This is a genomic window from Aliarcobacter sp., from assembly GCF_041672065.1.
In the GTDB taxonomy this organism is placed as follows: Bacteria; Campylobacterota; Campylobacteria; order Campylobacterales; family Arcobacteraceae; genus Aliarcobacter; species Aliarcobacter skirrowii.
This window is the reverse complement of sequence record NZ_JBAZAH010000008.1, coordinates 1-47,247: the sequence shown is the minus strand read 5'-3', so window position 1 is coordinate 47,247 and position 47,247 is coordinate 1. Positions and strand designations below refer to the sequence as shown.

The 47,247-nt window shown below is 28.6% G+C and carries 47 protein-coding genes, 1 tRNA gene and 2 pseudogenes; 34 read left to right on the top strand and 16 right to left on the bottom strand.

Annotated features, from left to right (window positions below):
- The 4 genes and pseudogenes from WC168_RS02535 to WC168_RS02520 all read left to right on the top strand — a co-directional run.
- A pseudogene (locus WC168_RS02535) lies at window positions 1-371 on the top strand (DEAD/DEAH box helicase); the annotation flags it as partial.
- Window positions 372-453: 82 nt separating this feature from the next.
- Window positions 454-2,043 carry an inorganic phosphate transporter gene (locus WC168_RS02530; protein WP_372617353.1) on the top strand — a complete coding sequence of 530 codons (1,590 nt, stop codon included), beginning with the start codon at window positions 454-456 and terminating at the stop codon, window positions 2,041-2,043.
- A gap of 40 nt (window positions 2,044-2,083) precedes the next feature.
- Window positions 2,084-2,995: an AEC family transporter gene (locus tag WC168_RS02525; protein WP_082949073.1), complete on the top strand. Its 912-nt coding sequence runs from the start codon at window positions 2,084-2,086 to the stop codon at window positions 2,993-2,995.
- Window positions 2,992-4,584: an asparagine synthetase B gene (locus tag WC168_RS02520; RefSeq protein WP_372617351.1), complete on the top strand. Its 1,593-nt coding sequence runs from the start codon at window positions 2,992-2,994 to the stop codon at window positions 4,582-4,584. Before WC168_RS02525 ends, WC168_RS02520 begins: the two co-directional genes overlap by 4 nt.
- Window positions 4,585-4,612: 28 nt before the next feature.
- On the opposite strand, the gene WC168_RS02515 is transcribed toward WC168_RS02520, so the two are convergent.
- From WC168_RS02515 to rsmA, 8 genes and pseudogenes are all read right to left on the bottom strand, one after another.
- Complete coding sequence (locus WC168_RS02515; RefSeq protein ID WP_372617349.1) at window positions 4,613-4,996, bottom strand: hypothetical protein; 384 nt, start codon at window positions 4,994-4,996, stop codon at window positions 4,613-4,615.
- A 71-nt stretch (window positions 4,997-5,067) separates the two neighbouring features.
- Window positions 5,068-6,465: a PhoH family protein gene (locus WC168_RS02510; RefSeq protein WP_372617347.1), complete on the bottom strand. Its 1,398-nt coding sequence runs from the start codon at window positions 6,463-6,465 to the stop codon at window positions 5,068-5,070.
- The gene (gene hemJ, locus WC168_RS02505; protein WP_372617345.1) at window positions 6,462-6,974 is read right to left on the bottom strand and encodes a protoporphyrinogen oxidase HemJ; all 513 of its coding nucleotides are present in this window, start codon (window positions 6,972-6,974) and stop codon (window positions 6,462-6,464) included. The genes WC168_RS02510 and hemJ overlap by 4 nt, the downstream gene beginning before the upstream one ends.
- 9 nt (window positions 6,975-6,983) lie before the next feature.
- A complete protein-coding gene (locus tag WC168_RS02500; protein ID WP_372617357.1) occupies window positions 6,984-8,171 on the bottom strand; it encodes a replication-associated recombination protein A in 1,188 nt (395 codons plus the stop codon).
- The gene (locus WC168_RS02495) at window positions 8,164-8,931 is read right to left on the bottom strand and encodes a pseudouridine synthase (protein ID WP_372617355.1); all 768 of its coding nucleotides are present in this window, start codon (window positions 8,929-8,931) and stop codon (window positions 8,164-8,166) included. Before WC168_RS02495 ends, WC168_RS02500 begins: the two co-directional genes overlap by 8 nt.
- Before the next feature lie 35 nt (window positions 8,932-8,966).
- Window positions 8,967-9,929, bottom strand: coding sequence for an SIS domain-containing protein (locus WC168_RS02490; protein ID WP_066160693.1), 963 nt, complete (start codon window positions 9,927-9,929; stop codon window positions 8,967-8,969).
- A 9-nt stretch (window positions 9,930-9,938) separates the two neighbouring features.
- Window positions 9,939-11,927 (bottom strand): ribonuclease J, encoded by a 1,989-nt coding sequence (locus WC168_RS02485; RefSeq protein WP_372617343.1) that lies wholly within the window; start codon window positions 11,925-11,927, stop codon window positions 9,939-9,941.
- Window positions 11,899-12,709, bottom strand: a pseudogene (rsmA, locus tag WC168_RS02480) (16S rRNA (adenine(1518)-N(6)/adenine(1519)-N(6))-dimethyltransferase RsmA). The gene WC168_RS02485 and the pseudogene rsmA overlap by 29 nt, the downstream one beginning before the upstream one ends.
- Before the next feature lie 71 nt (window positions 12,710-12,780).
- On the opposite strand from rsmA, the gene hisF reads away from it, so the two are divergent.
- The 7 genes from hisF to WC168_RS02445 all read left to right on the top strand — a co-directional run bounded on the left by hisF (window position 12,781) and on the right by WC168_RS02445 (window position 18,418).
- On the top strand, window positions 12,781-13,542 hold the full coding sequence (gene hisF, locus WC168_RS02475; protein ID WP_066352117.1) for an imidazole glycerol phosphate synthase subunit HisF: 762 nt from the start codon (window positions 12,781-12,783) through the stop codon (window positions 13,540-13,542).
- On the top strand, window positions 13,543-14,223 hold the full coding sequence (locus tag WC168_RS02470; protein ID WP_372617341.1) for an SIMPL domain-containing protein: 681 nt from the start codon (window positions 13,543-13,545) through the stop codon (window positions 14,221-14,223).
- Window positions 14,220-14,765, top strand: coding sequence for a purine-nucleoside phosphorylase (locus WC168_RS02465; RefSeq protein WP_066160707.1), 546 nt, complete (start codon window positions 14,220-14,222; stop codon window positions 14,763-14,765). The genes WC168_RS02470 and WC168_RS02465 overlap by 4 nt, the downstream gene beginning before the upstream one ends.
- A complete protein-coding gene (gene rlmN / locus WC168_RS02460; protein ID WP_372617339.1) occupies window positions 14,765-15,859 on the top strand; it encodes a 23S rRNA (adenine(2503)-C(2))-methyltransferase RlmN in 1,095 nt (364 codons plus the stop codon). Before WC168_RS02465 ends, rlmN begins: the two co-directional genes overlap by 1 nt.
- Window positions 15,860-15,957: 98 nt before the next feature.
- The gene (gltX, locus tag WC168_RS02455) at window positions 15,958-17,367 is read left to right on the top strand and encodes a glutamate--tRNA ligase (RefSeq protein ID WP_319084857.1); all 1,410 of its coding nucleotides are present in this window, start codon (window positions 15,958-15,960) and stop codon (window positions 17,365-17,367) included.
- Between the two features lie 52 nt (window positions 17,368-17,419).
- On the top strand, window positions 17,420-17,701 hold the full coding sequence (locus WC168_RS02450) for an RNA-binding protein (RefSeq protein ID WP_066160714.1): 282 nt from the start codon (window positions 17,420-17,422) through the stop codon (window positions 17,699-17,701).
- A 153-nt stretch (window positions 17,702-17,854) separates the two neighbouring features.
- Window positions 17,855-18,418: a YceI family protein gene (locus WC168_RS02445; RefSeq protein ID WP_109158173.1), complete on the top strand. Its 564-nt coding sequence runs from the start codon at window positions 17,855-17,857 to the stop codon at window positions 18,416-18,418.
- 41 nt (window positions 18,419-18,459) lie between these two features.
- Here WC168_RS02445 and WC168_RS02440 read toward each other — a convergent pair whose 3' ends face one another.
- The 8 genes from WC168_RS02440 to WC168_RS02405 all read right to left on the bottom strand — a co-directional run bounded on the left by WC168_RS02440 (window position 18,460) and on the right by WC168_RS02405 (window position 24,698).
- Window positions 18,460-19,722, bottom strand: a complete 1,263-nt coding sequence (locus WC168_RS02440; protein WP_066160733.1) for a homoserine dehydrogenase — start codon at window positions 19,720-19,722, stop codon at window positions 18,460-18,462.
- A 57-nt stretch (window positions 19,723-19,779) separates the two neighbouring features.
- The gene (locus tag WC168_RS02435) at window positions 19,780-20,991 is read right to left on the bottom strand and encodes an LL-diaminopimelate aminotransferase (RefSeq protein ID WP_066160736.1); all 1,212 of its coding nucleotides are present in this window, start codon (window positions 20,989-20,991) and stop codon (window positions 19,780-19,782) included.
- Window positions 20,992-20,995: 4 nt separating this feature from the next.
- Entirely contained in the window at window positions 20,996-21,802 is an 807-nt protein-coding gene (locus tag WC168_RS02430) for a hypothetical protein (protein WP_372617336.1), read from the bottom strand.
- An 11-nt stretch (window positions 21,803-21,813) separates the two neighbouring features.
- Entirely contained in the window at window positions 21,814-22,503 is a 690-nt protein-coding gene (rlmB, locus tag WC168_RS02425; protein WP_129098513.1) for a 23S rRNA (guanosine(2251)-2'-O)-methyltransferase RlmB, read from the bottom strand.
- Between the two features lie 15 nt (window positions 22,504-22,518).
- A complete protein-coding gene (gene rsmI, locus WC168_RS02420; RefSeq protein ID WP_066160745.1) occupies window positions 22,519-23,340 on the bottom strand; it encodes a 16S rRNA (cytidine(1402)-2'-O)-methyltransferase in 822 nt (273 codons plus the stop codon).
- A gap of 9 nt (window positions 23,341-23,349) precedes the next feature.
- On the bottom strand, window positions 23,350-23,553 hold the full coding sequence (gene rpmE, locus WC168_RS02415) for a 50S ribosomal protein L31 (protein WP_066160748.1): 204 nt from the start codon (window positions 23,551-23,553) through the stop codon (window positions 23,350-23,352).
- 80 nt (window positions 23,554-23,633) lie between these two features.
- On the bottom strand, window positions 23,634-24,509 hold the full coding sequence (gene miaA / locus WC168_RS02410) for a tRNA (adenosine(37)-N6)-dimethylallyltransferase MiaA (RefSeq protein ID WP_372617333.1): 876 nt from the start codon (window positions 24,507-24,509) through the stop codon (window positions 23,634-23,636).
- 3 nt (window positions 24,510-24,512) lie between these two features.
- The gene (locus WC168_RS02405) at window positions 24,513-24,698 is read right to left on the bottom strand and encodes a hypothetical protein (protein WP_066160754.1); all 186 of its coding nucleotides are present in this window, start codon (window positions 24,696-24,698) and stop codon (window positions 24,513-24,515) included.
- 71 nt (window positions 24,699-24,769) lie between these two features.
- Between WC168_RS02405 and mqnP the strand changes: the two genes are divergently transcribed.
- The 23 genes from mqnP to WC168_RS02290 all read left to right on the top strand — a co-directional run bounded on the left by mqnP (window position 24,770) and on the right by WC168_RS02290 (window position 47,087).
- Window positions 24,770-25,645 carry a menaquinone biosynthesis prenyltransferase MqnP gene (gene mqnP, locus WC168_RS02400; protein WP_372617331.1) on the top strand — a complete coding sequence of 292 codons (876 nt, stop codon included), beginning with the start codon at window positions 24,770-24,772 and terminating at the stop codon, window positions 25,643-25,645.
- A 46-nt stretch (window positions 25,646-25,691) separates the two neighbouring features.
- A tRNA-Arg gene (locus WC168_RS02395) sits at window positions 25,692-25,768 on the top strand.
- Window positions 25,769-25,868: 100 nt separating this feature from the next.
- The gene (locus tag WC168_RS02390; RefSeq protein WP_372617330.1) at window positions 25,869-27,434 is read left to right on the top strand and encodes an N-6 DNA methylase; all 1,566 of its coding nucleotides are present in this window, start codon (window positions 25,869-25,871) and stop codon (window positions 27,432-27,434) included.
- Window positions 27,424-28,542: a YhcG family protein gene (locus tag WC168_RS02385; protein WP_372617329.1), complete on the top strand. Its 1,119-nt coding sequence runs from the start codon at window positions 27,424-27,426 to the stop codon at window positions 28,540-28,542. The genes WC168_RS02390 and WC168_RS02385 overlap by 11 nt, the downstream gene beginning before the upstream one ends.
- Window positions 28,535-29,719 (top strand): restriction endonuclease subunit S, encoded by a 1,185-nt coding sequence (locus tag WC168_RS02380; RefSeq protein WP_372617328.1) that lies wholly within the window; start codon window positions 28,535-28,537, stop codon window positions 29,717-29,719. The genes WC168_RS02385 and WC168_RS02380 overlap by 8 nt, the downstream gene beginning before the upstream one ends.
- Window positions 29,716-30,714 (top strand): hypothetical protein, encoded by a 999-nt coding sequence (locus tag WC168_RS02375; RefSeq protein ID WP_372617326.1) that lies wholly within the window; start codon window positions 29,716-29,718, stop codon window positions 30,712-30,714. The genes WC168_RS02380 and WC168_RS02375 overlap by 4 nt, the downstream gene beginning before the upstream one ends.
- Window positions 30,704-30,826 carry a hypothetical protein gene (locus WC168_RS02370; protein ID WP_372617324.1) on the top strand — a complete coding sequence of 41 codons (123 nt, stop codon included), beginning with the start codon at window positions 30,704-30,706 and terminating at the stop codon, window positions 30,824-30,826. Before WC168_RS02375 ends, WC168_RS02370 begins: the two co-directional genes overlap by 11 nt.
- 30 nt (window positions 30,827-30,856) lie before the next feature.
- Window positions 30,857-31,051, top strand: coding sequence for a hypothetical protein (locus tag WC168_RS02365; RefSeq protein WP_372617322.1), 195 nt, complete (start codon window positions 30,857-30,859; stop codon window positions 31,049-31,051).
- A complete protein-coding gene (locus WC168_RS02360) occupies window positions 31,044-31,997 on the top strand; it encodes a Fic family protein (protein ID WP_372617320.1) in 954 nt (317 codons plus the stop codon). The genes WC168_RS02365 and WC168_RS02360 overlap by 8 nt, the downstream gene beginning before the upstream one ends.
- Before the next feature lie 141 nt (window positions 31,998-32,138).
- On the top strand, window positions 32,139-33,092 hold the full coding sequence (locus tag WC168_RS02355; RefSeq protein ID WP_320340902.1) for an Abi family protein: 954 nt from the start codon (window positions 32,139-32,141) through the stop codon (window positions 33,090-33,092).
- The gene (locus WC168_RS02350) at window positions 33,085-36,228 is read left to right on the top strand and encodes a type I restriction endonuclease subunit R (RefSeq protein ID WP_372617318.1); all 3,144 of its coding nucleotides are present in this window, start codon (window positions 33,085-33,087) and stop codon (window positions 36,226-36,228) included. The genes WC168_RS02355 and WC168_RS02350 overlap by 8 nt, the downstream gene beginning before the upstream one ends.
- 61 nt (window positions 36,229-36,289) lie before the next feature.
- A complete protein-coding gene (locus tag WC168_RS02345) occupies window positions 36,290-37,342 on the top strand; it encodes a substrate-binding domain-containing protein (RefSeq protein WP_372617316.1) in 1,053 nt (350 codons plus the stop codon).
- Between the two features lie 63 nt (window positions 37,343-37,405).
- A complete protein-coding gene (locus WC168_RS02340) occupies window positions 37,406-39,139 on the top strand; it encodes an EAL domain-containing protein (RefSeq protein WP_372617314.1) in 1,734 nt (577 codons plus the stop codon).
- A 72-nt stretch (window positions 39,140-39,211) separates the two neighbouring features.
- Complete coding sequence (gene pstC / locus WC168_RS02335) at window positions 39,212-40,141, top strand: phosphate ABC transporter permease subunit PstC (protein ID WP_372617312.1); 930 nt, start codon at window positions 39,212-39,214, stop codon at window positions 40,139-40,141.
- Complete coding sequence (pstA, locus tag WC168_RS02330; RefSeq protein ID WP_372617310.1) at window positions 40,138-41,325, top strand: phosphate ABC transporter permease PstA; 1,188 nt, start codon at window positions 40,138-40,140, stop codon at window positions 41,323-41,325. The genes pstC and pstA overlap by 4 nt, the downstream gene beginning before the upstream one ends.
- Window positions 41,326-41,335: 10 nt before the next feature.
- A complete protein-coding gene (gene pstB / locus WC168_RS02325; protein ID WP_066160221.1) occupies window positions 41,336-42,106 on the top strand; it encodes a phosphate ABC transporter ATP-binding protein PstB in 771 nt (256 codons plus the stop codon).
- Entirely contained in the window at window positions 42,106-42,774 is a 669-nt protein-coding gene (locus WC168_RS02320) for a phosphate uptake regulator PhoU (protein WP_372617308.1), read from the top strand. The genes pstB and WC168_RS02320 overlap by 1 nt, the downstream gene beginning before the upstream one ends.
- A gap of 21 nt (window positions 42,775-42,795) precedes the next feature.
- Entirely contained in the window at window positions 42,796-43,179 is a 384-nt protein-coding gene (locus WC168_RS02315; RefSeq protein WP_066160227.1) for a phosphate-starvation-inducible PsiE family protein, read from the top strand.
- Window positions 43,176-43,847, top strand: coding sequence for a response regulator transcription factor (locus WC168_RS02310; protein ID WP_066352076.1), 672 nt, complete (start codon window positions 43,176-43,178; stop codon window positions 43,845-43,847). The genes WC168_RS02315 and WC168_RS02310 overlap by 4 nt, the downstream gene beginning before the upstream one ends.
- Window positions 43,841-45,226 (top strand): ATP-binding protein, encoded by a 1,386-nt coding sequence (locus WC168_RS02305; protein WP_372617306.1) that lies wholly within the window; start codon window positions 43,841-43,843, stop codon window positions 45,224-45,226. Before WC168_RS02310 ends, WC168_RS02305 begins: the two co-directional genes overlap by 7 nt.
- Before the next feature lie 75 nt (window positions 45,227-45,301).
- Entirely contained in the window at window positions 45,302-45,721 is a 420-nt protein-coding gene (gene rplM, locus WC168_RS02300) for a 50S ribosomal protein L13 (protein WP_066160236.1), read from the top strand.
- A 5-nt stretch (window positions 45,722-45,726) separates the two neighbouring features.
- Window positions 45,727-46,116 carry a 30S ribosomal protein S9 gene (gene rpsI, locus WC168_RS02295; RefSeq protein ID WP_066160240.1) on the top strand — a complete coding sequence of 130 codons (390 nt, stop codon included), beginning with the start codon at window positions 45,727-45,729 and terminating at the stop codon, window positions 46,114-46,116.
- 101 nt (window positions 46,117-46,217) lie between these two features.
- On the top strand, window positions 46,218-47,087 hold the full coding sequence (locus WC168_RS02290; RefSeq protein ID WP_372617304.1) for a helix-turn-helix transcriptional regulator: 870 nt from the start codon (window positions 46,218-46,220) through the stop codon (window positions 47,085-47,087).
- Window positions 47,088-47,247: the final 160 nt, after the last annotated feature.

The following is a 47,247-nucleotide window of genomic DNA, read 5'->3' as shown; positions in this document are numbered from 1 at the left end:
AAATAGATGATTTAAAAAAATCTATTATTACTCAAGAGATAAAAGATTATGCAATTGAATTAGTTGAAAGTTTAAAAGAAGAGTTTGATGTTTCAACAATTGCATTTAAATTAGCTTCAATTATTGCTTCAAAAACTTATGTAAAAGGTAATAACAATATTGGTAAAAATGAAGTTGATTTAAAAAGATTAACTGAAATGTTATCAAAAGTTACAGATAGAAATGATGATAGAAGAGGACATAGAGGTAGAGGTCAAGGCAATAGAAGTAGTAGAGGTGCTGGAGCTTCAAGGTCAAGACAAAGAAGCTCAAGTGGTTCTAAAGAGAGATCAGGATCAAATAGATCTCCTAGAAGTAGAAGAGCTGATTAAAAAGAGTTTCCCATAAAATATTTTAATAAGGGTATTTATTATATAATCCCTTATTATTACAATTTGATTACAAGGAAATTTTATGGATATTAAAACTATAAAGACCATTGAAAGTGCCACCGAAAAGTCTCTTTCAAGTTTTGCTAAATTAACTCTCTCTTTGCTATTTTTACTAGCAGTTTTTCTTTGGACATACTCTTCTCATGGTACAGTTCCTGATAATACTTTCTTAATTATTGGTGCAATTTTTGGGGCTTACATGGCTTTAAATATTGGTGCAAATGATGTTGCAAACAATGTTGGACCAGCAGTTGGAGCTAAAGCTTTAACTTTAACAGGTGCAATTATAATTGCAGCTATTTTTGAAAGTGCTGGTGCAATTATTGCCGGAGGAGACGTTGTAAATACTATTAAAAGCGGTATTATAGATCCGGCTTTGATAAGTGATACAAATTCATTTATTTGGGCTATGACAGCTGGACTTTTAGCAGCTGCTATTTGGTTAAATTTTGCCACATCTATTGGAGCACCTGTTTCAACAACTCACTCAATTGTTGGAGGAGTTATGGGAGCTGGAATTGCAAGTGCTGGTTTTGCTATTCTAAATTGGGGTAGCCTAGCTGAAATTGCATCTTCATGGGTAATATCTCCAGTTTTAGGTGGAATTGTAGCTGCTGCATTTCTATTTTTTATAAAAAAACAGATTATTTTTAGAGAAAATATGTTGGAACAAGCTAATAAGTTTGTTCCATATTTAATTGCTATTATGACATGGGCATTTACAACTTATTTAATTTTAAAGGGTTTAAAACAGCTAATAAACATAGGTTTTTGGGGAGCTTCATTTATTGGTATATTATTTGCTGTAGTCTCTTATTTTTTAATGAAAAGATATGTATCACAAACATCTAAAAATCTAACAAACGATAGAGCAAGTATCAATACTTTGTTTACTATTCCACTTATATTTGGTGCTGCTTTATTATCTTTTGCTCATGGTGCAAATGATGTTTCAAATGCAATTGGACCACTAGCTGCTATTAATGATGCAATAGTAAATTCAGGAGGAACAGCAGGGGTTAGTGCGAGCATTCCTTTTTGGATTATGTTAGTTGGTGCAATTGGTATTGTTATTGGTTTAGTTTTATATGGCCCAAGACTTATTAAAACTGTTGGTACTGAGATAACTGAACTTGATCAAATGAGAGCTTTCTCTGTTGCAATTGCAACAGCAGTTACAGTTATTTTTGCTAGTCAATTAGGACTTCCTGTATCTTCAACTCATATTGCAATTGGTGGTGTATTTGGAGTTGGTTTTTTAAGAGAGGCTATAGATATTACTGAGAAAAAATTTGTTCAAGATATTAGAGAGAAGTTTAAAAAACATAAAAAAGATTTAGAAAGATCTCAACAAGAACTTGCGAAATTAGAGGCTGTAAAAGACAAAACTAAAAACACTTATATTAAAATTGTTGACCTTTTCAAAAAAATCGATGATATTGAAGCACAAGTTAAGCAAGAGAAAAAAGATTTCAAAAAAGCTAAAGGTGCAAAATATGTTAAAAGAGATGCAGTAAAAAGAATTATTGCTGCTTGGCTTATTACGGTTCCAACTTCAGCTCTTTTAGCTGCAGGAATTTACTATATGATTAAAGGTATAGTTGCAGTATAAGTAGATTTTCTACTTATACTATATTTTTTAGGATTTTAAAATAGAAGCTATTTTTTCGGTTCTTCCAATATATTTTTTTATTTTATTAGGTTTTTTTGCAAAAAAAAGACTACAAACTCAAATAGATGAAAAATCATTAGTTCTACTATCTTTATATTTTCTTCAACCAATTATGATTTTTTGGGGATTAACAAAAGAGCCAATTAATTATGAGTTTGTATTATCTCCACTATTTTTTCTTTTATCAATGTTAATTTCTCTTAGTTTTATGCTTATGTACTCAAAATTCTTATTTTCTTCAAAAACAGATGAAAATATTTTTTTAGCAACAGCATTAATAGGAAATACAGGAAACTTAGGAATTCCATTAGGAATTGCTTTATTTGGTGTTGAATCAGTTCCTTATACAAGTATAATCAATATTGCAAATATATTTTTTATGTACACAATATCTATCTATTTTTTTGCACGAGATAAGTTTAATTTTAAAGATTCAGTTAAATCTATCTTTAAAATTCCAGTTATCTGGTTTGCAATTTTTGCTTTAGCCTTTAACTATTTTGAGTTTAAAATTCCAAAGGAGTTTGATTTTGCTTTAGAAATGGGAGCTTATACATCTTTAACTCTTCAATTAATCATTTTTGGAACATATTTGTATAGTGTGAAGGTTAAAACAATTCCTTGGAGATTATCCCTACAAATAAGTTTTGCAAAACATATTCTACTTCCAGTTGTAGGTATTGTAGTTATTGTAGGATTTACAAATTTAAATTCTATGATAGCATCAATTTTAATTATGGAGCTAATGATGCCTCTAGCAGTAAATAATGTAAATTTTTCTGTTGTTTATAATACTAAGCCAAGTGAAGTTGCAGCCACAATTTTAGTTTCATCTGCTATTTTTGTAGGAATTTTACATTTTTATATAGAGATTATTGAGTATTTTATATGAAAAAATTAGATACAGAACTATTAACTATATATTTTGAAGGTGAAATATATAATAAAAACTCTTTTAATTTAAGTGATAATCTTTTATTGTTAGAAGATTTTTATTTAAAGTATAAATATGATTTTTTAACAAAACTTGATGGAATTTTTGCTTTTTGTATTTATGATAAGCGAGATAATAGATATTTTTGTGCTAGAGATAGATTTGGTAATATTCCTTTATACTACTATATAAAAGAGGATAAATTCTATTTTTCAACTCAAATAAGAGATATATTAAATAGTTTATCAAATATACCAAAAATGAATAAAGTTGCTTTAAGTAAATATATTCAATATTTTTCTACTTTTGGCGAGGATACTTTTTATCAAGATATTTATAAACTAGAAGATAGTACCTATATTGTATATGAATTAAATAAAGAGCTAATCAAAAAAAGATATTATAAAATCAACACATATAAAGCCATAAATGATGAAAATACAGCCTTAAAGAGTTTAGAAGAGCTTTTATATTCAAGTATTGAAAAGCGTCTTAAAAACTCTCCTAGCTCACTTTTAAGTGGAGGAGTTGATAGCTCTTTGATTGCATCAATTTATACTAAGATTTCTGGAAGAAAAATAGATACATTCTCAATTGGTTATAGTGAGTTTAAAAACTATTGTGAACTTCCATATGCCAAAATTACTTCAAATTTTATAAATTCAAATCATCATGAAGTTATTTTAAATAAAAAAACTTATATTGATAATTTCTATAGTTCACTTGATAATTTTGATGAACCTCACGCTGATAGTGCATCAACTCCTTTAAATATCTTATTAAAGGGTGTTAAAGAGTTTGGTGCTACTGATATCTTATCTGGAGAAGGAGCTGATGAGCTATTTTTTGGTTACGATAACTATTCAAAATTTTTAAGATACTATAATTTTCAAAAATCTTTGACTAAAAATCAGTTTGATTTTTTAGATGAGATAATAGGAGCACTACAAAACAACACAAAAGAGAGTGAATATTTAAGAAGAGTTGTAAAAAAAGAGACTATTTATAACTCATTTGGTGAAGTTTTCAATGATATTCAAAAAAGAAAGTTATTTAAAAAAGTTCCAACATTTAAAGGTGAAACATCAAAACAGGATTTTATAGATAATATGAGCTATACAGATTTAAAAATTTGGGTTTCAAATGCAGTTTTAACAAAAACTTATAGAGTTACAAAAGCAAATAATTTGCAATTACACACACCTTTTTTGGATAATGATATATTAAAATATGTTTTTAGTATAGATAGTAGTCTGAAAATGGGAGATACAAACAAATATTTGCTTAAGAAAATTGCTCAAAATCATATTCCAGTTGAAATTATAAATAGAACAAAAAAAGGTTTTAATTCTCCATTTAATGAGTGGCTTCAAGATGAATTTGGAATTTATATTTTAGAAGTTATTTTAGAAGTTAATAAAAATACAGATTTATTTAATGATGATTATTTAAAACATATATTTAATCTAGCAAGTTCAAATAAATTTAAACAACATTTATATTCAATATTTATATTCTCTTTGTGGTATAAGAGAGTCTATCTATAAATAGTAAATGTTTCCCGTGAAACATCTACTATTTTTCCCAAAAATCATTCAATTTTTGATTTGTTTCAACTAATTCATTATCAAGTTTTGATTCACTATTAGCTGATAACTTCTCAATCTCTTTTAAAGCAATTTGAAAATCATCTTGTGAAATTTCATTATCACCAATTTTGTTTATTTTCTCTATTTTATCAGAAGTTTTTCCAGTTGTATTTGATTTTAAACTTAAATACTCTTTCATGATTTTTTCATACTCTGTAAAATCAAATATTATTGCAGATGGTTTACCATCTCTCAAAATTATAGCTTTTTGAATCTCTTTTGATTGTATTTTGTCAAAAATATATTTATTTTTTCTAACTAAATCAGTTGCTGAGAACATTTCATCTGAAGTGTACTGGATTAAAGACATTTTGTATTCCTTTACAAAAAATATTATGTATTATAACACAATATTTTAAGTTTAGGTTTTAAAATAGTTTATTAAAAAATTGATTCGGCCCACTCTGTAATTGGACCTCTTAATACCTTTTCAAGTTTTATTGCAAAAATATTTACAAAATTATTCTCATTTTTAGTAGATTTTAAAAGAGTTGTTAATGAGTTTGTATATCTGTTTACATAGAAATTATCTATTTGTTTATTTGAACCCAAAATTACAACTTTGCAAGAGTTATCAACCCTTGACAGAACCATTTGCATTGTTTTATTGGACATATTTTGAGCTTCATCAATAATTATAAAACTATTTGATAAAGTTCTTCCTCTCATCTCTCCAACCCACATAGTCTCAATACCGTAGTTTGAAATCATCTGCTCAATTCTTGCTGTTACTTCACTATCTTCAAGAGGTGTGTAAGCAGTATCAGATTTTTTATTTCTTCTTTTTTTGTGCTCACTTCTAATTATATAATCTAAACTATCCATTAAAGGGTGATTATATATTCTAAATTTCTCTTCAAGACCTGGTAAATATCCAACATCTTCACCTTTATCTAAAGATTCAATTGAGTTTCTTATATATATAATTTTTTGAAAATGTTTTTGGCGTACTAGTTTCAATGCTCCACTTAAAGCCAAAAGAGTTTTTCCACTCCCTGCTTTTGCTTCAACAATTAAAACATTGAAAAAGTGAGTCATAATTGCATTTGAAAAAAATAGTTGCTCTTTATTAAGAGGTGTTATTGTTTGATTTCTAACCTCTTCTTCATCTAAAATAACTATTTTTTTATTTTGAATAGAGGCTAAAACTATTTGATCTGAATTTTTAACTTTAAAGCAATATGAGTAATCACTTGATTTATACTCTTTATCAAATTTTGATATATTTTGATTGTTTATAAACTCCAAATCTTCGAAGTTTATATCAATTTCTTTAATAAATTTTTGATTAAACTCTATATTGTCTTTACCATGAAGTGCATCAGTTTTTAAATCCAAACTTACAGCTCTTGTTCTTGCCATAATATCCATTGATATAAAAATAACTTCTGTTTTGTAGTAATCTTTTATCTCAACAGCTAATTCAAGTATCTTTCTATCATTTAAAATATTACTTGATACATTTTTGCTAGATACTATGTACTCATCTTTTGAAACTATATCTATGATGGTTTCATATCTGTTTTTTATCTTTAATCTTACTATTTTTTTATCTTGATATTTTATTGATTCAATAATATTTGAATTTTCAAGTATTCTTGCAAACTCTCTAGCTTGAAAGTTAATCTCATCAAAACCACTCTTTTTGCTATCAATCTCATCTAAAACAGTCTCTGTTAAGATAATTAAATTCTTTGATTCATCACTAAGTTTAAAGATATTTGTAGCATCTTCTAAAAGGATATTTGTATCCAAAAGGTAGTATTTTTCAAATTTCATGATTTAACCTTTTTAGGTTTTAAAATCATATAAGAGATAAACGCAAATAGTGCAATAATTATAAATGAAAAAAGTATTGAGAAGTTTTTAGTAATTACATAAGTAACTATTAAAATAGCTAACATTGTGGGCATTTCATTGTACATTCTAAAAAATTTACCACTTTTATTACATCTATCTTCAGATAAAGCCTTTCTATAATACTCTAAAGATAAAGAGTAAGCTACAAGTAAAATAAGCATAAATATCTTTGCAATAAACCAATCTTGAGTAAGAAGTGCTGGATTTAAACTAATCATTGCTACTCCACTAAATATTGTTACCCACATTGCTGGATGACCAATATATTTATATATTTTAAACTCTTGAATTTTTACAACTTCAACAAACTCTTTTTTATCAATATTTTCAATATGATAAACAAAAAGTCTTGGAAGATAGAATAGCATTGCCATCCATGATAAAACTGCTATTATATGTAAACTTAATATCCAACTGTAATACTCCATAATCTTCTCCTATTTCGCTATATTTTTTATCTTTGATATCCACTCATTTAGAGTTTTTTCATAAGCAATATTTAGATTTTCATAAAGTTTCAAATCCTCTTTTAAATACTCTTGCTCTACATAACCACCAAAATCATGGGGATATAGGTATCCAATATGTTGTGAATCTAAATGTTTTGGAATATCTAATATTTTACCATTTTTAATCAGTTCAAGTGCTTTATTTACAGCTTTATACGCACTATTTGATTTAGGGCTAGAGGCTAGGTATATTACACATTGAGCTAAAATAATTCTAGATTCTGGATAGCCTATTTTATTGCAAGCTAGCATTGTACTTGTTGCAAGATTTAAAGCATTTGGATTTGCATTTCCTATATCTTCACTTGCAAAAATTACAAATCTTCTAGTTATAAAATCAACACTCTCCCCACCATCAATTAATCTTGACATATAGTATAAAGATGCATCAATATTTGAACCTCTTAAAGATTTAATCATTGCGCTTGCTAAATCATAGTGCGAACTACTAGAACTTACACCATCTCCTATTACATTTGCTCTTAATTGTTTTAAAGTATCTATTGAAATATTTTGATTTACTTTATATGCAAAGTTTAATAGAGTAAGCATAGCTCTGGCATCTCCAGAGCTTGAATATATCAAGTAATCTTTAACTTTACTTGATAAATTAATATCAATATCTTTTAAAACACTCTTCAAAATATTTTCCATCTCATCATAAGTAAATGGTAAAAACTCATATAAAAATGATCTTGAACGAATAGCAGATGTTAAAGTAAAAAAAGGATTCTCTGTACTTGCTCCAATTATAGTTGCATCATAGTTTTCCATTATTGGAAGAAGAACCTCTTGTTGATTTTTTGATAATCTATGAACTTCATCAATAAAAATTAAAGGCTTAATAAAACTATTTTTATATCTTTCAAATACCTTTCTTAAATCTTCAATTTTAAATGTTGTTGCATTAAAGTAGTAGTAATCTGTTCCAACTTCTTTTGCAATGATTTTAGCTAATGTAGTTTTTCCAGTTCCAGGTTTTCCATAAAAAAATAGATGTGGAATCTCTTTGTTTTTAATAAGTTGATAAAGTGCTTTATCTTTACCAATTATATGGGATTGACCAACAAAATTTTCAAGATTTGTTGGTCTGTATCTATTTGACAAATCAGTCATTATTCTCTTCATTTAGGAAAATTCTAAGATTTTTATACTCCTCTTTTGTCAAAAATCTTGATTTTCCACTAGGAAGGTTATTGAGGCTAACTCCTCCATACTCTAATCTTTTAAGATCCATAACAGTTAGTCCGAAGTGTGCAAAAAATCTTCTTAATTCTCTATTTTTACCCTCATTTATTACAACTTTTATTTTAGAAGTTTTCTCTGTATTTGTTTGTATATCATAAGCTAAAAATGGAGCAAAATTCATTGATTTTATCTTTGTATTTTTATATGCACCTTTTGTTGCATCCTCAATTGTAATTCCACTTTGCATAGCTTGTTCAACTTTAGGAGTTATAAAACCATTTACTTTAATCTTATAGACTCTCTCTAAATTTGAATGCATTAGTGCATTTACAACCTCTACACTGTCACTTAAAAGCAAAAGTCCTTCACTAGCATAGTCAAGTCGCCCTACGCTCATAAAGTGCTTATATTTGCTCTCTAAGCTATCATAAATAGTTCTTCTTCCTTGAGGATCACTTTTGCTTACAATTTCACCTTTTGGTTTATTGTAAACGATTACAGTGTACATTCTATTTTTATCTTCTTTGATTATTTTTTTACCAATTTCAACTTTATCTGTTGTTTTTACTTTTGTAGCTAAATTGCTTACAACTTTATTGTTTACTCTAACTTTACCTTCAGCAATAAGAGTATCGGCTTCTCTTCTTGAATAGCCACTATTATGAGATATAAACTTATTTAATCTCATAATTTCATAAGGCTCTTTTTTATCTAACTCTTTTTTCATTTTATACCAGCCTCTAATAAATCGTGGATATGTAAAACTCCTAGAAGTTTTTTATTTTTATCTGTGATAATTAATTGTTGAATTTTATAGTTTTCAATAATTTGTAAAGCATCACTTGCCAAAAGATTTTCATCTTCAAAAGTTTTAGGATTCATTGTTGCAATAGTTTCAACTGTGCAATCTATAGAGAAGTCAGACTTCATAAGTGCTCTTCTTAAATCACCATCACTTAATAATCCAACAACTTTTTCATCTTTATCAACAATAATTACTGAACCCAATCTTCCTTCACTCATTGTAATAATTGCATCTTTTAAAATAGTTTCACGTGAAACTATAGGTAAATTATCTTTTCTTAAAAGGTCATTTACTTTCACAAAAAGTTTTTTTCCAAGGCTTCCACCTGGATGAAAAGAGGCAAAATCCTCTTTTTTGAAATCTCTTCTTTTCATAAGGCATACAGCAAGAGCATCACCCATAGCCATAGTTAAAGTAGTTGATGAAGTTGGAGCAGTATCAAGAGGACAAGCCTCTTTTGTAACAGCTATATTTATAAAATAGTCTGCATATTTAGCTAAAGTTGAGTTAGGATTTTTTGCCATAGCAATTAGTGGAATATTAAATCTCTTTAAATGAGGTAAGATTTGAATTAGCTCTTCACTCTCCCCGCTATAAGAGATTCCAAGAACAATATCCTCTTTTCCTATCATTCCTAAATCTCCATGCATAGCCTCTGTTGGATGTAAGAAAAATGAGCTAGTTCCTGTACTTGCAAGTGTTGCAGCAATTTTTGCACCAACTAGACCAGATTTTCCAACGCCAGTTACAATTAATTTACCTTTAGACTTTACAATTAATTCAACAATCTCTTCTATCTCAAAAAAAATAGAGTTTGAAGCTAACTCTAACTCCTTAGCTTCAGTTAGTAAAACATCTTTTACTATCTCTTTATAGTTCATTTTATTTCCTTATTGAACAAATATAGTAGGAACGATCATTGGGTATTTTTTGTATTTTCTTACACAATGTTTTCTAACAACTTTTCTAAGCTCATCTTCTAAAATTCTACTATTTTTAAAGATTCCTGGTTTTGCATTGGCTAAGAATACAGCTAAAATATCTTCAATCTCTTTTTCAAAATTTCTATCTTGTTTACTATCTGAAAGAAGTCCAAATGATGCAACTTTTGGTTTACCAGCAACTGTTCTATCATTTTCATTTATTTGGGCAACAATCATAACAATACCCTCTTTTGCCATTGTTTGTCTATCTATTACGACATCATCAGATATTTTATGATTTAGTTGATTATCAATATAAACTTTACCACTTTTTACAGCTCTTACTTTTTTAAGATATTTTGGAGTTACTTCAACTTGTTCACCATCACTCATAATATATACATTTCTCTCTAAAATTCCACAATCAATTCCTGTCTGTGCGTGTTTTAAAGCATGATTATACTCTCCATGAACTGGTAAGAAGAACTTAGGCTTAACAAGTCTTAGCATAAGCTTTTGTTCCTCTTGAGCAGCATGTCCAGAAACATGAATATCAGTATGATCTTGATATGCAACATTTGCTCCAGCTTTTAGTAGATGATTTATTATCTCAGATACACTTCCCTCATTTCCAGGAATTGCTTTTGCAGATAATATTATTTGATCTTCAGGTTTTATTTTTATATGTCTGTGTTCATGAATTGCCATTCTATATAGAGCACTCATTGATTCACCTTGACTTCCTGTTGTCACTATCATTACTTCATTATCATTATATTTACCAACTTCATGTGCTTCAATAAATTGATCTTTAGGGAATTTTACATATCCTAAGCTCATAGCAATATCTAAATTTTTTTCCATAGATCTACCAATAACACAGATTTTTCTACCATATTTTAAAGCTTTTTCAATAGCTTGAGCAACCCTGTGAATATTTGAAGAGAATGTACTCATAATAACTCTTCCTTTTGCTGTTGAAAAAATTCTTTCAAAAGTAGGAGAAACAGCTTTCTCTGTTTTTGTAAACCCTGGAGTATGAGAGTTTGTTGAATCAGATGTTAAAACTAAAACCCCCTCTTCTCCATAGTGAGCAAGTCTGTGAATATCTGTTGGAAATCCATCATAAGGTGTGTGATCTATTTTAAAATCACCTGTGTGAATCATAGTTCCAGCGGCTGTTTTAATTGCAATTGCAGATGAGTCAATAATAGAGTGAGTAATATGCATCCACTCAATCTCAAAATCATTTCCAATTTTAATAGGAACTCTTTTTGAAATAGCTCTAAATAGTGATCTATGCTCTCTCATTTTATGCTCATCAAATTTTGAACCAATCATCTCCAAAGGAAGTGCAGATCCATAAATAGGAAACTGCATCTCTTTAAATAGATATGGCATAGCTCCAATATGATCTTCATGACCATGAGTAATAATTACTGCAACAATTTTATCTTTTATCTCTCTAAGATATGAGAAATCTGGAATTAAAATATCAACTCCATGCATCTCACCGTCAGGGAAACTCATACCAACATCTACAACGATTGCTTCATTTTCAGTCTCTACAACCATCATATTTCCACCAATTTCATTTAATCCACCAAGTGGAGTAATTCTAAGTTTGGCATTTGTGTTTAAATTGAGCTTATAGTGAGGATTTAATCTATCTTTATGAATTTTTTCATTTATAAGATAAGATTTTTTAAGATCATTTGTCCATCCATCACCACTTGTTGGCATATCTTTATTAATAAATCTAGGTTTATTATTTGGTCTTCTCTTTTTGAAATGAGGTTTTTTATCACCATCTTGCTCAATTGAGCCACTGTTTTCTTGATTTTCTTTGTTATTTTGATGTCTAGGAGCTCTTGGTTTAAACTCTCTTTTTTTAACTTCAACTAAAGAAGTTTCTTGTTGTGTAGTGCTATTTTCTTCTTTTTTTATCTCTTCCATTCTTTTACCTTTGTATGCATTTGGCTATACAAAGATGATGAAAGTTCATGAGGTCGTAGATTGTCGTTTATTGATAACTCTTCAAATAGAGTCTCAATTTGAGATTTATCTAAGATTGAGTTTAGATTTTTTGATAGTTTTTTTCTTGGTTGCACAAAACAAACTTTTAGAAATCTATTTAAATCCTTATCAATCTTTTTAGTTAAATCTTTTTTTATATAAAGAATTGAAGATGTAACCTTAGGCATTGGGTCAAATGCTTCACGTGGAACATCAAAAAGAATTCTTGAATCTTTAGAGATAAGTTCAGTAATTATCCCTAAAGATGAGAACTCTTTATCATTTACTTTTGCAGTAAATTTCTCTGCTACCTCTTTTTGAACCATTACAATAATGTGTTCGCAAAGTTCATCTTCAAAAGCTCTTAATATAATATTTGTTGCGATATAGTATGGTAAGTTTGCTATTAAATCATATTTACCATCATGTAAAGATTTCAGCTCGTCCCAAGCTCTTAAAACATCTATATGTTTAAGGGTGAATCTATTACTCTCTATCTCTTTTGCAAATTTCGACTTTAAGATACCGATTAAATCGGTATCAACCTCATAAGCTGTCACATCTTTGTATTTAACTAAGTTCTTAGTTAAATCACCTAAGCCAGGCCCAATTTCTACAATATGATTATTGTTATGGGGCATCGATTGGATGATTTTATCTAAAACGGTACTATCTTTTAAGAAGTTTTGACCAAACTCTTTTTTTGCTTTTACTTTTTCCATCAAGTTGGGAGTATATCTTTTTTTAACTTACATTTAGGTAATATTTATTACTAATTTTTAAGGAATTTTACTTGAATAATCTAACAAAAAGAATAATCCCATGTTTGGATGTAAATAATGGAAGAGTAGTTAAAGGTGTAAACTTTGTAGGTCTAAAAGATGCAGGAGATCCTGTTGAAATTGCAAAAAGATACAACGATGAAGGCGCTGATGAGTTAACATTTTTAGATATTAGTGCAAGTGTAGAAAATAGAGGAACTATTGTAGATATTGTTAAAAATGTTGCACGTGAGGTATTTATTCCACTAACTGTTGGTGGAGGAATACGAAATTTAGATGATATTTACGCTTTATTAAATGTTGGTTGTGACAAAATCTCTATAAATTCAAGTGCTGTTAAAACTCCAAACTTAATAGATGATGGAGCTAAAAGATTTGGAAGCCAATGTATTGTTGTGGCAATTGATGTTAAAAAAGTATCAGATGGTTCATACCATGTTTTTGTAAAAGGTGGAAGAGAAGATACAGGACTTGATGCAATTTCTTGGGCAAAAGAGGTAGAAAGTAGAGGTGCTGGAGAGATTTTATTAACTTCTATGGATACAGATGGAGTTAAGAGTGGTTTTGATTTAGAAATTACAAAAGAGATTTCAAAAATTGTAAATATTCCAGTAATTGCAAGTGGTGGAGCTGGAAATATGAGACATTTTAAAGATGCTTTTGAAGCTGGTGCTGATGCTGCATTGGCTGCTTCAATTTTTCACTTTAAAGAGGTTGATATTATGGAGTTAAAAAAATATCTAAAAGAGAATAATGTAAATGTTAGGTTATAGATGAAAAGAGTATCAAAGCTTCTACTTCTTTTGCCTATTTTTGCTCTCTCTTATGAATTAAACTTTAATAATAGTTTTTCAAAGAGTTTAAAGCCTGATATATTATCATCAACAGTAAATATAAGTGTTACAAAAGAAAATGAGAACAGTGCAAATAAAGAGATAGAGAAATTTAATGATTATTTAAAGAATACAAAAAATATTACATTAAAAAATACAAATTATAATTTGACACCAAAATATGAGTACATAGAGAATAAGCCATATTTCAAAGGTTTTATAGCAACTATAAATTTTGTAGTAGAATCAAAAGATTCATCTATAATAAATAGTTTTTTATCCGATTTATTGGCATTTAAAGATAGTCAAAAAAAGAGTGATATAAAAATAAATATATCTAATTTATCTTGGGATGTTAGTGAAAAATTACAAAATAAAATTATTGATAACTTAAGATTAGAATCTATACTTTGGATTGAAGATTATGCAAAAGAGATATCTAAAAAGAGCTCAAAAAAATGTGAAATAAAAAGTGTAATAATTAATGAAGATGGTAATTATAATTTTTCTAGAGTAAAAGCTGTAGCATTTTCAACAAATAGTGAAAATATGGATATTACACCAATAAGAAGTGAACAAAATATTAAAATTAATACAAATTATATTTTGGATTGTAAATGATAGTTAGTGCAGGAAAACAAGAGAGCTTTTCTTTTACAAAAGCAATTGGAGTTGGTTTGGTTGAAAGCGCAATGAACTTAACAAAAATTTGTCTATTTAATAGACCTGAGTTTATTTTATTTATTGGAAGTGCTGGAAGTTATGGAAATCACAATATTTTTGATATTGTAGAGTCAAAAAACTCTTCAAACATAGAGTTAAGCTTTTTGCAAAATTTTGCATATACACCAATAGATAATGCAGTTAGAATTGATACAGCTTTGACAAATAGTGAAGTTATTGTAAATAGTTCAAACTATATAAGTACAAATCAAATTTTATCAAAAGATTTTTTACAATACAATGTCGAACTTGAAAATATGGAGTTTTTTTCTGTATTAAGTGTTGCAAAAGAGTTTGAAATACCAGCTTTTGGTATTTTTGTTGTTACAAACTATACAAATGAGAATGCACATAGTGATTTTATAAAAAATCATAAAGAAGCAATGAACAGATTAGTAAAATATTTAGAAGATAAAAATATAATAAAAGAGGCAAAATAGTGGCAAAATTTGATGAGTCATCAATATATGACTACACACTAGATGAATTAAAAGAGATATTAAAGCCATCATTTAGAGCAAAACAGGTTTATAATTGGCTTTATAAAAAATATGCAAACTCTTATGAAGATATGAAAAATCTTCCAAAAGAGTTGATTGAAGATTTAAAAACAAACTATCCAATTGATATTTTAAAAGTTATAAAAAAAGAGCAAAGTAGTGATGGAAGCATAAAATATCTTTTTAAATTAAGAGATAATCATACAATTGAAGCAGTTTTACTTTTGATGAAAGATAAAAAAATTGATGAAGATGGACAAATTGTAAGAAGTGAAAAATATACAGTTTGTATCTCTAGTCAAGTTGGATGTAAAGTTGGATGTAGTTTTTGTTTAACGGCACGTGGTGGATTTGTGCGAAATCTTACAGTTGGAGAGTATATAGCTCAAATTGTTCATATAAAAAGAGATAATGAAATAGCTGAAAACAAGGCTTTAAATATTGTTTATATGGGAATGGGTGAACCTCTTGATAATTTTGATAACTTTGTAAAAGCTGTTGAGATTTTCTCAGAACTTGATGGTTTAGCAATAAGTAGAAGAAGACAAACGGTTTCAACTTCAGGAATTGCAAGCAAGATTAAAAAACTTGGTATTAAAGATTTACAAATACAACTTGCTATTTCACTTCATGCTGTTGATGATGAGTTAAGAAGTGAGCTTATTCCTATGAATAAAGCTTATAATATTGCATCTATTATTGAAGCTGTAAAAGAGTTTCCAGTTGATACAAGAAAAAAAGTTATGTTTGAATATTTGGTTATAAAAGATAAAAATGATAGTTTAGATGCTGCAAAAAAACTTGTAAAACTACTAGATGGAATTCAAGCAAAAGTAAATCTAATATATTTTAATCCATATGCTGGAACTTCATATCAAAGACCTCTTGAAACTGATATGATGAGATTTAAAGATTTTTTAAATAGCAAAGGTGTTATTTGTACAATTAGAGAGTCAAAAGGTTTAGACATAAGTGCAGCTTGTGGACAATTAAGAGAGAAAGATATTAAAAAGGATGAAAATGGCAATTCTTGAGATAGGTTTATTAATTTTTATAGTAGTAGTAGTAGTTTCAAGTGGAATTGGATTTTATATACATAATAAAAAAAATGAAAAAGATGAGGAGAATTAATATGACAGTTACAAGATTTGCACCAAGTCCAACAGGATATTTACATATTGGTGGATTAAGAACGGCTTTATATAGTTATTTATGGGCAAGAAAAAATGGTGGAACTTTTAGACTTAGAATTGAAGATACAGATTTAGCAAGAAATAGTGAAGAGGCATTGGGTGCTATTATAGAAGCTTTTAATTGGGTTGGTTTATCTTATGATGGAGAGGTTGAATATCAATCAAAAAGAACAGAGATTTATAAAGAGTATATAAACAGACTACTTGAAAATGGAAATGCATATAAATGTTATATGAGCAAAGATGAGTTAGATGCTTTAAGAGCCTCTCAAGAAGCAGCAAAACAAACTCCAAGATATGATGAGACATGGAGACCTGAAGATGGTAAAGTTTTACCACAAATTCCAGAAGGAATTGAGCCAGTTATTAGAATCAAAGCTCCAAAAACAGGAGAGATTAGATTTGTTGATGGTGTAAAAGGTGATATGAAGTTTGATGCCTCGTTTGTTGATGACTTTGTAATTGCAAGATCAAATGGAATGCCTACATATAACTTTGTTGTAACTATTGATGATATGTTAATGGAGATGACAGATGTAATTAGAGGCGATGATCACTTATCAAATACTCCAAAACAGATTGTTATTTATAATGCTTTAGGTGTAAAACATCCAAACTTTTATCATGTACCTATGATAAATAATCCAGAAGGTAAAAAGCTCTCAAAAAGAGATGGTGCTATGGATGTTATGGAGTATAAAAGACTAGGATATTTACCAGAAGCTTTATTAAACTTCTTAGTAAGACTTGGTTGGTCAAATAAAGATCAAGAGATATTTAGTATGAAAGAGATGCTAGAACTATTTGATCCAAAAAATATAAATAAATCAGCATCAGCTTATAATGCTGAAAAACTTTTATGGTTAAATAGTGAGTATATAAAAACTGTTTCAAATGATAGATTAGTTGAAGAGTTGAAATTTTTTGATTTAGATTTAACTAATTATTCTAAAAAAGATGAGATTTTAAACCTTGCAAAACAAAGAGCAAACACACTATTGGAACTAAAAAAATCAATTTTAGATATTAAAGATGAGCCTACTTTATATGAAGAGGCTGGAGTTAAAAAATTTATCAAAGATGATACAAGTGAAGTTTTAAAAGAGTATTTACAACTTTTAGAAAAAAATCTAAACTCTTTTGATAGTGTTGAAAAATTAGAAGCAATTACAAAACCTTTTATAGAAGAAAAAAGTCTTAAATTTCCACAAATTTTTCAACCAATAAGATTGGCTTTGACAGGTACTACACAAGCACCTTCTGTATATGATATTATTTTTGTTTTAGGCTTTGAAGAGGTGAAAATAAGAATTTTAAAAGCTTTGGAAAAAAATTTTAAAAACTCTTGATTTAGAAAAAATATTAAGGCATAATAACTAACTTTTTCAAAGGATTAAAAATATGAACATTTACGTAGGTAATTTATCGTACAGAATGAACGATAAAGATTTAGAAGCAACATTTGCTAAGTTTGGTGCAGTTAAAAGTGCAAAAATTATTATGGATAAAGAGACAGGAAGATCTAAGGGTTTTGCATTTGTTGAAATGGAAGATTCTGCTGCTGGTAATGCTGCTATTGAAGCATTAAATGGTAAAGAAGCAGAAGGAAGAACTCTAAGAGTTAATGAGGCAAAACCTAGAGAGGATAAGCCAAGAGATAGTAGACCAAGAAGAAGCTTCTAATCCTACTTTTTTAATGGGGCTATGCCCCATCTTTTTAAACTACAATACAATTTAAAATCAAAACTTTTTATAAATATCAACATCTAAAATATATTAATTTTATGTTAACTATAAGCATATATTATTGAACTTATTTAACTATAAGGAGCAAAAATGAATTTATTAACAAAAATAACAGGTAGTTTAGTATTAGCAACTGCTTTATTGGGAGCTGCAGAGTATAAAGTAGATAATGCACACTCAAATGTAGGATTTACAGTAAAACATATGATGATTACAAATGTTCATGGTAATTTCAAAACTTACGATGCTATGATTGATTTTGATGAGAAAAATAGAACTTTTAAAAATTTGAAAGCTACTATTGATACAACATCAATTTATACTGGGATTGAAAAAAGAGATGATCATTTAAGAAGTGATGATTTCTTTGCTAGTGATAAATTTCCTAAAATGACATTTGAGATGACATCATATAAAGCAGATGGTGATGATGGAAAAATGACAGGAAATCTAACTATTAGAGGAGTTACAAAGAAAGTAACTTTAGAGGTTGAAGATATAGCTATTTTAGGAGATAAAATTGGTTTTTCTATGGAAGGAAAAATAAATAGAACTGATTTTGGTCTAAAATGGAACAAGGCTATTGAACTTGGTGGTGTTGCAGTTGCTGAAGAGGTAAAAATTAAAATTGATGTAGAGGCTCAAAGAAAGTAGCTTTTGTAAGAGTTAAGATTTTAAATCTTAACTCTTTAATATCAATCCTCTATTCTTATCATAGCTGGTTTTGTTAAAACCACCTTTGAGTGTTCAAGTTCATCAATAGCTTTTTTAATATCTTTTTCTACACAAGTGTGAGTTGTTAGAAGTAGATTTGCTTTTTCACGCTTAAGAGATTTTTGCATCATATTCTCTATTGATATATCATTGTCTCCAAATATTTTTGCAACTTTTGCCAAAGTTCCACTTTTATCAGCTACTTCAAGTCTTAGGTAATATTTTGTTTTAATATCATCTTTTGCCATTAAAGTTGGTTGAGTTCCTACTTGTTTTTCAAAACCAAGCATAGGAGAGCCTTTCCCTCGTCTAGCAATATCAATTATATTTGCAATAACAGCACTAGCAGTTGCATCACCACCAGCTCCTGCTCCATAATACATAGTCTCCCCTACTTTATCTCCAACAACAGAAACACCATTCATAACACCATCAACTTTTGCAATCATCTTATCAAGAGGAACTAAAACAGGATGAACTCTTAACTCTATTTCATTTCCTACTTTTTTTGCAATTCCAAGCAGTTTTATATTGTATTCAAACTCTTTTGCAAACTCTATATCAATTTTAGAGATGTTTTGAATACCTTCAATTAAAATCTCCTCAGGTTTTACATCAATTCCATAAGCAATTGAACCCAAAATTAAAAGTTTATGAGCTGTATCAAATCCACCTACATCAAAAGTAGGATCTGCTTCTGCATAACCTAGCTCTTGAGCCTCTTTTAGAATTTGGTCATAACTAGCACCCTCATTTATCATTTTTGTAAGCATAAAGTTACAAGTTCCATTCATAATTCCTTGAATAGATTTGATATTATTTGCACTTAAACCATCTCTTAAAGCATTTATTATTGGAATTCCACCAGCAACTGCAGCTTCAAACTCAAATGGCGTATCACTTGCAAGCTCTTGTAGCTCATATCTATGATAAGCAAGAAGTGCTTTATTTGCTGTAACTACTGCTTTACCATTTTCTAAAGCTCTTTTTACAATCTCATAAGGTTTTTCAATTCCACCCATAAGCTCAACTACAATATCAATGCTATCATCTTCTAAAACTTCATTTATATCTGTAGTTAATTTAATACTAACATCTCTTTTTTTATCTAAATTTGAAACTACACCAATGTGTGGAACAATCTCAACTCCAGCTCGTGCTGTTATAATATTTTTATTATCTATTAAAATATTTGCAACACTTGTTCCAACTGTTCCAACACCAATAATTCCAACTTTAAGCATTTACCTATCCTTTTGACTAGTTCCTATTTAAAAGGAATCTAATATTCTAATAATTTTTTACTCTAATGTTTTTAAATATCTTTTTATATTTTTTGCAGCTTGTCTAATTCTTTTTTCATTTTCAATTAGTGCAATTCTTACATATTTATCACCATAGTGACCAAATCCAATTCCAGGGCTAACTGCAACTTGAGCCTCTCTTAGAAGTTGTTTAGAGAACTCTAAGCTTCCTAAATGTTGTGCTTTTTCAGGAATTTTTGCCCAAATAAACATAGATGCATTTGGTTTATCCATAACCCAACCAGCTTCAGCAAATGCTTGAAGCATAACATCTCTTCTTTTTTCATATTTAGCAACTATCTCATCAACACAATCTTGTGGACCATCAAGTGCAACTGTTGCTGCAATTTGAATTGGAGCAAACATTCCATAATCAAGCCATGATTTAATTCTTTTTAAAGCACCAACAAGTTTTTCATTTCCAACAACAAAACCAACTCTCCATCCAGCCATATTGTATGATTTACTTAATGTAAAGCACTCAACAGCAACATCTAAAGCACCCTTGGCTTGGAAAATTGAAGGAGTTTTATATCCATCAAATGTAATATCAGCGTACGCAATATCAGAGATTATATAAAATCTCTCTTTTTTAGCCATAGCTACAAGTTTTGTATAAAACTCAGGAGTTACAGTTGCACAAGATGGATTGTGTGGGAAGTTTACAACTACATATTTTACTTTTGGAATTGACTCATCAATTGTTTTTTGAAGATTTTTAAAAAACAACTCTTCATCTACTTTAAACTCATTATCAAATACTAACTCAAATTTATGAATAGCTGCACCATTTAGCATAAAAGCATAAGAGTGAATTGGATAAGTAGGATCTGGAACAACAGCAACATCTCCAACATTTACAATAGCTTGAACTAAATGAACATAACCCTCTTTTGAACCCATTGTTGCACAAGCGTGTTTATCTGGGTCTAAGAAATCTACATTATATTTTCTTTTGTACCAGTTACAAATAGCAAGTCTTAATTTATATATTCCAATACTAGCACTATATCCATAGTTTTTTGGCTTACTAGCTGCATCTTTTAATTTATCAACAATATGTTTTGGAGTCTCTCCATCTGGATTTCCCATAGAAAAATCTATTACATCAACACCAGCACGTCTAGCTTCCATTTTAATAGCATTAACTTCTGCAAATACATAGTTTGGAAGTCTTTTCATTCTTTCAAATTCAATTTCATCAAACATCTTATTACTCCTTAGTAATATTAAGCCCATTTCTTATATTTGTTAGGGCATAAAAATCATCAATTTTAACAAACCTAGCCTCACTAGGAACATTTAATCTTAAATTAGAATATCTTTTCTCTTTTTCAAAAACTCTTAAAATATTTAATTCATTATCATAGAAAACAACATTTGGATGCCAAATTGTTCTGTTGTTTGTCTCTATAGATAAAATCTCTGAGTTTGAAAGCTCAATCATATATGGCTTTGTTGGCTTTCTTAATGATAAAGAGCTATTATTTACTAAATCTTCAACCTTATATAGTGTTGAGTTACTTGAATCTATAAAATAACTCCACTTATCCTCAGCCTCTCTTCTTATTTTTAAAACTCTACAATTTGCATTTTGAAGCTCTAAAGATAATCTAAGAGGATTAATGGCGGCTGCGGTTTTTAACTTTATACTCCAAAAAAGTTGTTCACCATTTGTTGCTTGATTTTTTGTTATAAAATGTTGATTTCCAATAGCTTTTAAGATATCAGTTATATTTTTAAACGATTTTTTTGGACTTGAGCTAAATGTGAAAGTTACTTCAATATTTTTAATCTCATCATAATTTAGTTTTAAAAGTCCATTTTTATCTAACTCTTCACTAATTTTTATATAATCAATATTTCCATCTTTATAAAAGTTGCTTTGATCTTTGAATATATGATTAATTAGGTTTAGATGAGTATTATAATCTTCACTATCTATCATATTATAAATAGCTTGGTTTACATCTGCTTTTAAACTTAGTGCTAGAATAATCGTAAATAGTATTTTTTTCATAATAAATCTTCCTATCTTTTTAGGTTATAAATTAAAATAGCAGCAGCTGAACTTACATTTAGTGAGTCAAACTCATGCTCCATTTTTATTGAAACTTTCAAGTCTAATTTTTTTGCAACTTTTGGACTTATTCCTTCACCCTCATTTCCTAAAAATAGTGCAACTTTATCTGTTTGCTCTATTTTTCCATATTTTTTTAGATCAACTCCATCCATTGTTGCACCAATTAGTGTAAATCCAGCATCTATTAATTCACTTGCTAAATCAACACTTCTTGGATGAATACAAAATGGTAAATCAAGAAGTGCTCCAGCGCTTGTTCTTATAGTTCCAGAGTTATTTACTGTTTTTATATTTGAAGCAATCATTCCATCAACTCCCAAAGAGTAAGCAGTTCTTGCAATTGCTCCAATATTTCCAACATCAGTTAGACCATCTAAAACAACTATAAAATTCATATTTTTAATATCTTTTAGAGGTGTATAAACATAATCACTAAGTTTTAAAATAAGCCCTTGATGATTTCCACCTTTTGCCAAAGCTTGAGCTTTTTGATTATCAACTCTATGAATTTTTTTATTTAGTTTTGCAAATCTTGAAAAAAGTTTACTATCAATCTCTTTTGATAAAAAAATCTCTTCTATTAAATCTTGATGTTTTTCTAGTACATATAAAACTATCTGTTTTCCGTAAATTATCATTTTGTCTCGTTTAAATTAATTTTGGATTTTATCCAATATTTCTTGATAAACCTCTTTTACACTTGCTCCTGTAAGCTTTGCAATTAGCTTTGCTTTTATTTTTGGAGCAATTTCAAGTGGAAGAATATCATCTAAGTCTAAATTAAAACCAACTTTCTCTTTGGCTTCAATTACAACAACCCATTCACCTTTTATCTCACAGTTTTTTAGCTCTTCATATAGCTTTTTAGCACTATTTTTATAGCTTTTTTCATAAAACTTACTAATCTCTTTTACTAAAAATATTGTTCTATCTGGATCTTTTGTATTTAACTCTTCAAGTAGTTTTAAAAGTCTATGTGGAGATTCATACAAAATTGATACTCTAGGACTTCTTAAAACCTCTTCTAGTTTTGATGCCCTACTTGCACCTTTGTGATCTAAAAAACCAAAAAATGTAAACTCACTACTTGAAAATCCGCTCATAGCAAAGGCTGTTAAAAGTGCATTTGCTCCAGCAATTACTTCATAAGAAACACCATTTTTTATACACCACTCAACCAAAGTTGAACCAGGATCACTAATACAAGGCATTCCAGCATCACTACAATAAACAACATTTTTAGAAAAAGTATCTTTTGAAATAGTTTTTAAAACATCAGCTTCATTGTGAGAGTGAAAAGATTTGAACTCTTTATTTGAAAAATCTAAGTTATATTTTTCACTTAGAAGATTTAGAAGTTTTTTTGTGACTCTTGTATCTTCACAAAAAATTAGTTCCGCTTCCAATAGTGCATCAAGAGATCTTTTTGAAATATCATCAAGATTTCCTATTGGTGTTGGAACTAAGCGCAACATAATATAGAACTATTTTGCCATATTATATTTAGCTTTGAATTTCTCAACTCTTCCAGCAGCATCAACAAGTTTTTGCTCTCCTGTGAAGAATGGGTGACAAGAAGAACAAATATCAACTCTTAGAGTTTCAGTATTTGATTTTGTCTCAAAGCTATTTCCGCATGCACAAGAAACTTGACATACTTTGTAATCTGGATGAATATCTTTTTTCATTCCATTTTCCTTTTTAAAATTAAGCGTTTGGAAAAAGATCAAGTCCTTGCAAGTCCTTTACCAAACTTTTGAACTTGCGATTATATCTTAAAATACTTAATAATCTCTGAATTTAAGCTAGAAATTATGTTTGAAACTCTATTTTCAAATTGACCTTTATTAAAAGTGTTTTGTCGTTTTGCAAGTTTTAAGGTATTTTGAATAATTTTATCTTCTAAACCTTTTTTATCTATTTTGCCATCAAGATACTCTAATGTTTCAACAATTCCAATACTAGACATACAATTTGGCAATCTTGTATATTTTTTCTCTAAATATATAATCTCATCAATTAAGCCAGCTTCTATCATAGCTTTTGTTCTCAATGCAACTCTACTTGCAAGCTCTTCTTTTTCCCACAAAATCTCAAATATTTTTAAATCTGCACTTAGTGCAACTTTTGGATTCTCTTTGAAGTATTGACTTGGGATTAAACCACTTTGTTTATAAATAGAGTAGGCTTTTTGAACTCTATATCTATCATTTGGATCAATTTTTTGCATATACTCTTTATCTAAACTATAAAGCAAATTATAAGTATCATTTAAACTCATATCTAACTCTACATTTGAGTTAAAACCAAGGCTTAAACCATCTGTTAAAGCTTTTAAGTAAAAACCAGTTCCACCAACAATAATAAGGTTTTTTGAATTCTTTTGTGCAAATTTTTTTGCATTTTGATACAAATTTAAAAACTCAACAACATCAAACTTCTCATTTGGAAAAACTTCATCTATTCCAAAATGAACTATATCACCTCGCTCTTTTTTTGTTGGTTTTGCACTTGCAATATCTATCTCTTTATAAACACAAAGAGAGTCAAGCGAGAGTATTATAGAGTTTGTTTTGTCTGCAAGTTCAAGTGATAGAGCTGTTTTACCAGATGCTGTTGTTCCAATAATTGCAATCTCTTTCATTTTTTAATCAACTTTTTTATAAGATTCAAGCTCAAGTTTAAGGCTATTTATCTCTTTCTCTTTTTCAACTAAAATTTTTATTAGTTCAGAGTTTGTCTTTTTGTTTGTAGCATTTTGTTCATTTTCAATTTTTGTTGCACAAGATGTGAAAAAAAGTATAAAAAGAGTTAAAGTAAGATATTTTTTCATAAATTTGCCTTTTTTGCTTGGATTATAACGAAAAAGCATTAATTTAATCATTATTAGATAATATTTTGCCCATGGAAAAATTAATAAAAAAAATAAAAGATTTTAGTGAACTTGTAGTGTTTCAGCACTCTGTTTTTGCATTGCCATTTATATTTATAGCAATGGTTGTATCATCTTCACAGGTAAATCAGACACCTTGGTTTGGATTTAAACTTTTGGTTTTGGGAACTTTGTGTGCAATATTTGCAAGAAACTTTGCAATGGGATTTAATAGATACATGGATAGAGATATCGATGGTTTAAATCCAAGAACTTCAAATCGTCCAAATGTAGATGGAAGAATTAGTGCAAACTCAATGTTGGCATTTGTTATTTTTAATGCAATAGCATTTATTGTTGTAGCATATTTTGTAAATAGTTTGGCACTTATTTTATCTGTTCCAATTTTAGTAATTATTGGTTCATACTCATACTTTAAAAGGTTTTCATATTTAGCACATATAATTTTGGGAATATCTTTGGCTCTTGCACCAATTGCTGGAGTTGTTGCTGTTAGTGAATCTATTCCTTTTTGGGTGATACTTTTAAGTATTGGAGTTATGTTTTGGGTTGCTGGGTTTGATTTGCTGTACTCACTACAAGATATTGATGTGGATAAAAAACTAGGACTTCACTCTATTCCTTCAAAATTTGGTGCAAAAAAGACAATGCTATTTTCAAAAATTTTTCACTTTTTCACAGTTGTTTTTTGGCTTTTGTTTGTGATTTATTCATCTGGTTCATATTTTGCATATTTCGCAGTTGTTATAAGTGCTTTGATGCTTAGTTATGAACACTATTTAGTAAATAAAGATTTTAGAAAAATAGATAGAGCATTTTTTACTGTAAATGGATACTTGGGGATTGTATTCTTCTTTTTAATCGTTTTAGATAATATCTTCTTCTAAAAATTTTAAGCAAAATTAGGATAAACTTCAATCCTAATTTTTAAGTGCGTCTGTAGTTCAACTGGATAGAATACTCGGTTTCGACCCGAGGGGTTGTGGGTTCGACTCCTACCAGGCGTACCACTTTTTAATTTAAAAAATTCATCTACTACTTTTTAATCCTCTTTAATTCTATTTAGCTAAAATAAAAGCAATAATTACTTAATAGGGACTTTTTATATATATGGCAAAAGAAAAATCAGTTAAAAATCAAAAATCTATGGAAGAGACTCTTTGGGAGAGTGCAAACAAACTAAGAGGAAGTGTAGAATCAAGCGAGTATAAACATATTGTTTTAGGTCTTATATTCTTAAAGTTTGTTAGTGACACTTACGAAGAGAGAAGAGAAAAACTACTCTCAGAGGGTAAAGAAGCATTTATTGATATGGTAGAGTTTTATACTATGGAAAATGTATTTTATCTTCCTGAAATTTCAAGATGGTCATACATAAAACAAAATGCAAAACAAGATGATATAGCGCTTAAAATAGATACAGCTCTTGCAACCATAGAAAAAAACAATCCTAGCTTAAAAGGTGCACTACCTGATAACTACTTCTCAAGGCTTGGTCTTGATGTGAGTAAACTTTCAAGTCTTATAGATACTATCAACAATATCAACACAATAGAAGATAAAGGTCATGATGTAGTAGGGCGTGTATATGAATACTTCTTAGGTGAGTTTGCACTTGCAGAGGGTAAACTTGGAGGTCAGTTTTATACTCCAAAATCAATAGTAAATTTACTTGCAAATATGATAGAACCATACAAAGGAAAAATCTACGACCCTGCTTGTGGAAGTGGTGGGATGTTTATTCAATCTTTGAAGTTTATAGAAGCTCACAAAGGAAATAAAAAAGATATCTCTATCTATGGGCAAGAGTTCACTGCAACTACTTATAAACTAGCAAAGATGAACTTAGCTATTCGTGGAATATCTGCAAATCTAGGAGCTGTTCCTGCTGATACATTTTTCAAAGACCAACACCCTGATTTAAAAGCTGATTATATTATGGCAAATCCACCTTTTAATCAAAAAGAGTGGAGAGGTGTAAATGAGCTACTAGATGACCCAAGATGGGCTGGATATAGTGTACCATCAACATCAAATGCAAACTATGCTTGGATTCTTCATATGCTCTCAAAACTATCTGAAAATGGAATAGCTGGGTTTGTACTAGCAAAAGGAAGTTTGACAAGTAACTCAAGCAACGAGGGAGAGATAAGAAAAAAACTAATAGAGAATAATCTAGTTGATTGTATAGTAAATCTTCCTGCAAAACTCTTTTTCAACACTCAAATTCCAGCTTGTCTTTGGTTTATCAAAAAAAATAGAGCTAGAAATGATATTTTATTTATAGATGCAAGAAACCTAGGGCATTTGATAAATAGAAGAAACAAAGATTTTAGCCCTGAAGATATAGAGAAAGTAGCTTCAACTTATCACAACTGGAAAGTAAAAGAAAACTATGAAGATATAAAAGGATTTTGTAAAAGTGCCTCTTTAGAAGAGGTGCGAGAACTAAACTATGTTTTAACTCCTGGGCGATATGTAGGACTTGAAGATAGTGAAGATGAGTTTGATTTTAAAGAGAGATTTGAAAGCCTACAAAATGAACTAATAAATCAAATGAAAGAAGAACAAAGCCTAAATGATAGAATATTAGCAAATCTAGCAAAAGTATCGAATAGCGGTTGCGAAGCAAACTTTCCTGTAAAAGTTAATTTGGTGGCAGTTGATGAGCGATAAACAACTTCAAAATTCTTTTACTACTGAATATAAACAGTGGTTAAATGAGATAAAACAAAAGTTTCAAAGCTCTCAAATAAAAGCATCAATACAAGTAAATAGTACATTGTTAGAGTTTTATTGGAATCTTGGAAATGAGATTGTAGAAAAACAAAAAAACAGTACTTGGGGAAGTGGATTTTTACAGCAACTTAGTATTGATTTAAGTGCAGAGTTTCCTGATGTAAAAGGCTTTTCTTATACAAATATAAAAAACATTAGGCAATGGTTTTTATTTTGGCAACAAGCTGTGGGCGAATTGGAAAGTACAAAAAGCCAACAACTTGTTGGCGAAAGTAGCATAGAAAATACAAAACAAGTTGTTTCACAAATTTTACAAATACCTTGGGGACACAATGTTGCTATTATCCAAAAATGCAAAAATATGCAAGAAGCTCTATATTATGTACAAAATACCATAAAAAATGGTATTAGCAGAAGTGTACTTATACACCAAATAGAAACAAATCTTTATGCAAGAGATGGCAAAGCCATCACAAATTTTGAAGCTACTCTTCCACCTCTTCAATCAGATTTGGCAAAAGAGATTACAAAAGACCCTTATAGTTTTGATTTTTTGTCTCTTACAAAAGGGTATCAAGAAAAAGAGCTAGAAAATGCCCTCACTGAAAATATCACTAAGTTTTTACTAGAACTTGGAAGTGGATTTGCCTTTGTTGGTAGACAATATAAGCTAATTGTTGGTGGTGATGAGTTTAGGATAGATTTGCTTTTCTATCATATCAAGCTCAAATGTTATGTGGTAGTAGAACTAAAAGCTACAGAGTTCAAACCAGAGTTCGCAGGAAAGCTAAGTTTTTATACATCGGCAGTTGATGGAGAGATAAAAGATATAAATGATAATCCAACTATAGGAATACTTATATGCAAATCAAAAAATGATTTGGTTGTAGAGTATGCACTCAAAGATATAAATAAACCTTTAGGGATAAGCCAATACGAACTTACAGAAATCTTGCCAAAGGAGTATAAGTCATCGTTGCCAAGTATCGAAGAGATAGAAGCACAGTTTCAAAATGAAGATTTGAAGGTGGTGGGTGATGAGTAGGAGAGAGTGTAAGTTAGGGGAATGTATAGAAGTAATTAATGGCTATGCTTTTAAATCACAAAATTTTCTTGAAGAACAAATTGAAAATTCATTACCAGTTGTTAAAATTAAAAATGTAGCCAATGGTGATGTGAATCTAAAAGCTGTTCAATTTCATTTATTTGATAAAAATTTAGAAAAATATCTAATACAAAAAAATGATGTTTTAATTGCTTTAACAGGTAATCATCCACAAGCAATAACACAAGTTGTAGGAGAAGTTTCTAAATATAAACTTGGTGAATTGGCATTTTTAAACCAAAGAGTCGCAAAAATAAAAGCTAGAGAAAATATGTCTAATGATTTTCTTTACTATTTTTTGAAAGATGATGCTAGTCATGACTATTTAGCAAGTCAATCTTCAGGAAGTGCGAATCAAGCAAATATTTCTAAAAGTGATATTGAAAATATGCCAATTTCCCTTCCACCTCTTGAAGAACAAAAAGCAATAGCAGAAGTGTTAAGTAGCCTTGATGATAAGATTGACCTTCTTCATCGTCAAAACCAAACCCTAGAATCCCTTGCCCAAACTCTCTTTAGACAATGGTTTATCGAAGAAGCAAAAGAGGAGTGGGAGGAAAAACCACTTAGTAAAATAGCAGATTTTTTAAATGGTTTAGCTTGTCAGAAATTTCCACCAAAAAATGATATTGATAAATTACCAGTACTAAAAATCAAAGATTTAAAAGATGGTGTTAGTGAAAATTCAGATTATGCAACATCTGATGTAAAACCTGAAAACATCGTAAATAATGGTGATGTGATTTTTGCTTGGTCTGCTTCGCTTATGGTTAAAATTTGGAATGGTGATAAATGTGTTTTAAACCAACATCTTTTTAAAGTAATATCAAAAGATTATCCAAAATGGTTTTATTATCAATGGTGTAAATATCATCTTGATAATTTTATAGATATAGCTTCTGAACATGCGACAACTATGGGACATATAAAAAGAAGTGATTTAGGTGAAGCTATTTGTTTAGTACCAAATATAGATGAATTAGATAAAATGACTGAACAATTTAATCCAATAATGGAAAAATTAGAAATAAATTCAAGACAAATTCAAACACTTGAAAACTTACGAGATACACTTTTGCCAAAGCTTTTGAGTGGGGAAGTGAGAGTGAAAATATGAGTTATGAAACACAAAATTTTTTACCTAAAGAACTAAAACTTGAAAAACTTTTCAAATATCTGCAATTAAATAATTTTGTGAAGTATTATGGACACAGTAGGTCAAAAAAAGATAGAATTGCGGATTTTTCTTGGTTTGAAAATAATGATTATAAATCTTGGACTGGAGTAGAGCTGAGTATTTATAGAGAAAATGAACAAATAATTGTCTATACTAGAACTAGTATATCAAAAAGTTATTATGATTTAATGCATCAAAATAATATAGTTTTAGGAATTAGAGATTATTTTGGTGGATATTTTGTTACTGATGAAGGAAAAAATAAAATATTAAAACCCGACAAAATGCCATCAACTCCACCACAATCAGGTTGTCATTTAGCGTTTCAAACTTTTGGAATGAATATTATAAAGGTATCAATTTATTTACAAAATCGTCAATTTGCACATTCTTTTGAAAAAAGTGGTTTATGGATTATGGATAATATGAATCCAAAAATTCTATCAAATAATTTATTGCTCCCATATCTTATTTCAGTAATGGAGGATTATTTTAAATCAACATACATTGCGTTATTAAAGTATTCAGAAAATAAAGAAAAGATTTTTAAAGATAATAATCGTATTGGTACTGAAAATCTTATAAAAATTTCAAATCAACAATTATCGATTGAAGAGTCATTAACAGAAAGTATGTCTTTCCAAAATATAGAGTTGATTTCAAAGCATTTTCAAAAAATAGATTCTAAAATTGATATAAAAGGATTACTATCAAAACCTTATAAAAACAGAAAAACAAAATTATTTGAGTCTATTAATGAATTGGTTCAAAAAAGACATAAAGTTATCCATTCAAGCATTATGGACTTAAATTTTGATGAAAATAAATTAAAAAAAGCTATTAAAGATGTAGAAAACTCTATTGATATTTTTTATAAATTTTTAACTGAATACTATAATTGGAACTATGAAAAAGGATGGCATAATGGCACATAATAGTTTTAATCAAAAAATTATAGAAAATATCGAACAAATCCAAACACTTGAAAACTTTAGAGATACCTGCTTGCCAAAGCTTTTGAGTGGGGAAGTGAGAGTGAAAATATGACAGCAGTTTCTTTAAAACGAGGGAAAATAGATGGATAAGCTAACTCAAAAACAAGAAGCAAAAACAGCTTATAAAAACTCTAGTATAGAAATATCAGACCATTTTCACCACTTGGCGAAAATGGTCGAAATTGACTCAGATGTAAAAAGAGAGATAGAAGATATTATGCTTACAAGATACGCTTGTTATCTTATTACTCAAAAAGAAGATAGTAAAAATGACTAACTACACTCCACCATACAAAATAACTTCAAAAATACTAAAACTTTCAACGCAAATTAGTGAAGAACTTACAAAACTTCAATTCACAGGTACCCAAAAAATAAACCCAATGCTAAGAAAAAAGAATCGTATCAAAACATTAGCAGGTACTTTGGAAATAGAGGGAAATTTTTTAGGTGAGGAAAAAATTACAGCTATTTTAGATGGAAAAAGAGTTTTAGGAACAGTAAAAGAATTAGCAGAAGTTCAAGGAGCTATAAAAGCCTATGAAAAACTAGATGAGTTTCGATACGATGAGTTAGATGATTTACTACTGGCTCATAAAATCTTAATGGATGAGATACTTACAACTGCTGGAAGTTTTAGAAGTGTAAATGTAAAAGTGGGTGAGCATATAGCCCCTCAAGCAAACATGGTAAATGAACTTATGATAAATCTTTTTTCATGGCTAAAAAATAGTGATGAACATATGCTTTTAAAATCTTGTATTTTTCACTATGAGTTTGAGTTTATACATCCATTTTCAGATGGAAATGGTCGTATTGGGCGACTTTGGCAAAGTGTGATTTTAAATAGGTTTAATCCAATTTTTTCACTTCTACCAACTGAAAGTATAGTAAGAGATTATCAAGAAGAGTACTATAAAGCAATAGAAGATTCAACAGAACTTGGAGAGAGTACGCCATTTATTGAGTTTATGCTTGAAACGATATTTAAATCAATCCAAACTACTTTAAAAAGTGACCAAAAAAGTAACTATAAAAGTGACCAAAAAGTTTTAGCACTTATGAAAGAAAATAGTAAAATCACTATCTATGAACTGATGGAAAAACTCTCTATGAGTGAATCAGGTATAAAAAAAGTAATTAAAAAGTTAAAAGATGAAAATATCATAAGTAGAGTTGGAAGTCTAAAATCTGGTCATTGGGAAGTAAAAATATATGAGTAAATTTATAAAAACTCAAAATAAACTACTATTAGTTGATAGTATAAAAATATCTATAAGTGCACTTAAAGATTATGTAAGTTATACTTTCGCTAACACACCCTTTCCACCTCTTAACAATGTGCCAAAGAGAGGGTCTTCTTTATGAATAATCTTCAAGAACAACTACAAACATTAAAAAATCAACAAAATACTTATCAAAAAAAACATAAAACTTTTGAAGAACAATTAAAACTTTTAAAAGAAAGAGGTTTGATTATTTCAAATGAAAAATATGTACTTACAAAACTTCAACATATAAATTATTATAGATTAAGTGCTTACTTTCTACCTTTTCAATATTCTAAAAATTCTGAAAATAAAAATAAATTCTTACCGAATACTACTTTTGAAGATATTATAAAATTGTATTATTTTGATACAGAGCTTAGAAAAATCATATTTGAAGCTATTGAAGTTATAGAAATATATTTAAGAACTCAAATTGCTTACTATCATTCAAAATCTTATGATGCATTTGGATACTTGGATATTTCAACATTAAGAACAAATATGCAAAAAGATTTTGATGAACTTCATCAAGATATTTTAAAAGAAAAAGAGCGTTCAAAAGAAGTATTTATAAGACATTTTAAAACTAAATATAATACTACAGATTTACCTATTTGGACAGTTGTAGAGATTATTTCATTTGGGTCTTTATCAAAATTATTTATGATTTTACAAGAAAAAGAACAAAATGAAGTAATATCATGCATGGGTGGGATTAATAAAGTTGTATTTTTTAAGTGGTTTAAAGCACTTTCAAGTGTAAGAAATGCTTGTGCTCATCATAGTAGACTTTGGAATAAAACTTTAGGAGTTAGTTTCGAAGTACCAAGAAATAATGAAGTTTTTAAAGAATTATCAAATAGTAAAAATAAAATCTTTTTTGCATTAAGTGTTATTGAGTATATTTTAACTTGTATTGGTGAAGATGAGATAGAATTTAAAACTAAAATAAAAGTTTTACTAAAAAAATATCCACAAGTTGATGTACAAAAAATGGGATTTATAAAAAACTGGAAAAATAATCTTATATGGAGTGATAATGAGTAAATTTACAGAAGAAAAATTAGAATTAGCATTTATAGAGTTACTTGAAAATCAAGGTATCACTTATGTTTTTGGTAAAGATATACAAAGAAATCAAAGTGAAGTGTTACTAGAAGATGATTTAAAAGAGTATTTAAAAAGTAGATATAAAACTGAAAATATAACTGATAGTGAAATCACTCAAATTGTGCGAAAACTTCAAAACTATCCAGCAAGTGATTTGTACGATTCTAACAAAGCCATAATGAAACTCCTCGCTGATGGATTTATTCTAAAAAGAGAAAAAGCAGATGATAAAGATATCTATATCGAGTTTATAAATTATGATGATGTAAATTCAAACAACTTTAAAATAGTAAATCAACTTGAAATTATGGGCTATGAAAAAAGAATACCAGATGGAATATTGTATATAAACGGTATTCCATTGGTTGTGTTTGAGTTTAAAAGTGCCATAAGAGAAGAGGCAACTATACATGATGCTTTTGTGCAACTTACAACAAGATACAGAAGAGATATTCCAGAGCTTTTTAAATACAACGCATTTTGTGTCATAAGTGATGGAGTAAATAATAAATCAGGTTCATTTTTTTCACCTTATGAGTTTTTTTATGCTTGGAGAAAAATAACAGGAGATGAGGTAGAAGTAGATGGAATACCATCTATGCACTCTATGATTGCTGGGATGTTTCACAAAGAGCGACTTGTAGATATTATTCACAACTTTATTTATATGCCAGATAAATCAAAAAAAGAAGAAAAAATTGTTTGTCGTTATCCTCAATATTATGCTACTAGAAAACTATATGAAAATATAAAAGCTCATCAAAAGCCAAAAGGGGATGGAAAAGGTGGTACATATTTTGGAGCAACTGGTTGTGGTAAAAGTTTTACTATGCTTTATCTTGCAAGAATGCTTATGAAAAGTATTCATTTCTCAAGTCCAACGATTATTTTAATTACAGATAGAACCGATTTAGATGTACAACTTAGTAGCCAGTTTTCAAATGCAAAAGGTTTTATAGGTGATGATGGAATAGTTAGTGTTGAAAGTAGGGCAGATTTAAGGCAAAAACTCCAAAACAAAGAGAGTGGAGGAGTGTTTTTAACAACTATTCATAAATTTACAGAAGATTTAGAAGTTTTAAGCCATAGAACAAATATTATAGTAATCTCTGATGAAGCACATAGAAGCCAAATCAACTTAGAGCAAAAAATAAAAGTAACACAAGATGGTGTTAAAAAGAGTTATGGTTTTGCAAAATATTTGCATGATTCTCTTCCAAATGCAACTTATGTTGGATTTACTGGAACTCCTATAGATGCAACACTTGATGTTTTTGGAGATGTTGTTGATAGCTATACTATGACTGAATCAGTAAGAGATGAAATTACTGTAAGAATAGTATATGAAGGAAGAGCTGCAAAAGTACTATTAGATAACTCAAAACTTGAAGAGATAGAAAAATATTATGAAGAGTGTGCAAATCTTGGAGCAAATGAACATCAAATAGAAGATAGTAAAAAATCTATGGCAAATATGAGTGCAATATTAGGAGATATGGATAGGATAAAAGCAATAGCAAAAGATTTTGTGGAACATTATGAAAAAAGAGTAGAAGAGGGTGCAAGTATAAAAGGAAAAGCTATATTTGTTTCTAGTTCAAGATCTATTGCTTATTCACTTTTTAAAGAGATAATTACTTTAAGACCATCTTGGAATGAATCAAAAGTTTGTGAAGATGGTGTTGAACTAAGTGATAAAGATAAAAAAGAGATTCTACCTCTTGAAAAATTAAAAATGATTATGACAAGAAGCAAAGATGATGAAAAAGAGCTTTATGATTTGCTAGGTACTAAAGAGTATAGAAAAACTTTAGATACACAGTTTAAAAATGAAAAATCAAACTTTAAAATAGCTATTGTTGTTGATATGTGGCTTACAGGATTTGATGTACCATTTTTAGATACTATTTATATAGATAAACCTATACAAGAACACAATCTTATCCAAACTATCTCAAGAGTAAATAGAAAATATGCAGGAAAAGAAAAAGGTTTAGTAGTTGATTATATAGGTATAAAAACAGCTATGAATAAAGCTTTGAAACAGTTTTCAAAAATGGACTCACAAAACTTTGAAGATATAGAAGCTTCAATAGTTGTTGTAAGAGATCAGCTTGATTTATTATCAAAGCTATTTTATAAATTTGATAGTAGTAAATATTTTATTGGAACACCAACAGAGCAATTAGCTACTTTAAACAATGCAAGTGAGTTTGTACAGCTCACAAAAGAGCTTGAAAATAGATTTATGTATATAGTAAAACGATTGAAAAGTGCTTATGATATTTGTTGTGGAAGTGAAGTTTTTAAAGAGATAGAGAAAGATTATATTCACTTTTATTTAGCTATTCGTTCAATCGTTGTTAAGCTAACTCGTGGTGAAGCTCCTGATACAGCTTCTATGAATAAAAAAGTTGCACAAATGATAGAAGAAGCAATGAAAAGTGAAGGTGTAGAAGAGATATTTAAACTTGGAAGTGATGATGAGAGTAAAGTTGATATTTTTGATGAAGATTATATAAATAAGATAAATAAAATCAAACTTCCAAATACAAAGATAAAACTACTTCAACAGCTATTAGCAAAAGCTTTAGAAGAGTTTAAAAAAGTAAATAAAGTAAAAGCAGTTGATTTTTCTAAAAAGTTTAATGCACTTGTTGAAAAATATAATGAAAGAAAAGAGAATGATGTACTTGTAAGCAGTGTTTTAGATGATTTTACAGATGAGATTATAGACCTATATTATGCACTTCAAAAAGAGAAAGAGTCTTTTGCTGATTTAGGCATTGATTTTGAAGAAAAAGCTTTTTACGATATTTTAAAATCAATAGCTATTAAGTATGATTTTTCTTATCCTGAAGATAAACTATTAGCCTTATCAAAAGAGGTAAAAATTGTAGTTGATGATAAATCAAAATATACAGATTGGAATATAAGAGAAGATATAAAAGCTGAATTAAAAGTGGATTTGATAATTTTACTAGATAAACATGGTTACCCACCAATAACTAAAGATGATGTGTATAAAGAGATATTTGAACAAGCTGAAAATTTTAAGAAGTTTAGGCAATAGTAACCATTTTGTAATCAACAAATTTTAAACTTCCATTGTAAATAAATTTAATGGAGAAAAAATGAGTTTAAAAAGAACGTCAATTGCTTTAATAGCAAGTACACTAATCGCTACAACTTTGAGTGCTAGAGATCAAATCAAAATTGTTGGTTCATCAACAGTTTATCCTTTTTCATCTTCAGTTGCTGAAGAGTTTGGAGCTACTACAAAATTCCCAACTCCAGTAGTTGAATCAACAGGAACAGGTGGAGGAATGAAACTATTTTGTAGTGGAATAGATATAAATACTCCTGATATTGCAAATGCTTCAAGACAGATGAAAGCTAGTGAGTTTAAAATGTGTCAAGAAAATGGTGTAACAGATATCACTGAAGCACTAATTGGATTTGATGGTATTGCAATAGCTCAAAGTTCAAAAGTAAAAAGCTTTAATATCACAAAAAAACAGTTAGCTTTAGCAGTTGCTGCAGAAGTTCCTTCAAAAGATGGAAAATCTTTAATTGCAAACCCATATAAAAAATGGTCAGATATAGATGCATCTTTACCAAATAGAGAGATTACAGTTTATGGACCACCAAAATCATCAGGTACAAGAGATTCATTTGAAGAGTTAGTATTACAAGATGTATTTAAAAAAGTATCAGCATATACAGATTTATATAAAAAAGATGAAAAAGCAAATAAAAAATATAAAGCTTATTCAGTAATTAGAACAGATGGTGCTTATGTTGAATCTGGTGAAAACGATAACTTAATTGTTCAAAGATTAACAAGAAATGAAGCTGCTATTGGAATTTTTGGTTACTCATTTTTAGCTGAAAACAGAGATAAAGTTATTGGATTAAGTATTGATAATACTTTACCAACAGTTGAAACTATTGCAAATAGTAGCTATCCAGTTGCAAGATCTATGTATTTTTATATCAAAAATCAACACTCAAAAAGTGTTCCATCTTTAAAAGAGTACACAAAACTATTTATGAGTGAAAAGATGATTGGTGAAGATGGAATTTTAAGTGAACTTGGACTTATTCCATTAGCAGACGATTTAAGAACTAAAGCTAGAGATAAAGTATTAAATAGTACAAAACTTACAGCTAAAGAGCTAAAATAATTTAATAAAAAAGGGATTTTTCCCTTTTTACAATCTTTCAAATAAAAATAGGAAATCCAATATATGCCAAATTGTAGTAATATTATTGATAAGCTAGATTATGCTTTTCAACCAATTGTTTATTCACATAATGGCAAAACTTATGCAGTAGAAGCACTTTTAAGAGATGTTCAAAATATTCCAAAAGTAAGCACAATTGATGATTTGTTTGATTTAGTATTTAATGAAAACTACTTATATGAGTTTGATTTAGAGTTAAGAGAAAAAGCTATAGAGAAGTTTGCAAAGATAGATATTAAAAATCTAAAACTATTTTACAATTTAGATAATAGAATAATTTATAATAAAAACTACTCTCAAGGAAATACAGAAAGAATTTTAAAAAAATATAATTTAACAAAAGATAGAATTTTTTTTGAGTTGAGTGAAAAGGGAACACCAATTGAGCAAAATGCTTTATCATCAATGCTACAAAGATATAAATCAAGTGGTTATAAAATAGCCATAGATGATTTTGGAATAGGGGTTTCTGGTTTAAAGTTACTATATTTTAGTGAAGCACATATTATAAAACTTGATAGATTTTTTATATCAAATATTGACCAAGATTCAAAGAAAAAACTCTTTTGCTCTTCAATTATAGAGATGGCTCATATTATGGGAATGAAAGTTATTGCAGAGGGAATTGAAACAGTTCAAGAGTTTTATACTTGTAAAGATATTGGTGCTGATTTTATGCAAGGATATTTAGTCCAAAAACCAACAAAAAATATTGATGAGATTTTAGATGTTTATAAAAATATCCAAGATTTAATACAAGAGGATCAAAGAGTAAAACAGAATAATCATATTGATGATAAATATATAGATAAAATAGATGCTTTAGATGTAAATACATCTTTGCATGATCTGTTTTTACACTTTAAAAAAGGAACTAAACACAATTTTGTACCAATTGTAGATGAGTTTGGATATTTTTTAGGAGTTATAAACGAAAGTGATATCAAAGAGATTTCATACTCACAATATGGTTTTGCACTTGCACAAAATAAGACATTCTCTTCAACGCTATTAAAATATATAAAACCTGCTTTAAGCGTTGAGGTATCTTGGGGAATTGATAAAATCTTAGAGATGTATAATTTAAATTTCAATAACTCTTTGGGAATATTTATAACAGAAGGTGAAAAATATAAAGGGTTTATAAACTTAAACTCTTTATTAAATCTCTCATATCAAAGAAATCTTCAAATAGTTGCAAATCAAAATCCACTTACAAAACTTCCTGGAAATAATCAAATAGAGAAGTTTATAAGTGATACTTTTGAGAATAGACATATAGAAGATGGTAGGCATATTATATATTTTGATTTTAATGATTTTAAACCATTTAATGATGTTTGTGGATTTAGACAAGGTGATAGAGCAATACTAATATTTTCAGAAATTCTACAAAAAAAGTATCCAAAAGATTCATTTATAGCACATATTGGTGGCGATGATTTTTTTGTAGGATTAAAAAAAGATAATAAAAAAGATATATTTGAACTAACTTTAGAGGTTCAAAATGAGTTTGAAAATAGTGTAAAAAATTTGTACTCAAATGAGGATAAACAAAGAGGTTATATTGTTGCAAAAGATAGATTTGGAACAACAAGAGAGTTTAAACTTCTATCTGTATCAAGTGCAATTGTGAAAGTAGATAGTAGCTCAAAAATAGATGATTTTGATCAGGTTTTAAGTGAGCTAAAAAAAGAGTCAAAGAGTTCAAAAAAACCAATATATAGAGTTTTGTAAAGATAAAATATTGTAATCATTTTGTAATCGATTACAAATATAATACACAAAATTTAATAGAAGGTAAAAGTGTTGAGTACTTTTGAATCAAGAAAAAAACAAAGAGAGTTAAATGAGAAACTTATAAAATCTGCATTAATACTTGCAGCTGTTATCTCTATTTTAACTACTTTTGGGATTTTGTTTTCAATATTATTTGAAGCAATAGAGTTCTTTAAACTAAGAAGTTTTTGGTATTTTCTTACAGGAACACAGTGGACACCAGGAACTGCTGGTAGCCAGTTTGGTGCATTACCAATATTTGCAGGAACATTTGTAATAACAGCAATAGCACTACTTGTAGCAATTCCAATTGGACTTGGAAGTGCAATTTATATGAGTGAATATGCAAGTTCTACTTTTAGGGATTATTTAAAACCTATTTTAGAAGTTCTTGCTGGTATTCCAACTGTTGTTTATGGATTCTTTGCAGCTATTACAGTTGCTCCAATAATTGTTGAAATTGCAGGATATTTTGGAATTGATGCAGCATTTAATAGTGCCTTAGCATCTGGAGTTGTTATGGGAATTATGATTATTCCTTTAGTATCTTCTTTAAGTGATGATGTTATAAGAGCTGTTCCAGACTCTCAAAGAAAAGCAGCTTTTGCTCTTGGAATGACACAATCAGAGACTATTAAAAATATTGTAATTCCAAGTGCAATGCCTGGAATTATATCAGCATCACTTCTTGCACTATCACGTGCTTTAGGAGAGACTATGATTGTTGTTATGGCAGCAGGTTTAAGACCAAATCTTTCATGGAATCCACTTGAAGATATGACAACGGTTACTGTTACAATAGTAAATAGTTTAGTTGGAGATTTTGAATTTAATTCGCCTGAAACACTTTCAGCATTTGCATTGGGGTTAATGTTGTTTATTGTTACTTTAATACTTAATATAATCTCACTATCTCTAATTAGAAAATTTAAAGAAAAATATAAAGTGAATACATTATGATTAAAAGAAAAAAGAGAAACAAACAATATAACCCATTTTATGATCCAACTTTAAAAAGTAGGCATAAAAGTGCAAAAAGATTTAAAAAGTTTACCTTAACTTCTTTAATCTTCTCAATAGCATTTTTAGCATTTTTCCTATTTGATATGATTGCAAAAGGAGTTCCTGCTTTTAATATTGCTTACATAAAAACAGAAGTTACATTTAATCAAAAAACTTTAGAGGATACAAGATTAGCAGTATCAAGAGATTATAGAACTTTGGTTTCAAGAGCTTGGTTAAGAGATATTCCAAAACTTTTAGAAAAAAATCCAGAGTATTTGAATACAACACAAACTCTTTGGGTTTTAGCAAATAGTCAAGTTGATCAATATCTAAAAGAGCATCACAATACTTTGAAGAGTAAAGATAGAGCAAAAGTTGATGAACTTTATAATCAAGGTTTAATTGAAAAGAGATTTAATGCAATATTCTTTACAAATGGTGACTCAAAAATTCCAGAATATGCAGGTCTTTTTTCTGCAATTGTTGGGTCTGTTTTAACTTTGATTATAACAATGGCAGTTGCATTTCCAATTGGAGTTATGACAGCAATTTATCTTGAAGAGTTTGCTGGGGATAATAAATTTACAAGGTTTATTGAAATAAACATCAATAATCTTGCAGCAATTCCATCTATTTTATTTGGACTTTTAGGTCTGGCAATTTTTATAAACCTTTTTGGAATGCCTAGAAGTTCACCTTTAGTTGGAGGTTTAACTTTAGCTCTTATGACACTTCCTATTATAATTGTAAGTTCAAGAGCAGCATTAAGAGCTGTTCCAGATAATATAAGACAAGCTGGATATGGTTTGGGATTAAATAAAATTCAAGTTACACGAGATCATGTTTTACCACTTGCATTTCCAGGGATAATGACAGGTTCAATTATTGGTTTAGCTCAAGCTATGGGAGAGACGGCACCTTTAATCATCATTGGAATGATTGCCTTTATTCCAGATGCTCCAACAATGGTTACACAAGCGGCAACTGTGATGCCAGCACAACTATTTACTTGGGCTGGAATGCCTGAGGGTATGTATATAGAAAAAACAGCAGCTGGAATTTTGGTTCTATTGTCAATATTAATTTCACTAAATGCAATAGCTATATATTTACGAAAAAAATTTGAAGTAAAATGGTAAAAGGAAAAAAATGAGTACAGATAATAAAACAAAAATAGATGTAAAAAACTTAAATTTGTATTATGGTTCAAATCAAGCACTATTTGATATTAATGTAAATTTGTATCAAAATAAAATAACAGCACTAATTGGACCATCTGGTTGTGGAAAATCTACATTTTTAAGATGTATAAATAGAATGAATGATTTAATTCCAAGTGTTAAAATTGATGGAAAAATTGTAATTGACAAAAAAAATATTTATGATAAAGATGTTGATGAGGTAAGTGTTAGAAAAAGAGTTGGAATGGTATTTCAACAACCAAATCCTTTTCCAAAATCTATTTATGATAATGTTGCTTATGCGCCATTAAAACATGGAATGGTAAAAAAAGGGAAAGAGTGTGATGAGTTGGTTGAAACTTCTTTAATAAAAGCTGGACTTTGGAATGAGGTAAAAGATAAGTTACAAAATCCAGGAACCTCACTTTCAGGTGGTCAGCAACAAAGACTTTGTATTGCAAGAACAATTGCAATTAAACCAGAAGTTATTTTAATGGATGAGCCAACATCTGCACTAGACCCAATAAGTACAGAAAAAATTGAGTCTTTGATGCTTGAATTAAAACAAGATTATACAATTATAACTGTAACTCACAATATGCAACAAGCAGCACGAGTTGCTGATTATACGGCATTTTTTCACTTAGGAAAATTAATAGAGTATGATGTAACAGAGACAATATTTGTTAATCCAACAAATAAAAAAACAGAAGATTATATTACAGGGAGATTTGGATAATGTTAAAACCTTATGAAGAGAAATTAAAACTTATAAAAAGTGAAGTAGAAAAATTAGGATTAGATGTTGTTGAAGCTTTAGAAGTTTGTTTAAAATCTTTAAATGAAAGAAAGATAGAGAATCTAAAAAATGTTGAAATTAGTGAGAAAAAATTTCTAGTAAAATCAAATGAACTAGATAATATTATTATTACAACTTTGGCATTATATACACCAGAAGCTAGAGATTTAAGAAGAATGGTAGCATTCTTAAAAATCACAAATGAGATAGTAAGAACAGCTGCAAATACAAAAGATTTTGCAAAAATGTTTAGAAGATCTTATAGTGAAGATTTAGATACAAATACTATTTTAGAGTACACAATTCCTCTTTTAAAATCGGCTTTATTATCTACAAAAACAGCTGTATCTATAATAGATGAGCATGATTTAAAACAAGTTGAGCAAAAGTATCAAAGAGTTGTTGTAGAAGAGAGTAAAACAGATGATTTATACTTGATGATTGAGAAAAATATTTTAAAACTAATTACAAAAAATCTTGATTTATCAAAAGAGTATTTTGATATTTTAAGTAGTTTAAGAAGATTGGAGAAAATTGCAGATAGATCTGTATCAATAGCTAGTTTGCTACAGTTTGCAAAACTAGGTGGAGATATGGTTCAATCATAATTCTTATGATATAATTTTTGCATGAAAAAAGCTATACAAAAAATCTCGGACTATTTTAGTTCAAACTTTGAAGTTTTGGTTGCTACTGTAATATTTTTAGTGATATTCATAGCTGGACACGACTTTTATAGAGCAATTATACTTATGCTTGAGTTTATTGTGATTATGGAAGTTGTTAAGATGATTTCTGATTTTATAAAAAAAGAGACATTAAGACTTAGATATGTTATTGATATTTTTATAATATTTCTAATAAGAGAAGTTATAATTTTATCAGCAAATAAAAATAGAGACTACTTTGATATAGTATTCTTACTATTTGTAATATTTGTCTTCTTTGTGTTTAGAATATTATCTATAAAATTTTCACCAATAAATGATAAAAAAGCAGATGAGATAAAATGAAAAAATTAATTCTTATAGTTGAAGATGAAGAGGATATGCTTGAACTTCTTGAGTACACACTACAAAAAGAGGGTTATGATACTATTGGATTTTTAAATGTGGATAAAAATGTAAGAAAAGTTTTGGATGAGGAGAACATAGATTTAATCTTAATGGATAGAAATCTTCCAAATATTGAAGGAACTACATTTATAAAAGAGTTAAGAGTAAGTGGTTACTCTAATCCAGTTATTTACATAACTGCAAAAGATAAAGAGAATGATGTTTTAGAAGGATTTGAGGCATTTGCAGATGATTATATTACTAAACCTTTTAATCTAAAAGAGCTAATTGCTAGAGTAAAAGCTGTAATAAAAAGAACTTCAAAAGAGCTTGAGTTTATAAAGGCAAAAGATATTGTTTATAACTTTGCAAACAAAAAGTTTTATATTGAAAATAAAGAGATTGAACTAACTCAACTTGAGAGCTCTTTGTTGTTTGAGTTTATAAATAATCAAGATATTCTTCTTTCAAGAGATTATCTTCTTGAAAAAGTTTGGAAGGACTCTTTAGATAAAAAAGAGAAGACTGTAAATGTTGCAATAAAAAGATTAAAATCAAAAATAGATCCAAAAGCTAAAAAGAACTATATAAAAGCTGTTCGTGGAGAGGGATATATTTTTTGTTAAAGATTCATCAACTATTTTTACGAACTTATCTAGCAATATTTATTGCTATTTTAATCACTCTAACACTAGCTACATATTTTTGGGCAAAAAATCTGTATATAAATCAAATTGAGAAAAATCTAATACAAAATTTGGATACATTAGCTGTTGTTTTACAAAATAGTAAAGATATAAATAGTTTAAATAGTGTGGTTTTAAACTTAAGTCAAGTTCTTGCTTTAAGGGTATCTGTAATAGATGAACTTGGAGATGTAATAGCAGAGAGTCATAAAAATTTGGATGATATAAAAAACCATTCAAATAGAGTAGAAATTATAGAGGCAAAAAATATTGGTATTGGAAAAGATACAAGAGTCTCTGAAACCTTAGGAAAAGATTTACTATATATTGCAAGAAAGATTGAAATAGATGGTAAAACTTACTACATAAGAATGGCTGACTATACAAATAAAATAACAGATAATTTTAAATCACTCACAATTGAGATTTTTATATATATTTTACTGTTTCTATTTTTAGCTTTTTTGGCAACCTATTTTATTAGTCTAAAAATAAAAAAAGAGACAGATTTAATACTTGATTTTTTAAAAGATATAAAAAATAAAAAAACTCCAATACCTCTAAAATCAAACTACACTTTTGAGTTTTATAAGATTGCAAAGTTATTAAACAAAGTATCTTTAAAGCTATCAAAAAGAGAGCAAGAAAAAGTAAAACATACTGCAAAATTAACTCTTGCAAATAGACAAAAAGATGATATTATCTCTGCTATTTCTCATGAGTTTAAAAACCCAATTGCTGTAATCTCTGGTTATAGTCAAACTTTGATTGAAGATGAGAACTTATCAAAAGATATGAAAAAAAAGTTTTTAAATAAAATCTTCTCAAACTCAAATAAGATGTCACAAATTATTGATAAGTTAAGACTTGCATTAAAACTTCAAGATAGTAACAACACAATTGCTTTGAATAATATATCAATAAAAAGAGTTTTAGAAAATATAATTAGTGATTTAAAAGTAAAGTATAAAAATCAAGAGATAAATATTTTAGGAGAAGATAAAGAGATAAAAGCTGATGAGGTTTTAATATCTATTGCTATTACAAATCTAATAGAAAATGCTTTAAAATACTCTCAAGATGATATTACAATAGAGATTACAGATAGTTATTTAGCTGTTATTGATAAGGGAATTGGAATATCAAAAGAGAATTTGGAAAATATATTTAAAAAGTATTACAGAGCAAACAACAATGAGTGGAATAACTCTTTGGGTTTAGGATTGTTTATTGTGAAATCTATCTTAACTATACATAATTTTGAGCTAAAAATAGAGTCAACTTTGGGAGTTGGTTCAACTTTTAAAATATATTATTAATTTATACTTAATTTAAGTTAATTATAAGGATAACTTAAATATGATTCCAACTCATTAAAGAAAGGGAGTTAATAAATGAAATTTACTCAAATGGCAAAAGCCAACGAAATCGAAAGATCTTGGGTTGTAGTTGATGCAGAAGGTAAAGTATTCGGAAGAATTATTACTGAAGTTGCTACAATTTTAAGAGGTAAAAATAAACCTTGTTTTACACCAAATGTTGATTGTGGTGACTATGTAGTAATAATTAATGCAAGTAAAGCTAAATTTACAGGTGCAAAATTAGATGATAAAAACTACTATACACACTCAGGTTATTTTGGAAGTACAAAAACTCACAAAATGTCAGAAATGTTTGAAAAAAACCCTGAAAAATTGTATAAATTAGCTACTAGAGGTATGCTTCCAAAAACTACTCTTGGTAAAGCTATGTTAAAAAAATTAAAAGTATATGCAGGAAGTGAACATCCTCATACGGCTCAAATTAAAGGATAATAGTAATGGCAAAAGTATATGCAACTGGAAGAAGAAAAACTGCAATAGCAAAAGTGTGGTTAGAAAATGGAAATGGACAACTAACAATCAATGGTCAAACTCTTGATGCTTGGTTAGGTGGACATGAGTCAATTAAAAAAAGAGTTATGCAACCATTAAATGTAGCAAAACAAGAGACAAGTGTAAATGTAGTAGTACAAACTCTAGGTGGTGGATATTCAGCTCAAGCAGATGCTGTAAGACACGGAATCTCTAGAGCATTAGTAGCTTTCGATGAGCAATTTAGAACTATCTTAAAACCACATGGTTTATTAACAAGAGATGCAAGATCTGTAGAGAGAAAAAAATACGGAAAGAAAAAAGCAAGAAAATCTTCTCAATTCTCAAAAAGATAATTGGTATTTTTCTTTATTTTCCCCAAAAGGAAGCGAAAAATCGCTTCCTTTTTTTATATCTCATATTTTAAATATCTTCTTTTTTATCCAAGGAAAACAAATTGGAACACGATAAATTAGCCACTAGATTGTCCCTTATTATTTATAAACTAAATCAAGGTGAGAGATTAACTATTGAATCTTTAGCAAATGAGTTTGGCGTATCAAAAAGAACAATAGAGAGAGATATTGCTAGATTTTCCTATTTTGATATAAAAAAAGAGGGCAAAGAGTTTTTCTTAGATGAAATTGCTGTTGGAAAACTAAACTTTGATGATATTAAAAACTTTGCTATATTTAGTGGTATTAAATCTCTATTCCCATCTTTAACAAACCAGTTTTTAAAAGATATTTTAAATGAAAAGATAAATAGAGCATATATGGTTCAAAATAGTGGCTTTGAAGATATAGAAGAAAAGCAACAACTATTTGAAAACTTAAGTAGTGCAATAATAGAAGAAAAAACAATTAGCTTTTTTTACAATGATAAAAAAAGAGTTGTAAATCCATATAAACTAATAAATACAAATGGTATTTGGTATTTAAGTGCTCTTGAAAATAACACTATAAAAACCTATACATTCTCAAAAATAAAAAGCCTAAAAATAAGTAGCGATAAATTTATAGTTGATAAAAATATTTTAAAAGAGATTGAAAAAAGTGAAATAAACTTCTTATCAAAAGAGTCAAAAGAAGTACACCTAAAAATTCAAAATAGTGCAAAAGAGTATTTTTTAAGAAAAAAAGTATTATCAAATATGAAAATAGTAGATAATACAGATGAATACTTTGTAGTATCTACAAATGTAAGCTTCGATGATGAGATACTAAATATCGTAAAACAATGGATTCCATATATAGAGATTTTAAAACCTATAGAACTGCAAGAAAAACTTGAAGATGTTTTAAAAAAGTATTTAGAAAGTAGATAATTTATTAAAATATATAAAATGATGATATAATAGCCGTAAAATATTACGCATAATTTAAAGGAGTATATTGTGGTAACATATTCTACAAATGAACTTATTCCATCATCAGAATTTGCAAAAAAGTTCGGTACATACTTAGCACAAATAAAAGATAACACTG

What these genes read in the sequence shown, in the direction of transcription:
- WC168_RS02530 (WP_372617353.1), top strand. Translation starts at nt 454, where the DNA reads ATGGATATTAAAACTATAAAGACCATTGAAAGTGCCACCGAAAAGTCT.
- WC168_RS02520 (WP_372617351.1), top strand. Translation starts at nt 2,992, where the DNA reads ATGAAAAAATTAGATACAGAACTATTAACTATATATTTTGAAGGTGAA.
- WC168_RS02515 (WP_372617349.1), bottom strand. Translation starts at nt 4,996, where the DNA reads ATGTCTTTAATCCAGTACACTTCAGATGAAATGTTCTCAGCAACTGAT.
- WC168_RS02510 (WP_372617347.1), bottom strand. Translation starts at nt 6,465, where the DNA reads ATGAAATTTGAAAAATACTACCTTTTGGATACAAATATCCTTTTAGAA.
- hemJ (WP_372617345.1), bottom strand. Translation starts at nt 6,974, where the DNA reads ATGGAGTATTACAGTTGGATATTAAGTTTACATATAATAGCAGTTTTA.
- WC168_RS02500 (WP_372617357.1), bottom strand. Translation starts at nt 8,171, where the DNA reads ATGACTGATTTGTCAAATAGATACAGACCAACAAATCTTGAAAATTTT.
- WC168_RS02495 (WP_372617355.1), bottom strand. Translation starts at nt 8,931, where the DNA reads ATGAGATTAAATAAGTTTATATCTCATAATAGTGGCTATTCAAGAAGA.
- WC168_RS02490 (WP_066160693.1), bottom strand. Translation starts at nt 9,929, where the DNA reads ATGAACTATAAAGAGATAGTAAAAGATGTTTTACTAACTGAAGCTAAG.
- WC168_RS02485 (WP_372617343.1), bottom strand. Translation starts at nt 11,927, where the DNA reads ATGGAAGAGATAAAAAAAGAAGAAAATAGCACTACACAACAAGAAACT.
- WC168_RS02470 (WP_372617341.1), top strand. Translation starts at nt 13,543, where the DNA reads ATGAAAAGAGTATCAAAGCTTCTACTTCTTTTGCCTATTTTTGCTCTC.
- WC168_RS02465 (WP_066160707.1), top strand. Translation starts at nt 14,220, where the DNA reads ATGATAGTTAGTGCAGGAAAACAAGAGAGCTTTTCTTTTACAAAAGCA.
- gltX (WP_319084857.1), top strand. Translation starts at nt 15,958, where the DNA reads ATGACAGTTACAAGATTTGCACCAAGTCCAACAGGATATTTACATATT.
- WC168_RS02450 (WP_066160714.1), top strand. Translation starts at nt 17,420, where the DNA reads ATGAACATTTACGTAGGTAATTTATCGTACAGAATGAACGATAAAGAT.
- WC168_RS02445 (WP_109158173.1), top strand. Translation starts at nt 17,855, where the DNA reads ATGAATTTATTAACAAAAATAACAGGTAGTTTAGTATTAGCAACTGCT.
- WC168_RS02440 (WP_066160733.1), bottom strand. Translation starts at nt 19,722, where the DNA reads ATGCTTAAAGTTGGAATTATTGGTGTTGGAACAGTTGGAACAAGTGTT.
- WC168_RS02435 (WP_066160736.1), bottom strand. Translation starts at nt 20,991, where the DNA reads ATGTTTGATGAAATTGAATTTGAAAGAATGAAAAGACTTCCAAACTAT.
- WC168_RS02430 (WP_372617336.1), bottom strand. Translation starts at nt 21,802, where the DNA reads ATGAAAAAAATACTATTTACGATTATTCTAGCACTAAGTTTAAAAGCA.
- rlmB (WP_129098513.1), bottom strand. Translation starts at nt 22,503, where the DNA reads ATGATAATTTACGGAAAACAGATAGTTTTATATGTACTAGAAAAACAT.
- rsmI (WP_066160745.1), bottom strand. Translation starts at nt 23,340, where the DNA reads ATGTTGCGCTTAGTTCCAACACCAATAGGAAATCTTGATGATATTTCA.
- rpmE (WP_066160748.1), bottom strand. Translation starts at nt 23,553, where the DNA reads ATGAAAAAAGATATTCATCCAGATTACAAAGTATGTCAAGTTTCTTGT.
- miaA (WP_372617333.1), bottom strand. Translation starts at nt 24,509, where the DNA reads ATGAAAGAGATTGCAATTATTGGAACAACAGCATCTGGTAAAACAGCT.
- WC168_RS02405 (WP_066160754.1), bottom strand. Translation starts at nt 24,698, where the DNA reads ATGAAAAAATATCTTACTTTAACTCTTTTTATACTTTTTTTCACATCT.
- mqnP (WP_372617331.1), top strand. Translation starts at nt 24,770, where the DNA reads ATGGAAAAATTAATAAAAAAAATAAAAGATTTTAGTGAACTTGTAGTG.
- WC168_RS02390 (WP_372617330.1), top strand. Translation starts at nt 25,869, where the DNA reads ATGGCAAAAGAAAAATCAGTTAAAAATCAAAAATCTATGGAAGAGACT.
- WC168_RS02385 (WP_372617329.1), top strand. Translation starts at nt 27,424, where the DNA reads ATGAGCGATAAACAACTTCAAAATTCTTTTACTACTGAATATAAACAG.
- WC168_RS02380 (WP_372617328.1), top strand. Translation starts at nt 28,535, where the DNA reads ATGAGTAGGAGAGAGTGTAAGTTAGGGGAATGTATAGAAGTAATTAAT.
- WC168_RS02375 (WP_372617326.1), top strand. Translation starts at nt 29,716, where the DNA reads ATGAGTTATGAAACACAAAATTTTTTACCTAAAGAACTAAAACTTGAA.
- WC168_RS02370 (WP_372617324.1), top strand. Translation starts at nt 30,704, where the DNA reads ATGGCACATAATAGTTTTAATCAAAAAATTATAGAAAATATCGAACAA.
- WC168_RS02365 (WP_372617322.1), top strand. Translation starts at nt 30,857, where the DNA reads ATGGATAAGCTAACTCAAAAACAAGAAGCAAAAACAGCTTATAAAAAC.
- WC168_RS02360 (WP_372617320.1), top strand. Translation starts at nt 31,044, where the DNA reads ATGACTAACTACACTCCACCATACAAAATAACTTCAAAAATACTAAAA.
- WC168_RS02355 (WP_320340902.1), top strand. Translation starts at nt 32,139, where the DNA reads ATGAATAATCTTCAAGAACAACTACAAACATTAAAAAATCAACAAAAT.
- WC168_RS02350 (WP_372617318.1), top strand. Translation starts at nt 33,085, where the DNA reads ATGAGTAAATTTACAGAAGAAAAATTAGAATTAGCATTTATAGAGTTA.
- WC168_RS02345 (WP_372617316.1), top strand. Translation starts at nt 36,290, where the DNA reads ATGAGTTTAAAAAGAACGTCAATTGCTTTAATAGCAAGTACACTAATC.
- WC168_RS02340 (WP_372617314.1), top strand. Translation starts at nt 37,406, where the DNA reads ATGCCAAATTGTAGTAATATTATTGATAAGCTAGATTATGCTTTTCAA.
- pstA (WP_372617310.1), top strand. Translation starts at nt 40,138, where the DNA reads ATGATTAAAAGAAAAAAGAGAAACAAACAATATAACCCATTTTATGAT.
- pstB (WP_066160221.1), top strand. Translation starts at nt 41,336, where the DNA reads ATGAGTACAGATAATAAAACAAAAATAGATGTAAAAAACTTAAATTTG.
- WC168_RS02320 (WP_372617308.1), top strand. Translation starts at nt 42,106, where the DNA reads ATGTTAAAACCTTATGAAGAGAAATTAAAACTTATAAAAAGTGAAGTA.
- WC168_RS02315 (WP_066160227.1), top strand. Translation starts at nt 42,796, where the DNA reads ATGAAAAAAGCTATACAAAAAATCTCGGACTATTTTAGTTCAAACTTT.
- WC168_RS02310 (WP_066352076.1), top strand. Translation starts at nt 43,176, where the DNA reads ATGAAAAAATTAATTCTTATAGTTGAAGATGAAGAGGATATGCTTGAA.
- rplM (WP_066160236.1), top strand. Translation starts at nt 45,302, where the DNA reads ATGAAATTTACTCAAATGGCAAAAGCCAACGAAATCGAAAGATCTTGG.
- rpsI (WP_066160240.1), top strand. Translation starts at nt 45,727, where the DNA reads ATGGCAAAAGTATATGCAACTGGAAGAAGAAAAACTGCAATAGCAAAA.